Here is a 57,671-nt window from a genome sequence, read left to right as displayed (position 1 = left end):
GCCACAGCGAGTTGCAGTTGAATCAGTCATGGCCATTCTCCACGCCCAGGGCAATCAGTGCTGCAGCGGCCGCTACCTGTTCGGCAATACGACGGCTCACACCCTGACCTCGGCTTTTTTCATTCAGTAAGGTGATTTCACATTCGACGAAGAACGTCCGGCAATGCGGCTCACCCTGGATATCCACCACTTCGTAACGTGGCAGCTCACAACCCCGCGACTGCAGGAATTCCTGCAGGCGGGTTTTAGGATCTTTGTTGGTGTCGACCAGTGTCAGGCCTTCGAACTCCCCGGCCAGCCAGGCCAACACACGCTCGCGCGCCATGTCCATGCCGGCATCCAGGTAAATCGCACCGATCAGCGCTTCAAGGGCATCGGCCAGAATCGACTCGCGACGGAACCCGCCGCTTTTCAATTCGCCGGAACCCAGGCGCAGGTATTCGCCCAGATCGAAACCGCGGGCCAGTACGGCCAGGGTCTCGCCTTTCACCAGGCGTGCGCGCAAGCGCGACAATTGGCCTTCGCGGGCCAGCGGGAAGCGATCAAACAGCGCCTCGCCAGCAACGAAGTTGAGGATGGCATCACCGAGGAATTCCAGGCGTTCGTTGTTACGCCCGGCAAAGCTGCGGTGAGTCAGGGCCAGGACCATCAGTTCCTGATCCTTGAAGGTGTAGCCGAGCTGACGCTCGAGACGGCTTAAGGAGACGCTCACGGTTTACCCACGCTGAGTTCGTGGTTGGATTCCACCGCCATCGCCGTGATGCGGCGCAGGCTTGGGACAATTAACGCTGTGTTCAAAAATAACGTCCTGAATATCGTTGTTTTCATGCTTCTGTCGTCGATTATGCCGACTCCAGAAATGCATTCGGCGCTGTGTTCAACAGCGCCGTGTGTGATTACTTGATCAGGCCAACCCGCGAGAAATTCGGCAGGTGACTGAGTTTAGGTTCCGGCCAGCTCATCCAGACTGCGAAGGCCTTGCCGACGATATTCTTGTCGGGAACCATGCCCAGCAGATCCTTGGGAATGCTCGGATCATCCCAGTAGCGACTGTCGTTCGAGTTGTCGCGGTTGTCGCCCATCATGAAATAGTGCCCGGCAGGCACGGTCCACGAACGGTCCGGCGTTGCGCGGTAACGGCTCATTTCCTTGCGGATCAGGTGCTCGGCGACGCCGAGTTTTTCCTTATAGAGCTCAGCGCTGCCCAACGTGCCCGGCTCGGAGCCGACCAGTTGTTCGGCAATCGACTCACCGTTGACGAACAGACGCTTGTCGGCGGTGTAACGAATCTGGTCACCCGGCAGGCCCACCACACGTTTAATGTAGTTGACGTTCGGATCACTCGGGTAGCGGAACACCATCACATCGCCGCGCTGTGGATCACCGACTTCGATGACTTTCTTGTCGATCACCGGCAAGCGGATCCCGTAAGAAAACTTGTTCACCAGAATGAAGTCGCCAACGTCCAGCGTCGGTTTCATCGAGCCGGAAGGAATCTGGAACGGTTCCACCAGGAACGAACGCAGTACCAGCACGATGAACAACACCGGGAAGAACGACTTGCCGTATTCGACCAGCAGCGGCTCTTTGTTCAGTTTCTCGACCACCACCCCATCAGGCTGGCTGACGCTGCCCTGATAGGAGGCAATGGCGGCACGCCGACGCGGCGCCAGGAAAACCAGATCGAGCAACGCCAACAGGCCGCAGACGAACACGGCGATGACCAGCAACAGCGGGAAATTTAGTGACATAGGACCTAACTATCCAACCTGAGCACTGCAAGGAAGGCTTCTTGTGGAATTTCCACGTTACCGACTTGCTTCATGCGTTTCTTACCGGCCTTTTGCTTCTCAAGCAGTTTCTTCTTACGGCTAACGTCACCGCCGTAGCATTTGGCCAATACGTTCTTTCTGAGTGCCTTGACGGAGGTTCGCGCAATAATCTGCCCGCCAATGGCGGCCTGGATCGCGACGTCGAACATCTGACGTGGAATCAGTTCTTTCATCTTCTCGGTCAACTGGCGACCTTTGTAGTGCGCGTTATCCTTGTGCACGATCAACGCCAGGGCGTCGACCTTGTCACCGTTGATCAGCACATCCAGTTTCACCAGATTAGCCGATTGATAACGATCGAAATGGTAATCCAGCGAAGCATAGCCACGGCTGGTGGATTTCAGACGATCGAAGAAGTCCAGGACCACTTCGTTCATCGGCAAATCGTAGGTCACTTGAACCTGGGTACCGAGGAACAGCATGTCGTGCTGTACGCCACGCTTCTCGATGCACAGGGTGATGACGTTGCCCAGGTGCTCTTGCGGCACAAGAATATTGGCCCGCACGATCGGTTCACGCATGTCTTCGATCGAGGACAGGTCTGGCAGCTTCGACGGGTTGTCGACGTAAATCGTTTCACCGGTTTTCAGCAGCAATTCGAAAATCACCGTCGGCGCCGTGGTGATCAGGTCCAGGTCGTACTCGCGCTCCAGGCGCTCCTGGATGATTTCCATGTGCAGCATGCCGAGGAACCCGCAACGGAAGCCGAAGCCCAGGGCGTCGGAGCTTTCCGGGGTGTATTGCAGGGACGAGTCGTTGAGCGTGAGCTTTTGCAGGGCTTCACGGAAATCTTCGAAGTCGTCGGAACTGACCGGGAACAGGCCGGCGTATACCTGCGGCTGAATGCGTTTGAAGCCTGGCAGCACGTCGACATCCGGCGTGGCGCTCAAGGTCAGGGTGTCACCGACCGGTGCACCGTGAATGTCCTTGATGCCGGCGATGATGAAGCCCACTTCGCCGGCCTTCAGGTCAACGGTGGCGGTGTGTTTCGGGTTGAAGACACCGACGCTGTCCACGAGGTGGATCTTGCCGGTGGACTTGACCAGGATCTTGTCGCCCTTCTTCACACGACCGTGGCGCACGCGCACCAGGGAAACAACGCCCAGGTAGTTGTCGAACCAGGAGTCGATGATCAACGCTTGCAGCGGATCTTCATAGTTGCCGGTCGGCGCAGGAATGGTCTTGACCAGACGCTCCAGTACTTCGTCGACGCCCAGACCGGTCTTGGCACTGCACTCGACCGCATCGGTGGCATCGATGCCGATGATTTTTTCGATTTCTTCTTTCACGCGGTCCGGATCGGCCTGAGGCAGGTCGATCTTGTTCAGGACCGGCATTACTTCCAGGCCCTGCTCAATCGCGGTGTAGCAGTTGGCTACCGACTGCGCTTCAACGCCCTGACCGGCATCGACCACCAGCAACGCGCCTTCACAAGCCGCCAGCGACCGGCTGACTTCGTAGGTGAAGTCAACGTGGCCCGGGGTGTCAATGAAGTTCAGCTGGTACTTGATGCCATCGCGAGCGGTGTAATACAGGGTGACGCTGTGGGCCTTGATGGTGATCCCGCGTTCACGTTCCAGGTCCATGGAGTCCAGAACCTGGGCTTCCATTTCGCGCTCGGCAAGGCCGCCACACATCTGGATGAAGCGATCGGCCAGCGTCGACTTGCCATGGTCAATGTGGGCGATGATGGAGAAATTGCGGATATGACTCAAATCACTCACGGATCAACACTCAAAAAGGCTGCAGGCATAGCCCGCCGAAAAATAGCCGGGAATTGTACCTGATCCACGGCGCAAGCGTCACGTTCGCAGGTCAGACGGCACCTACAAAAACGCCCCGGTCTTGCGACAGGGGCGTTTTGAGTGACATGCGAGGTCAGGAGCCCCCCCTGATCAACCGGCCCGGCGCAACAACCAGACCCCGGCCAAGGCACAAACACCCGCCGGAACAAGCACCGCAAACAGCGGCGAGAAACCGAACACCAGGCTCGAAGGACCGAGCAAATCCTGAACGATACGGAAGGTGAAGCCCACCAGCACGCCGGTGAACACTCGCTGACCGAGGGTCACCGAGCGCAATGGACCGAAGATGAAGGAAATCGCCATCAGTACCAGAGCGGCGGTGACTAGCGGCTGCAACACCTTGACCCAAAATGCCAGCCAGTAACGACCATTGTTCAGGCCCTGGTCAGCCAGGTAGTGGATGTAACCCCACAGACCGCTGATCGACAGCGTGTCAGGTGACATGACCACCGTACTCAACAGCTGCGGACTCAAGGCGACATTCCAGCGCTCGTCCGGGGTGGTGACCACTTCGGTGCTCTTTTCATGGAACAGCGTGGTGGTGACGTCGCTCAATTGCCAGTGATCCTGATCGAACTTCGCCCGCTTGGCGAAGCTGGAAGACAGGATATGACGCTCACTGTCGAAACGATAACGGGTGACGCCGTACAGCAGACCGTTGGGTTGCACCGAGTTGACGTGAATGAACTCATCACCCTGGCGATGCCACAAACCGTGCTTGGCGCTCTGTGCATCGCCGCCACCCTGAGCCAGGGAGCGATTGGCCTGCGCGGTGACTTCGGTGGCCGGCGCGACGTACTCGCCGATCAGCACACCCACCACCATCAGGACCAGCATTGGCTTCATGACCGCCCAGACGATTCGCCCGATCGACACGCCTGCAGCACGCATGATGGTCAGCTCGCTGTGACTGGCCAGACTGCCGAGGCCTATCAGGCATCCGATCAGCGCTGCCATTGGCAGCATGTCGTAAAGTCGACGCGGCGCCGTCAGCAGGACATAACTCAACACGTCGACCAGGGTGTAGGTATCGCTGGCATCCCCCATCTCGTCGATGAACGCAAACAGTGTCGCCAGACCGAGAATGATCCCCAGTACTGCCAGAATTGCCACGAACACGCTGCTACCAATGTAGCGATCGAGCTTATCCACGAGCCACCTCCAGCGCGCTGCGGCGACTCGCCCGCTTCAACTGCAAGGGTTCCCAATAGAGCAAGCCCAGGCCGATGGTCAGGAAGATTGCATGCACCCACCACAACCCCAGAGCCGGCGGGATTTTGCCCTTTTCAAGGGCGCCGCGGGCGGCAATCAGGATGGACAGGTAAGCCATATAGAGAAGAATCGCCGGCAGAAGCTTGAGGAAACGGCCCTGACGCGGATTGACCCGCGACAGCGGCACCGCCATCAGGGTCACGATGAAGACCAGCAACGGCAGGGACAGACGCCATTGCAGTTCGGTGCGGGAGCGAATGTCATCGCTGCCGATCAGGGAACGGGTGGTCATCGCGTCACGGTCGGTCACTTCGTCGCTGACGTCCGGCTTGGGCAGCAATACTCCGTACTCCTCGTACTTGATCGCCCGGTAGTCGGCCTGCCCCGGATTGCCGTCATAGCGATAGCCGTTGTCCAGAATCAGGTAACGGTTACCGTCGGGGCGAATTTCCTGACGGCCCGTCTCGGCCACCAGCACGGAAATCCCGCGATCCTTCTTATCGGAATTGACGTTTTTCTGCGAAATGAATACGCCGCCGAGGTTGACGCGGTCATCCGACAACGTTTCGGTGTAGGTCACCCGTGTACCGTCGCGCAGCGCCTGGAAGCGACCCGGCTCGAGGGTGTCGAATTCGGTCAGGGCATCCTGCTTGTTCAACAGCAACTGGAACTGATTGGCACCTTGTGGCGCCAGGCTCAGGCTCAGCCATGCCACCACCAGTGCGACCAGGGTGGCTGGGAAAAGGGTCATGGCAAACAGACGCTGCTGGCTCATGCCGGTGGCCGACAGCACGGTCATTTCGCTTTCAAGGTACAGGCGACCGTAGGCCAGCAGGATCCCGAGAAACAGGCCCAAAGGCAAAATCAACTGCAGGAAACCCGGCAGACGAAAGCCCATGATCAGGAATAGCGAGCCCGGATCCAGGAGGCCAGAGGCCGCCTGGGCGAGGTACTTGATGAAGCGACCGCTCATGATGATGACCAGCAACACAGCGCTGACGGCGCTCAAGGTCAACAGGACTTCGCGGGATAGATAACGGAAGACGATCAAACCAGACACTCCTGGGTTGTCAGGCTAAGGCGGCCAAACAAGCAAACGTATCGGGCAGCCCACAAGACAGAGCCGCCGAAAAAAGTTGGCGCATTATCCTGTGATTGGGTGCGCCTGTCACTGCGCATGCTCAAGCAGGCGGGTAAAGCGCTGAAGATCGTACGACCGAGGGTTGTCAGGCTCGGGGCACGAGGTTCAAACTGCGGCCTTTGTCGCGGGCCGTGGCCTGCGTCTTTCTATTTATAAGCAAGCTCGAATGCATGCCGTCGAACTCTTGCGTGTTGACCATTAATTCAGGGACCCGGACATGGAACTGGTTGTAAAAAGCGTTAGCCCAGAAACGTTGAAAACCGCCACTCTGGTAGTCGCCGTCGGCGAAGGCCGCAAGCTCGGCGCCGTCGCCAAACAACTCGACGAACTGAGCGGTGGCGCCATCAGCGCTGTGCTCAAGCGCGGCGACCTGGCAGGCAAAGTCGGTCAGAGCCTGTTGCTGCATAGCCTGCCGAACCTCAAGGCCGAGCGCGTGCTGCTGGTCGGCGTGGGCAAGGACGAAGAGCTGGGCGACCGCCCGTTCCGCAAAATCATCGCCGGCATCCTCAATACCCTTAAAGGCCTGGGCGGCAGCGATGCGGTGCTGGCCCTGGACGAAGTCGTGGTCAAAGGCCGTGACAGCTACGGCAAGACCCGTCTGCTGGCCGAAACACTGGTGGACGGCGAATACACGTTCGACCAGTTCAAGAGCCAGAAAGCCGAGCCTCGCTCCCTGAAGAAAATCACTTTGGTGACCATCAAGGCTGCACAGGCTGAAGTCGAGCGCGCCGTGGCCCACGCCACCGCCATCGCCAATGGCATGGCGTTCACCCGCGACCTGGGTAACCTGCCGCCGAACATCTGCCACCCGACGTTCCTCGGTGAGCAGGCGAAGAACCTCGGCAAAGAATTCAAGAGCCTGAAAGTCGAAGTCCTCGATGAGAAGAAGATCAAGGACCTGGGCATGGGCTCGTTCTACGCCGTCGGCCAGGGCAGCGCCCAGCCACCGCGCCTGATCGTCATGCAATACAACGGCGGCAAAAAATCCGAGAAGCCGTACGCACTGGTCGGCAAAGGCATCACCTTTGACACGGGTGGCATCAGCCTGAAACCGGGCGCCGGCATGGATGAAATGAAATACGACATGGGCGGCGCTGCCAGCGTCTTCGGTACGCTGCGTGCCGTGCTCGAGCTGAAACTGCCGATCAACCTGGTGTGCATCCTGGCCTGCGCCGAGAACATGCCGAGCGGCAACGCTTCGCGTCCTGGCGACATCGTCACCACCATGAGCGGCCAGACCGTGGAAATCCTCAACACCGACGCCGAAGGCCGTCTGGTGCTGTGCGACGCCCTGACCTACTCCGAGCGCTTCAAGCCGCAGGCAGTTATCGACATCGCGACCCTGACCGGCGCTTGCGTCGTTGCGCTGGGTTCCCACACGTCGGGCCTGCTGGGCAACAACGACGAGTTGATCGGTCAATTGCTGAGCGCCGGCCAATCGGCGGACGATCGCGCCTGGCAACTGCCGCTGTTCGATGAATATCAAGAGCAGCTGGACAGCCCGTTCGCCGACATCGCCAACATTGGCGGCCCGAAAGCCGGCACCATCACCGCTGCCTGCTTCCTGTCGCGCTTCACCAAGAACCTCAACTGGGCGCACCTGGACATCGCCGGCACGGCCTGGACCAGCGGCGGCAAGGACAAGGGCGCCACTGGCCGTCCGGTTCCATTGCTGACCCAATACCTGCTGGACCGCGCCAAAGCCTGAAACCGATGACCCAGGGCGGTGTTACCTGTGGGTGACGCCGCCCTTGGCTCAGGAACCGCAATGACCAAAGTCGACTTCTATATCCTGCCCAGCGCCGATCCTTCGGCACGGCTGGACTTTGCCTGCAAGCTCACCGAAAAAGCCTGGCGCATGGGCCACCGCATCTACCTGCATTGCAGCGATGCCGCCCAGCGCGACGATCTCGATGCGCGCCTGTGGGCCTTCAAGGGCGAAAGCTTTGTGCCTCACGGCCCCGCTGAAAATGAGCCGGACGGTTTGATTGTGTTGGGCTTTGGCGATGACTGTGGTCCGCATCAGGACCTGTTGGTCAATCTCGCCCTGAAAGTCCCGGCATTCGCCAACACGTTCGCCCGCGTGGCGGAAGTGGTGGTGGAAGATCCGACGATTCGTACGGCTGCGCGGGAGAGTTTCCGTTTCTACCGCGAACAGGGCTATCCTCTGCAAGATCACCGTTTACAGCGACTCTGAGCATTCCGATGGACACTCCAAAACCGCAGCAACAGTCCGCGCACCTGCTGGATGACCTTGAGTCGATCCGTCAACTGCTCGGCGATGACAACCTGCAACCGCCGCTGCTGACCGACACGGTCGAGGACGGAGACCAGGAACAGATTCCGATGCTGTTCGATACAGTCGGCGCCAGCCCGCCCATTCTCGAACCGACACCACCCGCCCCTGCTGCCCCTGTCGCCCAACCGGCGCCCGCCGCCAGCAAGAGCCCCGACGACCTGCTGCACCTGGATGGCGAATTGCGCGCCGCCGCGCAACTGATCATGCAAGACGTGATCGACGACTTCGCCCCGCACATCGAAACCGAAATCAAACGCCGGCTGGCCGCGCGGATGGAACGGTTGTTGAGCCAGTACGAGTAACCTGTATCCCCTCTGTGGCGAGGGGATTTATCCCCGTTGGGCTGCGAAGCAGCCCCCAGCATTTCATTCGGAATACGCATTTACAGGGTTGACGACTGCTGCGCAGCCGAACGGGGATAAATCCCCTCACCACAAAGCTCGCTCCCACATTGGTTCTCTGCTGTTGCTGATGGTCAGGTTCCTCCCGCGTTCAACTCGCCCTACGCCCCATGCCCCGCTATACTTGCCGGCTTTTCCTGAATAAATGCCAATAGGGTCCCGCCGCGCATGGATAAGACCTACCAGCCGCACGCCATTGAAACTTCCTGGTACAACACCTGGGAGTCAGAGAATTACTTCGCCCCGCAAGGCGCGGGCGAGTCCTACACCATCATGATCCCGCCGCCGAACGTCACTGGCAGCCTGCACATGGGTCACGGCTTCAACAACGCGATCATGGACGCCCTGATCCGTTTCCGTCGCATGCAGGGTCGTAACACCCTGTGGCAGCCGGGTACCGACCACGCCGGTATCGCCACGCAAATGCTGGTGGAACGTCAACTCGAAGCTCAGGGCCAGAATCGTCACGACCTGGGGCGCGAAAAATTCCTCGAGAAAGTCTGGGAATGGAAGGATCAGTCCGGCGGCAACATCAGCCGTCAGATCCGCCGTCTCGGCTCGTCCGTGGATTGGGGCCGCGAGCGCTTCACCATGGACGACGGCCTTTCGGAAGCTGTTAAAGAAGCCTTTGTGCGCCTGCATGAAGACGGCCTGATCTACCGCGGCAAGCGTCTGGTCAACTGGGACACCAAGTTGCACACGGCGATTTCCGACCTCGAAGTGGAAAACCACGACGAGAAAGGTTTCCTGTGGAACCTGAAATACCCGCTGGCCGACGGCGCCAAGACCGCTGAAGGCAACGATTACCTGATCGTCGCGACCACTCGCCCGGAAACCATGCTCGGCGACGCCGCCGTAGCGGTTAACCCGAACGATGAACGCTACCAGGCCCTGATCGGAAAATTCGTCGAGCTGCCGCTGGTCGGCCGCCGCATTCCGATCATCGCCGACGATTATTGCGATCCTGAATTCGGCACCGGCTGCGTGAAAATCACCCCGGCCCACGATTTCAACGACTACGAAGTCGGCAAGCGTCACAACCTGCCGCTGCTGAACATCTTCGACAAGAACGCTGCCGTATTGCCGGCCTGCCAGGTGTTCAACCTCGACGGCACGCTCAACGAAAGCATCGACGGCAAGATTCCGGCTGACTACGTTGGCCTGGATCGCTTCGAAGCGCGCAAGCAGATCGTTGCTGCGTTTGATGCTGCTGACCTGTTGGTCAGCGTCAACGATCACGCACTGAAAGTGCCGAAAGGCGACCGTTCCGGCACCATCATCGAGCCGTGGCTGACCGACCAGTGGTACGTGTCGACCAAGCCATTGGCTGAGCCTGCCATCGCTGCTGTTGAAGACGGTCGCATCGCGTTCGTGCCGAAACAGTACGAAAACATGTACTTCTCGTGGATGCGCGACATCCAGGACTGGTGCATCAGCCGTCAGCTGTGGTGGGGCCACCGGATTCCGGCCTGGTACGACGAGTCGGGCAAAGTCTATGTCGGTCGCGACGAAGCCGAAGTGCGTGCCAAGCACAACCTCGGCCCGGACGTTGCACTGCAACAGGACAACGACGTTCTCGACACCTGGTTCAGTTCCGGCCTGTGGACCTTCTCCACGCTCGGCTGGCCTGAGCAGACCGAATTCCTGAAGAAATTCCACTCCACCGACGTGCTGGTCACCGGTTTCGACATCATTTTCTTCTGGGTTGCCCGGATGATCATGCTCACCATGCACTTGGTGAAGAACGAAGACGGCACGCCGCAGGTACCGTTCAAGACTGTTTATGTTCACGGCCTGGTGCGTGATGGCCAGGGCCAGAAGATGTCCAAGTCCAAGGGCAACGTCCTGGACCCGCTGGACATCATCGACGGCATCGAGCTGGAAGACCTGGTGCAGAAACGCACCTCGGGCATGATGCAGCCGAAACTGGCGAAGAAGATCGAAAAGCAGACCCGCGACGAGTTCGCCGACGGCATTGCCAGCTATGGCACCGACGCCCTGCGTTTCACCTTCTGCTCGCTGGCGTCCACCGGTCGTGACATCAAGTTCGACATGGGCCGCGTCGAAGGCTATCGCAACTTCTGCAACAAGATCTGGAACGCCGCGCGCTACGTGCTGGACAAGGGCGAAGACTGCGGTCAGAACGGCGAAGCCTACGAGCTGTCGCTGGCGGATCGCTGGATCATTTCGCAGCTGCAACGCACCGAAGCCGAAGTGACCCGTCAACTCGATCAGTTCCGCTTCGACCTGGCCGCACAAGCCTTGTACGAGTTCATCTGGAACCAGTATTGCGACTGGTACCTGGAACTCTCCAAGCCTGTGCTGTGGGACGAAAACGCGCCGGTCGAACGTCAGCGCGGCACTCGCCGCACGCTGGTTCGGGTATTGGAAGTCGCGCTGCGTCTGGCGCACCCGTTCATGCCGTTCATCACCGAAGAAATCTGGCAGCGCATCGCGCCGCTGGCCGGTATCGAAGGCAAGACGATCATGCTGCAGCCTTGGCCAGTAGCCAATGAAGCGCGCATTGATCAGGGCGCCGAAGATGACATCGAGTGGCTGAAGACGTTGATGCTCGGTACGCGCAACATTCGCGCCGAGATGAACATCGGTCCAGGCAAGCCGTTGAACCTGTTCCTGAAAAACGTCAGCGCCGAAGATCAACGTCGTCTCACCGAGAACGAAGCCCTGCTGAAGAAGCTGGCTCGCCTCGAGTCGATCACCGTGTTGGCTGCTGGCGAAGAAGCACCACTGTCCGCCACCGCACTGGTCGGCGAGATGGAAGTGTTGGTGCCGATGGCCGGCCTGATCGACAAAGACGCCGAACTGGCGCGTCTGGACAAGGAAATCCTGCGTCTGCAGGGCGAAGTTCAGCGGGTTGGCGGCAAGCTGTCTAACGCCGGTTTCGTCGACAAGGCCCCGGCCGAAGTCATCGAGAAGGAACGCGCCAAACTGGCTGAAGCTGAACAGGCTTTGAGCAAGTTGGCCGAGCAGCATGCGCGGATTGCCAGCCTGTAACGGCAAATCGCAATGAAGGAGGGAGGCCCGCAACGGTCTCCCTTTTTTGTGCCCGCCCCTCTCACTAACCCATCAAAAATCCCCTGTGGGAGTGAGCCTGCTCGCGATGGCAGTGTAAGAGCTGACATGAATGTTGAATGTAACGACCTCATCGCGAGCAGGCTCACTCCTACAGGGGGATGGCGGTGTTGCCACAATTGCGTCCACAACGGCTGGATGTGGGACAATACCCGCCACTTTCAGCCATACCCGAATCGACCACACCCATGAACGCCCCCCGCACACCAAGACCTGCGCGCAAAAAACCTGATTCCGCGACCCCGGCCAAAGCCGTGGAGCCCCGTGAGAAGGCCAGTCTGCATCCGCGCAACCGCCATCAGGGTCGTTACGACTTCCCGGCGCTGATCAAAACCACGCCGGAACTGGCGAAGTTCGTGATCATCAATCCGTACGGCAAGGAAAGTATCGACTTCGCCAGCCCGGACGCGGTGCGGGTGTTCAACCGGGCGCTGCTCAAGTCGTTCTATGGCGTCGCCCATTGGGACATCCCGGCCGATTACCTCTGCCCACCGGTTCCGGGCCGTGCCGATTACGTGCACTTCCTGGCCGACCTGCTGGCCAGCGTCAACGACGGCGAGATCCCTCGCGGCGCGCCGGTCAAGGTGCTCGATATCGGCATGGGCGCCAACTGCGTCTATCCGTTGATCGGCTACAGCGATTACCGCTGGCACTTCCTCGGTTCGGAAATCGACCCGAAGGCCGTGGCCGCCGCCAAAGCCATCGTGCAGTCCAACGGCCTGAACAAAGCCATCCAGTTGCGCCAGCAAAGCAATCCCAAGCACATTCTGCTGGGCCTGCTCGAACCCGGCGAACGCTTTGACCTGACCATGTGCAACCCACCGTTCCATGCCTCGATGGACGAAGCGACCAAGGGCAGCGAGCGTAAATGGCGCGCCTTGGGCCGTGCCGATCCAAAACGCAAACTGCCGGTGCTTAACTTTGGCGGTCAATCGGCCGAATTGTGGTGTGAAGGTGGCGAAGCACGGTTTGTGACGCAACTGATCGCTGAGAGCGCGCACTTTCAACACAAAGTGCTCTGGTTCAGCACGCTTGTGTCGAAAGCCTCAAACCTGCCGGCGATTCAGACGGCTCTGAAAAAGGCTGGCGTACTGGAAAGCCAGGTCGTGGAAATGTCCCAAGGCCAGAAACAAAGCCGCTTCGTCGCCTGGACCTTCCAGACCAAATCCGAGCAGCAGGTCTGGCGCGAACGCTGGGTTAAAAAAAGCTGAGTAACTGACCGACACAAATCAACTGTGGGAGCGAGACCGGCTTGCCGGCGAAGGCGATTTATCAGCCACATCAATATTGACTGTTAGATAGCTTTCGCGAGCAGGCTCGCTCCCACATTGGTTTAGCGGTGTTTGTTGTAAATCGCAGACATAAAAAAGCCGTGCCCGGATCACTCCGGAGCACGGCTTTTTTTAATGCGTCTTACTTGTTAACAGCGTCGGTCAGGCCTTTGGCCACAACCAGCTTGATAACTTTCTTGGCAGCGATTTCGATGGCAGCGCCAGTCGAAGGGTTGCGGCCGGTACGGGCAGGACGCTCAGTCACTTTCAGCTTGCCGATACCTGGCAGGGTGATTTCGCCGCCGTTTTCCAGCTGATCAGCAACGATTTGGCCCAGTTGGTCCAGAGCGTTACGCGCGGTAGTTTTTGGCGCGTCGATAGCTTCAGCGATGTCGGCGATCAGTTGGTCTTTAGTAAGAGCCATGTAATGTTCCTTCCCTATCAAATTCATATGGATTGCAGAGTGCAGTGTCAGCCATCGAGCCCGATCTTCTGGATCTGGCACCCTCGGCCATAACCACGAAGAGTCGGGGTTATAGATACCGAAATCAGGGTTTGGTTCGACCTGACAAATGCTGAATGCACGCTTAACGCAGTGACTTCGCGTAAGACCGGGCAAAACTAGCACAGAGACGGGGAAATATCCGCCTCTAGCTACCCATTTGGTCAGCTTTATTGCTCTAAAACTGTAAAAAACAGCATAAGCGCCATCGGGCACCTGCGAATTGCCCTTGGTGCCGCGCCAAAACCAGTGGTTGCGGTACACTTGGCACTTTTTGGGGGAGCACGCCCTCCTCTCTTCAATCAGCCGAGAAGCCCATGCCGATCCGTCATTGCATCGTCCACTTGATCGACAAAAAACCCGACGGCACGCCCGCAGTTCTCCACGCTCGCGATTCCGAATTGGCCGAGTCGAGCGCCATCGAGTACATGCTTGCCGACCTCAATGAGAGCTACAACGCCAAACAAGGCAAGGCCTGGGGTTTCTTCCATGCCGAGTCCGGGGCGCATCCGTTCAGCGGCTGGCTGAAGGAATACCTCGATGGCGGCAAGGATTTCACAGCGTTCAGCCGGGTGGCGGTGGAACACCTGCAAAAGCTGATGGAAGAGTCGAACCTCTCTGTGGGCGGCCACGTGCTGTTTGCGCATTATCAGCAAGGCATGACCGACTACCTGGCGATCGCGCTGCTGCACCACAGTGAAGGCGTTGCAGTGACCGATCAGCTGGACGTGACCCCGTCCCGGCACCTGGACCTGGGCCAACTGCATCTGGCGGCGCGGATCAACGTTTCTGAGTGGCAGAACAACAAGCAGTCCAAGCAGTACATTTCGTTCATCAAAGGCAAGAACGGCAAAAAGGTTTCGGAGTATTTCCGCGACTTCATCGGCTGCCAGGAAGGCGTCGACGGCCCCGGCGAAACCCGCACCCTGCTAAAGGCTTTCAGTGACTTCGTCGAAAGCGAGGACCTGCCGGAAGAATCCGCCCGCGAGAAGACCAAGACCCTGGTGGATTACGCCAGCAGCCAGGCAAAACTGGGCGAACCCATGGGCCTGGAAGAACTTTCGGAGCTGATCGACGAAGAGCGCCCTAAAGCCTTCTACGACCACATCCGCAACAAGGACTACGGCCTGTCGCCTGAGATTCCGGCAGATAAACGTACCCTCAACCAGTTCCGCCGCTTCACCGGTCGCGCCGAAGGCCTGTCCATCAGCTTCGAAGCGCACCTGCTGGGTTCGAAGATCGAATACGACGAAGAAGCCGGCACGCTGATCATCAAAGGTCTGCCGACCCAGCTCACCGACCAGCTCAAGCGACGTAACTGATGCTCGGCGGCGTACTGAAAAAATGCCTGCTGATCCTGCTGGTGGTCGTGGTTTACCAGAATTGGGGCAAGATCGAGCGGGTGTTCCATCCGGCGCAGGTGGTGTCGGAGCAGACTCAGGCGAAGGCCAACGTCGTGCTCTATGCCACCGAATGGTGCGGTTACTGCAAATTGACCCGACGCTTTCTCGATCAGAAGGGCATTCCGTACAAGGAGTTCGATATCGAGAAGGATGCCGAGGCGCGCAAGGCCTACGAAGCGCTGGGTGGCGGCGGGATTCCGATCATCGATGTGAACGGGACGTTGATTCGCGGGTATGACCCGGACAGCATTCTCGCCGCACTGAAGTAAACACAAATCCCTGTAGGAGCATGCGATGCGGCGATCCGACTTGCCCGCGATGGCCGCGACTCGGTGTAACCGTCACACCGTGTAATCGTTCATCGCGGGCAAGCCATGCTCCTACAAAGGAGTGGGTGTCAGCGTTTTTCGATGCGGAACCCGAACCGCGGGAAGTGCACATGCACCACACCGCCCCGCTCGTCTTCGCGACGCAGAATCAATTCTTCACTGCCCGCAAACAGCAACTCACCCGCCACCGGGTCAACGCCGTAGTCGATGGCGGCAATGACCACCTGCTGACCCGCCTCAAAACCATTCGGTTCGTCGAATCGCTCATCCGGCAATGCGGCCGGTGTGGCATTGCGCGCAATCTCCAGCGCCTCCTCGGAGCTCATCTCGCTGAACGCGCCATGACCAAAGCCCAACACGCGCCCCAGCCAGGCCGAAACCGCTGGATAAGCATCGACCAACGGTGACGTGACGGGCGTGGCTTTGAGGAACCACAACGGATGGGCCAGGGCAAAGTCGGCAATCGACGGCTCGCCGAACAGGAAGTCGCCCTGCTCACGCTGAAGCTGCTGCTCCAGACGCGTCATGATCGTCGGCCATTGATGCCGAGCCTGCTCTGCCGACAATCGTGTGGCGCTGCCACCGCTGAACAACTCCGCGCGATCAGCCAGGAACGCCTTGATCGCTTCCGGCGGCAACTTGCCGAAGCGCACAGCGATCGATTCCGGTTGAAACACCAGGCTGACCGCGTGCTGGAACACCACCGAATCCGCCCACGCGGCGAAGGTCGCGGCGATCATTTCCTGACCTTCGGGGAAGAACGCCGGCAAGGCTTTTACCTGTTCCAGACGACGGGCGATCAGCGCCGTGTCGCAATAGATATCCGCGCCAATCTGCAATACCGGCGTCTTGCGGTAGCCGCCAGTCAGCGCGGTCAGATCGGGTTTTGGCATCACCGGCGAGATCGTCACCGAGCGCCAGGACAACCCTTTGAAGCCCAGCAGCAAGCGAGCCTTTTCGGCAAAAAGGGACGTCGGGTAATGATGAAGAATCAAATCGGACATGCTCGGCTCCGCCGCACGAATAGGGAATCCGCAGCTTAGCGCGCATTCCCTGAACAGCCCACCGATCCGCCTGATGGGCACTTATCAGTCAGATTGATAAGCCCGCAACGGCACTCGCCACCAAGCATTCCTTGGCGCTTTTCTTGAGCTTTTTGATCAGCCGTTCCTGACGCAGCGCTTCGCTTTTGTCGCGACAGGCTTCGGTGTAGACCAGTGCCACGGCAGGGCTGGAGAGGAAAAAACGCGCGCCCTTGCCACTCTGGTGGGTGGCGAAGCGGCGCACGGGATCGTCGCTGATCCCGCAGTAGAGCGAACCATTGGCCGCGCGAACGAGGTAGACGAACCAGGGTTTGCTGACAGGTAGCATCGGTTCGGCGGCAATGACGGAAGATTCGCTGGCGGTGTTCACGTGACGATCATGGCTTGTAGGAAACAAGCCGCGATCTTATCAGCGACTGGCCTGGAATGCCTTCAGCCCCTTCATGGCTTGAGCGCGCACGGCGTTTCTCACCGCCGGCGTCCAGCCCAACAACAGCCCCTTGAAACCCAGCGCCTGTCGGGACCAGGCCCACAGATCGAAGCTGTCGTGATGCTCGCAAATCTTGCCGTCGCGAAAAACAAACCGCGCCTGAATGTCGTTGACCACGGTGTTGCCGGTCTGGCTGAACAGATACGTCGCCACCCAATGGGCGCCACCCGTGCGCTCGTCGCTGCGCACGTTATCGAACGTCAGGGAAAAATCCTTGGCCCGGGTGGTAAGCATGCGCCACATGTCGCCTGCATCGCGGCCGTGCAATTCGCCGAACGCCGGATCACTGAACACCACGTCGTCGGTATAGCAGGCGCTCATGGCCTCAGCATCCAGCCGCTGGAAGGCTTGGTAGAACTGGGTGATCAATGCGTTGTGGGCATCACTCATGGGCAGGCTCCCTGATGTGCAACGTGGTTTCAAAGGATTGCCTGCACGATAGTCAACAAAGGCGCGAAACACTATCGGCATTCGTGAGCCGAATACCGACAGTGTGCGGCTGTCAGACCCTTTCGCTTTCGACCTGGACGTACAGCGAACGTCCGGCGCCAAGACCGGCGATGATCGCCCCAAGGCCGATGATGCCGAAAATCCAGCCCAAGGCGTTCCAGCCGCCGGTCCAGTCATGCACGATACCGACCGCGAGCGGCCCCATGGACGCCAGGGTGTAACCGAAGCCTTGGGCCATGCTCGACAGGTTCGCCGCGACATGGGCGTCCCGCGAACGCAGCACAATCAGGGTCAACGCCAGACTGAACGCACCGCCCTGCCCGAGACCCAGCAGGATCGCCCAGCCCCACAAGCCTTCGATCGGTGCGTAGAGGCAACCGAACAGGCCGCCAAGGGTCAGCAGCATGACGATGACGATCGCCAGACGCTGATCCTTGCCACGCGTCGCCAGCCATGGCGCCGCCAATGAACTCGCCAACTGAACGATGACCGAGCCTGACAGCACCAGACCCGCCTGGGTCGGCGTCAGGCCGCGACCGATCAGGATCGATGGCAACCAGCCGAACACGATGTAGGCCAGAGAAGATTGCAGGCCCATGTACAGCGTCACTTGCCAGGCCAGTGGATCACGCAACAGACCGCGAACCCGATACGCGACGTTGTGCGCGCCGTGTTTCTGGCCGACTTGCGGCAACCAGAAAATCGCCGCGACCAATGCCGGAACCACCCAGAAACCTAGGCCCAAGGCCCAGCTCTTGTCGAAATGCTCGCTCAACGGCACGGTCGCGCCCGCGGCCATCGCCGCCCCCAGGCACAGGGCCATGGTGTAGACACCGGTCATGGTGCCCGCGTGTTTCGCGAAGTCGCGTTTAACGATGCCGGGCAGCAATACACCGATCACACCGATGCTGGCACCGGCCAATACGCTGCCGGCAAACAGGCCGATCTCGCCGAACGAACTGCGCAGGATGATCCCGCCGGCCAACATCAAGAGAATGCCCAACACCACTCGCTCGGCACCGAAACGTCGTGCCAGCACGGGCGCCAGCGGTGCAAACAAACCGAGGCACAGCACCGGCAATGTCGTCAGCAAACCGGCCTGGGCTGCCGACAAACCGAGGGTTTTCGAAACCTCACTGAGCATCGGCGCCATGCTCGACAGCGCCGGGCGCAGGTTCAGCGCCACCAGAATCAAGCCCAGCAACAACAGCCATGGGCGGCGCAGGATCGGGTGACTTTGCTGGACCTGTTCGTCATCCGCCTCAGCGTCGATCAGCAACTCTTCGAGCTCCGCCGTGCGCTTGGCCTGGGGAATGCTGCGGTTGTTGACCTGCTGGCTGGACATGGGGTTCTCGGTTTCAAGGTTCATTGATCAACTGCCTCGACAGGGCTTTGGCCCGTTCCGGGTCGCGTTGTTCGACGGCATCAAGCAGTTCGATATGAAGGTCGAACACTTCTTGGCGTCGAGGTGAAATGTTCAGGGTTTCGCGCAACTGCGCCCCGATGACGCTGGAGAAATAGCGGTACAGCTCGCTGAGAGTCGGGTTGTGTGCGGCGTCAACCAGACGGCGGTGGAACACCAGATCGCAGGCGATATACGTGTCGAGATCGCCGTGATAGTGGCTGCCACTGACGCCTAACGCCTCGCGCAATGCCACCAGGTCTTCGTCGGTACGACGCAACGCAGCCAGGCCGATGGCCTCGACTTCCAGAATGTGCCGTGTTTCCCGGGCTTGCTCGTGGGAGCAGCGGGACAACGCCTTCAGGGTGTCGAGCGGATCGACCACCGCCCGCAAATAGCTACCGTCGCCCTGACGGATTTCGATCAACCCGGAAAACGCCAATACGCGCATGGCTTCACGCACGGTGTTGCGGCTGATGCCCAGCTCGGCGGACAGCTCAGGTTCGGTGGGTAAACGCTGGCCGACCGTCCAGACGCCTTCGGTGATTCGTAGGCGTAACTGGTCCAGCGCCTGGTCGACCAGGGACCGTTTAACTAGCGGAGAAATGTCTGACATAGGATTCGCCCTTTCATCCAATCATAGGATGAATTTTCTGACATGTTAGTCAGCTTCGTCCGAGAGGACAACCGCCTAGGGTTAAGGGGCGGAAAAAGGAGCGGGATTTTCGATTGTTAAAATTACCCTTTAAGGGTAATTTTTATCTCAGGGTTGAAGTGTCTTATGGAAAAGAACACACCTCATTACGACTTGGCAGTGGTCAAGGCGGAGGTTGCCAGGATGGGGGTCCACGCTTTCACTAACATAGCGCTGGAGACAGGCAGGAGCATGGGACTCAATTACAAGAGCATGCAAAAGGTCATTTATACATTGGAGAGAAGGATGCTCTACAAATCCATGACCACTTATTTGGATCACCGAACCTGGCAGGACGTTTACCACGCAAAACTTAATGATCAGGAGATTTACATTAAAGTGACCTACTGCCCCGGCGGTGGCGCCCCAGTGATCTCCTTCAAGGAGAAAAACCTATGAAAATACGGCAATGCATGAGCTGTGGCGCCCGCGACGGCATGCATCACTTCGTCGATCGCAGTCTCACCGTCAATTACAAGCAAATGTCGCGACTGGTACACGATCTAGCCGGTTGGGAATGCAAGCTGTGCGGTGAAATCATCTTTGATGACACCACAGACAGCGCCGAACGATACGTCGATGCAGGCGATCAACTGCTGGAAGACTGCTTTCAAGTCATGGGATCCGAGATAAAACGTATCCGCCGCAAATTGCACCTCACACAGAAAGACGCGGTGAAGTTACTCTCTGGCGGCGGGCACAATGCGTTTTCCCGCTACGAGCGCGGTGAACTCGCCCCTCCTCAACCGCTGTTTACGCTGATGCGTTTGCTGGATCGCCACCCGCATCTCATGGCCGAGGTGCACGCGCTCAGCGAGGGCGCCGATTTAAAGCAGCTGTTGGCGACACGTCATCCGGAACAGGAAACCGCCCTGACGCAATAACCCCAGACAAAAATAAACCCGGAACACTGTCCGGGTTTATTTCACTGCCAAGCGCCAATCAATGCAGGATCTGGCTCAGGAACAGCTTGGTGCGCTCGTTCTGCGGATTATCGAAGAAGTCGTTCGGCGCAGCCTGCTCAACGATTTCACCCTTGTCCATGAAGATCACACGGTTGGCAACGGTGCGGGCGAAGCCCATTTCGTGGGTCACGCAGAGCATGGTCATGCCGTCTTCGGCCAGGCCGATCATGGTGTCGAGAACCTCTTTCACCATCTCCGGGTCGAGTGCCGAGGTCGGTTCGTCGAACAGCATGATTTTCGGTTTCATGCACAAGGCACGGGCAATCGCCACACGCTGTTGCTGACCGCCGGACAGTTGCCCCGGGAATTTATGCGCCTGCTCCGGAATGCGGACGCGTTCCAGGTAATGCATGGCGATTTCTTCGGCCTTGCGCTTGGGCATCTTGCGCACCCACATCGGCGCCAGCGTGCAGTTCTGCAGGATGGTCAGGTGCGGGAACAGGTTGAAGTGCTGGAACACCATGCCGACTTCGCGGCGGACCGATTCGATCTGCTTGAGGTCGTTGGTCAGCTCCACGCCATCAACCACGATGCGACCCTGCTGGTGTTCTTCCAGACGGTTGAGGCAACGGATGGTGGTGGATTTGCCGGAACCCGACGGGCCGCACAGAACGATACGCTCGCCCTGTTTAACGTTCAGGTTGATGTCTTTCAACACGTGGAACTGGCCGTACCACTTGTTCACGCCCTGCATCTGAATAATGCCTTCAGGGCTCACAGGCTTTTTGATTGCTTCGCTCATCAGAGAACTCCTAACGCTTGTGGCCAGTGTCGAGCTTGCGTTCCAGATGCATGGAATAGCGCGACATACCAAAACAGAAAATCCAGAACACCAGGGCCGCGAACACATAGCCTTCGGTGGCCATGCCCAACCATTTCGGGTCGGCGGCGGCTTGTTTGACGCTGTTGAGCAAGTCGAACAGGCCGATGATGATCACCAGGCTCGTGTCCTTGAACAGCGCAATGAAGGTGTTGACGATGCCGGGGATCACCAGCTTCAGGGCTTGCGGCAGAATCACCAGGCCCATGCTGCGCCAGTAACCGAGGCCCATCGCTGCGGCCGCTTCGTACTGACCTTTGGGAATCGCTTGCAGACCGCCACGCACCACTTCGGCGACGTAGGCCGACTGGAACAGGATCACGCCAATCAGCGCCCGCAACAGTTTGTCGAAGTTCATGCCTTCCGGCAGGAACAACGGCAGCATTACCGAGGACATGAACAGCACTGTGATCAACGGCACGCCGCGCCAGAATTCGATGAAGGTCACGCAGACCACACGAATCGCCGGCATGTTCGAACGACGGCCCAGCGCCAGGACGATACCCAGCGGCAATGCACCGGCAATACCGACGGTGGCGATTACCAGCGTCAGCATCAAGCCGCCCCACTGGCTGGTCGCCACCTGGGTCAGGCCGAAGACGCCGCCGTGCAACAGGCACCAGGCAACAATCGGATACACCACCAGAAAGCTCAGCCCGTACACCGCTTTACGCGGGAAGCGCGAGATGAACAACGGTGCCACGCCGACGACCGCCAGCCATACGGTCAGGTCAACGCGCCAGCGCAGGTCCACCGGGTAGTAGCCGTACATGAACTGGCCGAAGCGTTGCTGGATGAACACCCAGCAGGCGCCTTCCTTGGTGCAGTCAGCCTGGCTGGTGCCAACCCAGTTGGCATCGAGGATCGCCCATTCCAGAATCGGCGGGACCACCAGGTAAATAAGGTAGAACGCAAACAGGGTCAGCAAGGTGTTAAGCCAGCTGGAGAACATGTTCGCGCGCATCCACGCCACCACACCGATGCTTCTGTTCGGTGGAGGCATGTCAGGCTTGAAAGTATGAGTCGTCATGCGCTTTTCCTTACCGCTCGATCAGCGCAATGCGCTTGTTGTACCAGTTCATCAGCAGGGAAATGCTGATACTGATCGCCAGGTACACGCTCATGGTGATAGCAATCACCTCGATCGCCTGCCCGGTCTGGTTCAGCACCGTACCGGCAAACAACGAGACCATTTCCGGATAACCGATACCGGCCGCCAGCGAGGAGTTCTTCGCCAGGTTCAGGTATTGGCTGGTCAGCGGTGGAATGATCACGCGCAGGGCTTGCGGGATGATCACCTTGCGCAGGGTCGGACCGTTGCGCAGCCCCAACGAGTGCGCCGCTTCCGTCTGGCCGTGGCTGACCGACTTGATGCCCGAACGCACGATCTCGGCGATAAACGCCGCGGTGTACACGGTCAGGGCCAGAGTCAACGCCAGCAGTTCCGGGATCAGCACCCAGCCACCGACAAAGTTGAAGCCCTTGAGCTCCGGCATTTCCCAGTGCACCGGCGCGCCGAAAACCAGCGCGCACAGCGCAGGGATGACCAGGAACATCGCCAGGCCAACCCAGAACTTGTGGAACGGTACGCCCGTCGCTTCAAAACGCTTGTTGGCCCAGCGGCACATCAGCACGATGGCGACAATGGCTATGACGACGCTCACCACAAACGGCCAGAAACCGTCCGCCGCCAACGCTGCGGGCATATTCAGGCCGCGGCTGCTGACGAAGAAAGTGTCGCCGAAGTTATGGCTGTTGCGTGGCCCCGGCATGGTCAGGAACACCGCGAAGTACCAGAACAGGATTTGCAGCAGCGGCGGAATGTTACGGAAAACCTCTACATACACCGTCGCCAGCTTGGCAATGATCCAGTTCTTTGACAGCCGTGACACACCAACGATGAACCCGAGGATCGTCGCCAGGATCACGCCGATGAAGGTCACCAGCAGCGTGTTGAGCAAGCCGATGACAAACACCCGGGCATAGCTGTCCGATTCGGTGTAGTCGATCAGGTGTTGAGCGATGCCGAAACCGGCACTGCGCTCCAGAAAGTCGAAACCGGAGGTAATGCCCCGGTGTTGAAGGTTGGTCTGCGTGTTGTCGAACAGGTACCAGCCCATCGAGACCACCGCCACAATGGTGATGATCTGAAACAGCCACGCACGCACTTTGGGATCGCTGAGGCTGAGCCTCTGCTTTGGTGCGCCGATTGAATTTTGCATGAAGTGCCCCGGATGTAATGGAACAGAACATCACCCGGTGGTTGGCCCACCGGGTGATAGAACCATCAGCGCACTGGTGGTGCGTATTGAATGCCGCCGTTGTTCCACAGGCCGTTCAGCCCGCGGTCGATGGCCAGTGGAGTGCCTTTGCCGAGGTTTCTCTCGAACACTTCACCGTAGTTACCCACTTGCTTGACGATCTGCACGACCCAGTCTTTCTTCACTTTCAGGTCTTTGCCGTATTCACCGTCAGCGCCCAGCAGACGAGCAACGTCCGGGTTCTTGGTGGCTTGGGCTTCAGCTTCAACGTTTTTCTGGGTGATGCCCATTTCTTCAGCGTTGAGCATCGCGAACAGGGTCCACTTGACGATGCTGAACCACTCTTCGTCGCCTTTACGCACGACCGGGCCTAGAGGCTCCTTGGAGATGGTTTCCGGCAGAACGACGTAGTCGGTCGGGGTCGCCAGCTTGCTGCGTTGTGCGTAGAGCTGGGATTTGTCGGAGGTCAGCACGTCGCAACGACCGGATTCCAGCGACTTGGCGCTTTCATCGGAGGTGTCGAAGGTGATCGGGGTGTATTTCAGACCGTTACCGCGGAAGTAGTCGGAAACGTTCAGTTCGGTGGTGGTACCGGCTTGAATGCAGATGGTGGCGCCGTCGAGCTCTTTAGCGCTCTTCACGCCCAGCTTGTTGTTCACCAGGAAGCCGATGCCGTCGTAGTAAGTCACACCGGCAAACACCAGGCCCATGCCCGAATCGCGGGAGCTGGTCCAGGTGGTGTTACGCGACAGCACGTCGATTTCGCCGGACTGCAGCGCGGTGAAGCGCTCTTTGGCGTTCAACTGGCTGAATTTGACTTTGGTCGCATCGCCGAAAACGGCAGCAGCCACAGCGCGGCAGACATCAGCATCGATGCCGATGATCTTGCCAGTCGAGTCCGGAACCGAGAAGCCAGGCAGACCGTCACTGACGCCGCACTGTACGAAACCTTTCTTCTGCACTGCATCCAGGGTTGCACCCGCCTGAGCGAACCCACTGACACCGAGTACTGCGGCTGCAGTCACGATAGCCAGGGTGGATTTCAACATCTTCATTCAAACCTCCAGTTTTGCTCTTGTTGTGTCGGAGCTTGAGTCCAGTCGCACCCTTATGAGGCGTTGTTGACCCGTGTTGGCTTTTTTTGGGGTCAACCGACGTAAGACCTGCGCTATGAGTCTAGTAGGAGAAAATCCACATCATGGACAACTCACTTCTCACCAATCGGCCGAACGGGCTGTAGCCCTTTCACGTTCGCGAAGCCCGTAGCGGCCACTGGCGAACATCCATCACCGGATTCTTTGCTATCCCACCGCCAGCAGTACACTGATAGTGTTACCGCAAGGCGCGAGATGGGTTGCACCGTTTCCCCATAGCAAAGCCCGTACCAGACCGCTCGCCGAAGCGATTGCGCGACAGGTCAATAGCAAAACTTGTAGCCTTGCGACATCTTCTTAACTGATCAACCAGGCACGCACTCAGACCTCGCACTCAAAGAGAGCGCCTGCACAAAATTGGAGCAACCATGACCGAGCCCTTGATTCTTCAGCCCGTCAAGCCCGCAGACGCCTGCGTTATCTGGCTGCACGGCCTGGGCGCCGATCGCTACGACTTCTTGCCGGTGGCCGAGGCGTTGCAGGAAAGCCTGCTGACCACCCGCTTCGTTCTCCCCCAGGCACCGACCCGTGCCGTCACCATCAACGGCGGCTACGAGATGCCGAGCTGGTACGACATATTGGCCATGAGCCCGGCGCGCGCGATCAGTCGTGAGCAGCTGGAAGCGTCTGCGCAACGGGTCTTTGATTTGATCGAAGAGCAGAAGGCCGGCGGAATAGACGCCTCGCGCATCTTTCTTGCCGGTTTCTCCCAAGGTGGCGCGGTGGTATTGCACACAGCCTTTCTGAAATGGCAGGGTCCGTTGGGTGGCGTACTTGCCCTCTCGACCTACGCACCGACCTTCAGCGATGAACTGGAGCTTTCCGCCAGCCAGCAGCGCATTCCCGTGCTGTCTTTACACGGCCAGTACGATGACGTCGTTCAAAACTCCATGGGCCGCACCGCCTACGAGTATTTAAAGCAGCGTGGTGTCACCGTGACATGGCAGGAATACCCAATGGGGCACGAAGTGTTACCCGAGGAGATTCGCGACATTGGTGTCTGGCTCGCCGAGCGCTTGCGTTAACTGTTTATGTGAAAAGCAGCCCATTGATCCATCCCACTACGCCGCGCCCGATTCTTGCATTACACTGGCCGGCGTATATTCCTTAACCAATTGATGAGATGACCGTGCTCAAAGCACTCAAGAAAATGTTCGGTAAAAGCGAGACTGAGCAGCTCGCGCCAGTCTCCAGCGCTCCGTCTCACCATCCCAGCCACCGCACCGACGGTAATCAGTCTGGCCGGACCGCAACCGTAGCGGTACCGAAGCACGAGCCGATGCCCACACCGGCCGTCCAACCCGTTGAGGCTCAGGCCTCTGAAGAACCGGGCAGCGAAGCTGCGAAACCTGCCCGACCGCGTCGCGAACCGAAGCCAAAAGCACCGGTTATTCCCTGGAAACTCGAAGACTTCGCCGTCGAACCCCAGGAAGGCAAAACCCGATTCCACGATTTCAAACTCGCCCCCGAACTGATGCACGCCATCCAGGACCTGGGCTTCCCGTATTGCACGCCGATCCAGGCACAAGTCCTCGGCTTCACCCTGGCCGGCAAAGATGCCATTGGTCGCGCCCAGACCGGAACCGGCAAAACCGCAGCGTTCCTGATTTCGATCATCACCCAGCTGCTGGAAACTCCGCCGCCGAAAGAGCGTTACATGGGCGAGCCGCGGGCGCTGATCATTGCACCGACCCGTGAACTGGTGGTGCAGATTGCCAAGGACGCAGCCGACCTGACCAAATACACCGGCCTCAACGTCATGACGTTTGTCGGCGGCATGGACTTCGACAAGCAGCTCAAACACCTCGAAGCCCGTCACTGCGACATCCTCGTGGCCACACCGGGCCGCTTGCTGGACTTCAACCAGCGCGGCGACGTGCACCTGGACATGGTCGAAGTCATGGTCCTGGACGAAGCCGACCGGATGCTCGACATGGGTTTCATCCCACAAGTGCGTCAGATCATTCGCCAGACTCCGCCGAAGAACGAGCGTCAGACGCTGCTGTTCTCCGCGACCTTCACCGAAGACGTGATGAACCTGGCCAAGCAATGGACCACCGACCCGTCGATCGTCGAGATCGAGTCGCAGAACGTGGCCAGCGAAAACGTCGAGCAGCACATCTACGCCGTGGCCGGTGCCGACAAATACAAACTGCTCTACAACCTGGTCAACGACAACGGTTGGGAGCGGGTGATGGTGTTCGCCAACCGCAAGGATGAAGTGCGGCGCATCGAAGAACGCCTGGTGCGTGACGGCGTCAACGCCGCGCAGCTGTCCGGCGACGTGCCGCAGCACAAGCGCATCAAGACCCTGGAAGGTTTCCGCGAAGGCAAGATCCGCGTCCTGGTCGCCACCGATGTGGCCGGTCGCGGCATTCATATCGACGGCATCAGCCACGTGATCAACTTCACCCTGCCGGAAGTCCCGGACGATTACGTGCACCGTATCGGCCGCACCGGTCGCGCAGGCGCCGATGGCGTGTCCATCAGTTTTGCCGGTGAAGACGACTCCTACCAGCTACCGTCCATCGAGGCGCTGCTGGGTCGCAAGATCAGCTGTGAAACGCCACCGACGCATCTGCTGCGGGCGGTTGAGCGCAAGCGCCCGTAACGCGGGTCGCATTAAAAGAGGCGCAGCCGGAAACGGACTGCGCTTTTTTTTCGTCCGGACATTGATCGAGACAACCAAAAGTCCATAATGGACAAATTAGTTTACTTCCAGCTCCCGGAGCCGACCATGACCAGTACGCCTTACGTGATCACCCAACCTCAGGCCCGCGAGCTGCTGGCGCAGGTCGACGTGCCGCAGATCCTGCGCAAACTGTTCCGCGACCTGGCCGCCGGGCAAGCCGTGCAACCGGCGCAGCAGCTAGTGGAGTTTCCACAGGGCGCCGGCGATTTCATCAACTACCTGGGCGTGCTGGCCGAAGACGGCGTTTACGGAGTCAAGACTTCGCCATACATCGTGCGAGAACAAGGTCCGCTGGTGACCGCCTGGACGCTGCTGATGTCGATGCAGACCGGCCAGCCGCTGCTGCTCTGCGATGCCGGCGAACTGACCACGGCACGCACCGCTGCAACAACCGCAGTAGCGGTCGACGCCCTCGCCCCGCTGAAGGCCCGACGCCTGGCGATCATCGGCAGCGGCAAGGTCGCCCAGGCGCACTTGCACTACGTCAAAGGGCTGCGCGACTGGCAGAGCATCAGCCTCTACTCGCCGAGCCTGAGCGACAAAAATCCCGACGTATTGGCGCAGCTCCAACGTCTCGATCCTCGGCTGACCATCGTCGACAGTCGTGAAGCGGCCGTGCAAGACGCCGATGTCATCATGCTCTGCACCTCGTCCGCAGGCCCGGTGATCGACCCGTCAAGCTTGAGCAAACCGGCACTGATCACCTCCATCAGCACCAACGCGCCGCGTGCCCACGAAGTGCCGCCGCAGAGCCTCAATGACATGCAAGTGTTCTGCGACTATCGTCTGACCACCCCAGGCTCGGCCGGCGAGATGCTGATTGCCGGCGAACGACATGGCTGGGACAGAGGCGCAATTGTCGGCGACCTGCCCGATCTGCTCAGCGAAAAAATCCAGCGCCCCGACTATGACCGTCATGTGTTCTTCCGCTCCATTGGTCTGGGCCTGGAAGACATCGCACTGGCAAATGCCATCTACCGCCTACAGCACTAACACCCCCCGATCCTGTAGGAGCAAGGCTTGCCCGCGATGCAGACGCCGCGGTCATTCAGGTAAACCGCGGTGATGCATTCGCGGGCAAGCCTCGCTCCTACAGGGCACTCAACACATTTGGCCTTTGCGCCCACCAGGAGACGTTCATGAGCCAGGCAGACTTCATCATCATCGGCGGCGGGATTGCCGGCGCTTCCACCGGTTTCTGGTTGTCGCAGCATGCCCGAGTGATCGTGCTCGAACGCGAGTCCCATCCGGCTTACCACTCCACCGGACGTTCAGCTGCACTGTTCACCGCCGCCTACGGCACGCCTCAAGTTCGGGCGCTGACCCAGGCCAGTCGCGACTTCTTCGACGCGCCTCCGACCGGTTTCTGCGAACACCCGCTGCTGACCCCGCGTGGCGAGATGACCGTGGACTTCACCGGCGACCCGGCCGAACTGAACAATCAATACCTGAGTGCCAAAGCCACGGTGCCGGAGATGCAGCTGCTCAGCGCCGACGAGGCCTGCGTGCGCCTGCCGATCCTGCGCCGGGAAAAAGTCCATGGTGCGATTTACGACCCGACTGCCAGCGACATCGACACCGATGCCTTGCACCAGGGTTACCTGCGCGGTATCCGACGCAACAAAGGCGAAGTTCATACCGACAGCGAAGTCATGGGCCTGACCCGGGACGCCGAAGGTGTGTGGCATGTGCAAACCAGCGGTCAGACATTCAGCGCCCCGATCATCATCAACGCAGCAGGCGCCTGGGCCGACAAAATCGGTGAGCTCGCCGGTGCCAAACCACTGGGCCTGCAACCCAAGCGCCGTGCGGCGTTCATCTTCGCTGGCCCCGAGGGCGTGGACATCCACCATTGGCCAATGCTGGTCAGCCTCGACGAATCCTTCTACATGAAGCCCGACGCCGGAATGTTCCTCGGCTCGCCAGCCAACGCCGACCCGGTGGAACCGCACGACGTGCAGCCCGAAGAGTTGGACATCGCAATGGGCATCTACCAGATCGAAGAAGCCACCACCCTGACCATCCGCCGTCCGACCCGCACCTGGGCCGGCTTGCGCAGTTTCGTGAGCGACGGTGATTTGCTGTCCGGTTTCGATCCGCAGGTGCCGGGGTTATTCTGGGTAGCGGCACAAGGCGGTTATGGCATCCAGACCTCGCCGGCCATGGGCCAGGCCAGCGCTGCACTGGTACGCGGTGAAGCCCTGCCCGAGCAACTGACTCGCTTCGGTCTGAACACCCAGATGCTCTCCCCGTCGCGACTGGGCTGACATTCGGACGAAGGTGACGTGTCGACACGATTGCGGCAAACTTCCAGCGCCCTTTTTTGACGGGGCGCTGATGCTGTCTGGAGCTCCACTTTATGAACGCCCAAGAACAAGAACCAGCCGGTGATGACTCTGCGTTGAAGAGCTCGCCGCTGGACAACTTCCGTGCGATCGCCGATGCCATCGCCACATTGTTCTTTCCTCACGCCGAGGTGGTGCTGCACGATCTGCGCACGCAGAAGGTCGACTACATCGCCAACAACCTGTCCAAACGGGAAATCGGTGACGACTCGGCGCTGGAGGACATGCTCAGCGAAGAGATCAGCGAACGAAACATCGGGCCGTACGAAAAGCTCAACTGGGATGGCCAGAAGATTCGCAGCCTGAGCAGCGTGCTGCGCGACAGCGAAGGTCATCCGCTGGCGGTGCTGTGCATTAATCTGAATATTTCGTTGTTCGAAAATGCCAAGGCTGCACTGGATCTATTCCTGTCGCCGAGCAAGTTGATTCCGCAGCCGGACTCGCTGTTTCGCGATGACTGGCAGGAGCGGATCAACACTTTCCTCCACGCCTGGCTGCGCGAACGTCAGCTGAGCCTGAACCTGCTGACCCGTGACCATAAGCGCGAACTGGTGCTGGCACTGCACGCCGAAGGCGCCTTCAAAGGCAAAAGCGCCTCCAACTATGTGGCGAACGTGCTGAACATGGGGCGGGCAACGGTGTACAAACATTTGAAGGAATTGAAGGGCTGAAAGACCGATACACCTCCGTAGGAGCACGGCTTGCCGGCGATGGCGTCCTTGAGATCGCCATCGCCGGCAAGCCGTACTCCTACAGGATCAGCGGTTACTCCAGCGCCGAAGCCGGCCCGAAGAACTCGTAACGGCTTTGCTTCTCCGGTACACCCAGCGCTTTCAGGTGACGCTTGACCGCCGCCATGAAGCCTTTAGGACCGAGGAAGTAAGCGTCCAGATCGCGCTGCTGCGGCAACCACTCGCCCAGTTGCTCCTGACTCAACAGGCCAACCTTGTGCGCCGCCGGGCTCACGCCATCATCTTCGTCGTAGCAATAGAAGCGTTTGAGTTGCGGATGACGTTCGGCCAAGCCATCGATCCAGTCGCGGAAAGCATGAACGCTACCGTTACGCGCGCAGTGGATAAAGTGCACCGGCCGTTCGGTCGCCAGCGCCGCTTCGAGCATCGCCAGGGTCGGAGTGATGCCGACGCCGCCGCTGATCAACACCAACGGTTTATCGCTGTCGGTCAGGGTGAATTCACCCGATGGCGGGAACAGTTGGATGCTGGAGCCCACATGCAATTGATCGTGAAGATGGTTGGAGGCGCGGCCACCGGTTTCACGTTTAACACTGATCCGGTACTGGCCCTTGTTGGCCAAGGCCGACAGTGAATAGTTACGACGAATCTCTTCGCCATCGAGGATCAGTTTCATGCCGATGTACTGGCCCGGCTCTGCCGCCAGGATCGGGCCTTTGTCCGCCGGTTCGAAGTAGAACGAGATGATTTCCGCACTCTCCTCGACCTTGGCCACCACGATGAATTCCCGCGCTCCGCGCCAGCCGCCCGGTGCCTGTTCCTTTTGGTCGTAGATGCTGGTTTCGGCGCCGATCAGGATGTCGGCCAATTGACCGTAAGCAGCGCCCCAGGCCGCCATCACTTCAGGTGTGGCGATCTCGTCGCCCAGCACTTCGGAGATGGCTCGCAGCAGGCAGGCGCCGACAATCGGGTAGTGTTCCGGGAGGATTTGCAGGGCCACGTGCTTGTTGATGATCTTGGCCACCAGGTCGCCCAACTGGTCGAGCTGGTCAATGTGCCGCGCATACATCAAGACACCGTTCGCCAGGGCGCGCGGCTGATCACCACTGGCCTGGTGGGCCTGGTTGAACAGCGGGCGAACTTCCGGGTACTCGGACAGCATCATGCGGTAGAAATGAGTGATCAATGCTTCGCCACCACTTTCCAGCAAGGGCACGGTGGATTTGACGATTGCACGGTCTTGAACGCTAAGCATAAGGTGACTCCTGATCTACTTGGATTGCTAACTGACTGCCTTGTACTTATCAGTTTCCGTGCCACAAATTAAAACCTTATAAATCAATTAGTTAAATTCTTTATAGTCATATCGACACACCACGACTTATAGTCATACCGACTACATGGAGTCACTATGACTGCAAAAGCTTTGCTCACCACCCTGCTGCCACTGGTCGCCGACCTGTCCCGCGAACTCCCCGAAGGCGAGCGTTATCGGCGCTTGCTCGAAGCCATGCGCGCCCTGCTCCCCTGCGATGCTGCCGCACTGCTGCGCCTCGATGGCGAATGGCTGGTGCCACTGGCCGTCGACGGGTTGAGTACCGACACCCTCGGCCGACGCTTCAAAGTCAGCGAACACCCGCGTTTCGAAGCGCTGCTCAGCAGTCACGGTCCGACCCGTTTCGCCGCCGACAGCGACTTGCCCGACCCTTACGACGGCCTGGTCGATGGCCTCGATGATCATCTGGAAGTCCACGACTGCATGGGTTGCCCGCTGTTTATCGATGAGCGTCCATGGGGTTTGCTGACCCTCGACGCACTCGATCCGGAGCGCTTCGAACCGATCGAGCTGGACGCCCTGGAAGCCTTCGCCAGCCTCGCCGCCGCAACGGTCAACGCCGCCGAGCGCATCGAACGCCTGGCCAATCGTGTCGAAGACGAACATCAGCGCGCCGAGGTTTACCGACAAGCCAGCGGCCAGCAGAACCGCGAGATGATTGGCCAGAGCAAGGCCCACAAACGGCTGGTGGAAGAAATCAATCTGGTGGGAGGCAGCGATCTGACCGTGCTGATCACTGGCGAAACCGGGGTCGGCAAGGAACTGGTCGCCCAGGCCATCCACGCCGCATCGCCCCGGGCCGACAAGCCGATCATCAGCCTCAACTGCGCCGCGCTACCAGACACGCTGGTGGAGAGCGAACTGTTCGGCCACGTCCGCGGCGCCTTCACCGGCGCGATGAACGATCGGCGCGGCAAATTTGAACTGGCCAATGGCGGCACACTGTTTCTCGATGAAGTCGGTGAGCTGTCCCTGACCGTCCAGGCCAAATTGCTGCGAGTCCTGCAAAGCGGTCAGCTGCAGCGATTGGGCTCGGATAAAGAGCACCTGGTCGACGTACGTCTGATCGCCGCGACCAACCGCGACCTGGCCGAGGAAGTGCGCAGCGGCCGCTACCGTGCCGACTTCTATCACCGCCTGAGCGTTTATCCGTTGCTGGTGCCAGCACTGCGTGACCGTGGGCGGGATGTGCTGTTGCTCAGCGGCTACTTCCTGGAGCAAAACCGCTCTCGTATGGGCCTCAATAGCCTGCGCCTGAACAGCGATGCACAGGCTGCATTGCTGGCGTACGCATGGCCGGGCAATGTCCGGGAGCTGGAGCACTTGATTGGCCGCAGCGCCTTGAAGGCACTGGGTAATTGCAAGGAGAGGCCAAAGATTCTCAGCTTGAGTGCAGCGGATCTGGATTTGCCCACTGGCCGCGTTGAGCCTGCAACCGAGCCAGTCCCTGTCAGCCCTGCGGCTTTGGTCTCGGGAGACTTGCGGGCGGCGACCGAGGATTATCAGCGTCGACTGATCGACGCCTGTCTGGAACGGCACCATAAGAATTGGGCGAGTGCGGCGCGTGAGCTAGGCTTGGATCGGGCGAACCTTGGGCGAATGGCGAAAAGATTGGGTATGAAGTAATCCCGCCGGATAGGGAATACCCCTAAAGCCTGCCCACAACAAGTCGATAACCCGGCATCGATAGCTGTTGGCGATCCTCGCGGTCGCCCATCACCTTTTTCCACAGAAGGTTTTTATGTCTTCAAACAAAGCCCGCGCAGATTCACTTTCGCTTCTGCTGTTTACCTTGCGCAGCGGCAAGCTGATGGCGATCAACCTGCTGAAAGTCAGTGAAATCATTCCCTGCCCGCCGCTGACCAAGCTGCCGGAGTCGCACCCACACGTCAAAGGCATCGCCACCCTGCGCGGTGCCTCGTTGTCGGTGATCGACCTCAGCCGTGCCATCGGCGAACGGCCGCTGGAAGACCCGAACGGTGGCTGCCTGATCGTCACCGATGTCAGCCGCTCCAAGCAGGGTTTGCACGTTCAAGCCGTGAGCAAGATCGTCCACTGCCTGACCACCGACATCCGTCCGCCGCCCTTTGGCTCTGGCGGCGTGCGTTCGTACATCACTGGCGTGACCTCGGTCGACGGCACATTGGTACAGGTGCTGGACATCGAAAAAGTCATCCATGGCATCGCCCCGGCGCAGATCGAAACGGCCCCGACCGAACTGAGCATGGAAGACGCCGAAGTACTCGGCAACGCTCGGATCCTGGTGGTCGATGACAGCCAGGTGGCGTTGCAGCAATCGGTGCACACCCTGCGCAACCTCGGCCTGCAATGCCACACCGCGCGCAGTGCCAAGGAAGCCATCGACTGCCTGCTGGACCTGCAAGGCACGGCCCAGCAGATCAACCTGATCGTCTCGGACATCGAAATGTCTGAGATGGACGGTTACGCCTTCACCCGCACCTTGCGCGAAACCCCGGACTTTTCGCACCTGTATGTTCTGCTGCACACCTCTTTGGACAGTGCGATGAACAGCGAAAAGGCCCGTCTTGCCGGCGCGAACGCGGTACTGACCAAGTTCTCCTCGCCAGAACTGACCAAATGCCTGATCGAAGCAGCCAAGGCTGTCGCTGACCAAGGTCATTGAGGCTTGAGCAAGGACTTCTGCTTTCTGATGCGGCGCAACCTCGCTGAAGGTGTGCCCGCGATCACGTGGCCTAAGGGAATTGTCCTCACCGACTACCGCCCCGACCTGGCTGAAGCCGTTCATCGTCTGATGGAGCTGGGTTATCAGCAAGGTGGCGGTCGCGTGCCGGCACTCGACGTCTGGCAACAGCATTTTGAAACCGATCCTGAATATGATCCGAGCCTGTGCTTTATCGCTCTGGATGCCGAAGGTATCGTCGGCGTGTGCCAGTGCTGGACCAGCGCCTACATCAAAAACCTGGTGGTACATCCACGGGCTCAGGGGCAAGGATTAGGGCGCGCGTTGCTGCTACATGCTTTCAAGATATTTCAGCAACGACGCGAAGGTTTTGTGGATCTGAAGGTGCTGGAAGACAACCTTCGGGCGCAGCGTTTGTATGAAAACGCCGGAATGCGTGTGGTCCGCCGGGAACCGGTTCCGGCCTGACTGTGGCGAGGGGATTTATCCCCGTTGGGGCGCGAAGCGGCCCCCGTCCGTTCAGACAGACCGATTTGCCCGGTTTGACGACTGCTTCGCAGCCGAACGGGGATAAATCCCCTCGCCACAGTTCGCTCCCACAATGGATCTTTGTCTTACACAAATCTGTGTCCTATGCAGAGCCAATGTGGGAGCGAGCCTGCTCGCGAAGGGGCCGACACATTCAACCTGAAACCATCAGGCATACTCCAACCTTGGCCAAAACACCCCCAAGGATGCCCGATCCCATGAAAGCAGCACACCTGACTATCCTTTGCCTCACCGCTCTCGCCTCCCAGGCCCACGCCTCCAGCTCCGACGCCTGGGCCGCCTACGACAAAGCCGTGCTCGCCAGTTGCACCAAGGCCAGCGGTTTGACGAAAGCCAAACCCGTGGGCAACGCCGCGCAGTTCGATGACCGGGTTGGCTACACCGCACTTCTGTTGCAAGGCCAATACCCGCAAAAACACATGAAAGGCCAGCAAGGCACCGAACTGTGTCTCTACAACAAGAAAAGCAAAACCGCCTACGTCACCGAATGGGACTCCATCCGCCCAGCCGCAAAGGCGCAGTGACTGGCGCATAACTTGCTTCGATAGCGGCCTTTGCGGCGGCATTCTGTCGCCGTTTCATGTCCTTTTATGCGACTGGCCGTTCAATGAATACGACGTTTTCCTGCGTAGGCTGTGGCAAATGCTGCAACGACCACCATGTGCCCCTGACCCTGCCCGAAGCCCGGATGTGGGCGGCCGATGGCGGTCAGGTGATCGTGCTGGTGGAAGGTTTCCTGGGCAATGGTCTGGGCCTGCCCATGCAGCAACGCGAACACGCCGAACGCCGCTCGGTGAGGGTTCGAAGCGGTGCATCCGAGGCGTACATAGCCATCACCTTTGCCGCCTATAACGTCGGTCCTTGCCGGAATCTTGACGAAGACAACCTCTGCCGCATCTACGAGCGCCGGCCACTGGTGTGCCGCATCTACCCGATGGAAATCAATCCGCACATCCCCCTGAACATTGCCGTGAAGGAATGTCCTCCCGAGTCGTGGGAAAAGGGACCGGATCTGATTGTGGGGGGTGAATTGGTGGATCAGGAACTGGTCGGATTAATCCAGCGTTCCCGTCAGGCGGATCGCGATGACATTCGGACCAAGGATGCGATTTGCGCGTTGTTGGGGATTCGGACTACAGCGTTGAAGGGTGATGGCTTTACTGCCTATCTGCCGGACATGACCGCGTTTGCGAGGGTCATCGATCAGGTTGCGGCGCAGCCAGTGGTCGGGTCAGGCGCCGACTGGTTGTTTCATGTGTCGGGCGAGGACATTGCCGGGCAAGTGCAGGCGGCCGGGGCGCACGTGGCGACTGATGCTCCCGAGAACTACGCGTTCATTTCGTTGCGGGCAGCCTGAGACGCAGACTTCGGAGCCACTGCGCAACCCGTTGCGCAGTGGCTCGTCGTCAAAAGAATCAACTGGCCGTCACCGCCAGACATTCCACTTCTACCTGCGCGTTCTCGACCAACTTGCCGGCAAAGGTCGTACGTGCGGGCAAACGATCCGCCGGGAAGAAACTGCGATACACCGCATTCATGGCGGAAAAATCCCTTATGTCGGCAAGGATGACCGTGCATTTGGCCACTTGAGCCAGGGACGAACCGCTTCGTTGCAGCGCGGTACGCAAGTTCTCCATGACCTGGGTCGTCTGCGGGCCGATGCCGCCCTTCACCAGTTCACCATCAGTCCCTAGGCCGAGCACCCCGGAAAGGTAAAGGGTCTCGCCGACCTGCACCGCATCGGAGAATGCCAGACCTTCCTCATTCGGAAAGTAGCGTGGTGAGACTGGCGCTGCGGGCGGCAAATAACGCTGGGTAATCGCCTGGTACTGGCCATTTTGCTTAAGACGCTCAAGTGCCACATTCAGGTTATCGCGCAGCAGGGTGTCGGTTTTTCGCACAGCCATGGCCACGCCACTGCCCAACATGGGGTCCTTGAGCGCCGGACCGGCAAACTCGAAAGCTTGCCCTTGGGGCTGACTTAAAAGCACCTGGGTGATTTCAATCGAGTCTTGCAGGGTCGCGTCGAGCTCACCCGCCAGCAGGCTGGCGACCAATTGGTTGTTGAAATTGAAACTGCGCACCGTCACCCCGGCCGCCGCCCAGCGAGCCTTGGCGAAAGCCTCGCGACTTGTGCCCGAAAGGACGCCGACACGCTTGCCCTTGAGTGATTGCCCATCCGGCTGCAAATTCGAGCCCACGCGAGCCACCAGACGGTTACTCAAGGGATACAGGTCTTCGGTGAAATCAACCCGCTCGCGCCGCGCAGAGGTGGCGGTCATCGGCATAATCACGTCGAAACGGTTGGCTTCAAGGGCATGAATGTTGGTCGCGTAATCCTGATCGACCCAGACACAGCGGGATTTGAGTTCGGCACACAGCGCGTTGCCCAACTCAATGTTCAATCCGACCAGCTCACCCTTGTCGTTACGGCTCTCGAACGGCGGAACCAGCGCTTCGACACCGAAACGGATCTGCGGATCGGGCGCAGACGACATGCAGCCAGTGGTCAGGGCCACCAGCGACAGTAGAGAGAGGGTTTTTACCAGAGTCATTTTGGCGGCCTTCATCGAAAATTCACGGGCATGAATCTTCGACGAGTGGCCACCGACTTACCCAGAGGACGAATCGCCCATCTTTGTAGGAACTATCTCAATAACAGTAGGAACAATTACCGGTCATCAACAAAACGCCTGACAGTCAGCGTTTACCCATTGAGCGACGAGTGCCGGGAGGCGCGGCGCCGGGGGTTTTGGTATGGCCGTTCTTGGCGCCGTTCTTGTACCAGGGCTGACTGGCGTTCTTCGCTGCGGCCAGGTCGCCCGGCTTGAACGGGAACTTGAATGCCGGGATTTCGGCTTTGGTTTCGCTGTCTGCGCTGGAGTCGACGCTGTCTGGCAGATCTGCCTGGTCGTCGCTCAAAGCGTCGGTAACCGGCGGTTGTGTCGGGGAAGTCATGAAAGCTCCGGGTGATGCTATAGAGTCGGGCCCGGTCAGCGAGCCGCGAAAGGCGGCAGTATACCTGTGTCGGAAGCAGCAAGCTTCAAGCCGCAAGCGAGTCCGTCGGGTTTTGTGTCTTGCGCCAAGATCAAAAGATCGCAGCCTCAGCCAGCTCAGGGGGATCGGCTTCGATCCGCAGAGGTCCAAACTGACAGCGCCGTCAGTTAGCAGTCACCTTCCTGACGGGCGAACAGGTTTATAAAGGAAGGTATAACCTGAAAAAGCTCCAACCACCCAGCCCCGGCGCCCCACTCGCATGCGAATTCAGAAAAAACCCGCCCTGCTTGCCGCCCTTCTGATCGTTCTGGCAGCGCTGGGCCTGTGGTACGCCATCAAGCCCGCTACCCCCAAACTGACCGCGCCCTCTGCGATCCCCGTTCGGGTAGTGAACGTCGTCGAAAAAGATGTCCCCCGCTACGTCAGCGGCATCGGCTCGGTGCTGTCGCTGCACAGCGTGGTAGTGCGTCCGCAAATCGACGGCATCCTCACCAGGATCCTGGTCAAGGAAGGTCAACTGGTGAACAAAGGTGACCTGCTCGCCACCATCGACGACCGCTCGATCCGCGCCAGCCTCGATCAGGTCCGGGCGCAACTCGGCGAAAGCCAGGCGCAGCTGCAAGTCGCGCAGGTCAACCTCAAACGTTACAAGCTGCTGAGCGTGGACGACGGCGTATCCAAACAGACTTATGACCAGCAACAGGCGTTGGTCAACCAACTTAAAGCTACCGCCCAAGGCAATCAGGCCTCGATCGACGCCGCTCAGGTGCAGCTCTCCTACACACAGATTCGCTCTCCGGTCACCGGTCGAGTCGGTATTCGCACGGTGGATGAAGGCAACTTCCTGCGCATGACCGACGCCAAAGGCCTGTTCACGGTGACCCAGATCGACCCGATCGCCGTGGAGTTCTCCCTGCCACAGCACATGCTGCCGACCCTGCAGGGTCTGATCGGCGACCCACAACGTGCAAAAGTGAAGGCCTACATCGGCGCCTACACCGACGGCGAAACCGGCAATCTGCTCGGCGAAGGTCATTTGACCCTGATCGACAACCAGATCAACGCCAACACCGGGACCATCCGCGCCAAGGCTGAATTCGACAACCACGGGCAGAAGCTCTGGCCGGGCCTGCTGGTGACGGTAAAGATTCAGACGGCGCTGGATAAAGATGCGCTGGTGGTGCCACCCACTGTCGTACAACGCGGGCTCGATCAACATTTCGTCTACCGGGTCAACGGCGACAAGGTCGAAGCCGTTCAGGTGCAGATGGTTTATCAAGGCAGCGGCCAGGACCTCATCAAAGGCGTGAAACCGGGCGATGTGCTGGTCAGCGACGGCCAGTCGCGGCTCAAACCTGGCTCGACCGTGCAGGTAGTGACCGACCCACCGCAAGTGGTGCAATCGGAGCCGAAACCATGAAAGGACATGGCTCGGTTTCAGCGTGGTGCATCGATCACCCGGTGGCGACGATCCTGCTGACCTTTGCCTTGGTGTTGCTCGGTGTCATCGCTTTTCCGCGGTTGCCGATTGCACCACTGCCGGAAGCGGAGTTCCCGACCATCCAGGTGGCCGCGCAACTGCCCGGCGCCAACCCCGAAACCATGGCTTCGTCGGTGGCCACGCCGCTTGAAGTGCAATTCAGCGCCATCCCCGGCGTGACCCAGATGACCTCGAGCAGCGCCTTGGGCTCGACCATTCTGACCCTGCAATTCACCCTCGACAAAAGCATCGACACCGCCGCGCAGGAAGTTCAGGCCGCGATTAACACCGCCGCCGGCAAACTGCCCAAAGACATGCCAAACCTGCCGAACTGGCGGAAGGTCAACCCGGCCGACAGTCCGGTGCTGATCCTAAGCATCAACTCGCCGCAAATGCCCGGCACCGAAGTCAGTGACCTGGTGGAAACCCTGCTCGCCCGTCAGATCAGCCAGATCGACGGCGTAGGCAATATCAACATCACCGGTCAGCAACGTCCGGCGATCCGCGTGCAGGCCTCGGCGGACAAACTCGCCGCCATCGGCCTGACCCTGGCGGACATTCGCCTGGCGATCCAGCAGACCAGCCTCAACCTGGCCAAGGGTGCGTTGTACGGCGAGTCGAGCATTTCGACCTTGTCCACCAACGACCAATTGTTCCACCCCCAGGAATACGGTCAGCTGATTGTTTCCTACAAGGACGGCGCACCGGTTCATCTCAAGGATGTGGCCAAAGTCGTCAACGGTTCGGAAGATGCCTACATCCAGGCCTGGGCTGACGGTCAGCCGGGGGTGAACCTGGTGATTTTCCGGCAACCGGGGGCCAACATCGTCGCAACCGTGGACCGTATTCAAGCAGCCTTGCCGACGCTGGAGGCCATGCTGCCAGCCTCGGTGCAGGTCAAAGTGTTGGTCGATCGCACCCAGACCATCCGCGCTTCGTTGCATGAAGTGGAAGTCACCCTGCTGATCGCGATCCTGCTGGTGGTGGCGGTGATGGCGCTGTTCCTGCGGCAGTTGTCGGCGACCCTGATCGTCACGTCTGTGCTCGGTGTGTCGCTGATCGCCAGTTTTGCCCTGATGTACATCATGGGTTTCAGCCTGAACAACCTGACACTGGTGGCGATCGTGGTGTCCGTCGGGTTTGTGGTGGACGATGCGATTGTGGTGGTGGAAAACATTCACCGTCACCTGGAAGCCGGCGACGGCATGCGCGAGGCGGCGATCAAAGGTGCCGGCGAGATCGGTTTTACCGTGGTCTCGATCAGCTTCTCGCTGGTGGCGGCGTTCATTCCGCTGCTGTTCATGGGCGGCGTGGTCGGGCGGCTGTTCAAGGAATTCGCCCTGACCGCCACCTCGACCATCATGATTTCCGTGGTGGTGTCCCTGACGCTGGCGCCGACTCTGGCCGCGCTATTCATGCGCGCACCGGTGCATCACGCCCACGGCAAACCGGGTTTCGGCGAACGCTTGCTGGCGCTGTATGAGAAAGGCTTGCGCCGCGCCCTCGCCCATCAGAAATTGATGATCGGTGTGTTCGGCCTGTCCCTCGGCCTGGCGGTCGCCGGTTACATCTTCATCCCTAAAGGTTTCTTCCCGGTGCAGGACACCGGGTTCGTCCTCGGCACCACCGAAGCAGCGGCTGATATTTCCTACGGCGACATGGTGAAAAAACACCTGGCGATGGCCGAGATCGTCGCCGCCGATCCCGCCGTCGAGACGTTCTCCCATTCGGTCGGCGTTTCGGGCAGCAACCAGACCATCGCCAACGGCCGCTTCTGGATCTCCCTGAAAATACGCGGTGACCGCGATGTGTCCGCCAGCGAGTTCATCGACCGGATTCGCCCGCAATTGATGAAAGTCCCGGGCATCGTGCTGTACCTGCGCGCCGGGCAAGACATCAACCTCAGCTCCGGCCCGAGCCGCGCGCAGTACCAATACGTGCTCAAGAGCAACGACGGCGCGATCCTCAGCACCTGGACCCAGCGCCTGACGGAAAAACTGCGCGCCAACCCGGCGTTCCGTGACATTTCCAACGACCTGCAACTGGGTGGCAGCATCACCCACATCAGCATCGACCGCAGCGCCGCCGCGCGTTTTGGCCTGACCGCGAGTGATGTCGACGAAGCGTTGTACGACGCCTTCGGTCAGCGGCAGATCAATGAATTCCAGACCCAGACCAACCAGTACAACGTGATTCTGGAACTGGACACCCAGCAGCGCGGCAAGGCCGAAAGCCTCAACTATTTCTACCTGCGCTCGCCGCTGAGCGGGGAAATGGTGCCGCTGTCGGCCCTGGCGAAATTCGATGCGCCAACCATCGGCCCGTTGTCCATCGCTCACGACGGGATGTTCCCGGCGGCTAACCTGTCGTTCAACCTGGCGCCCGGCGTCGCGTTGGGTGATGCGGTGATCATGCTCGATCAAACCAAGACCGACATCGGCATGCCGACAGCCATCAGCGGTAATTTCCAGGGCGCGGCCCAGGCGTTCCAGAGTTCGCTGGCCAGCCAGCCTTGGCTGATTCTGGCGGCGCTAGTGGCGGTGTACATCATTCTTGGCGTGCTCTACGAGAGCTTCGTGCATCCGCTGACTATCATCTCGACGCTGCCGTCGGCGGGGCTTGGCGCGGTGATCATGTTGTGGATTTGCGGGCAGGACTTTTCGATCATGGCGCTGATCGGGCTGGTGTTGCTGATCGGCATCGTCAAGAAGAACGGCATCCTGATGATCGACTTTGCGCTGGACGCCCAACGTAACCGTGGCTTGCCTCCCGAAGCGGCGATCTTTGAGGCGTGTATCACACGATTCCGGCCAATCATCATGACCACCCTCGCCGCCCTGCTCGGCGCGCTGCCGCTGATGCTCGGCTACGGCACTGGCGCCGAATTGCGCCAGCCCTTGGGGATCGCGGTCGTCGGCGGCTTGCTGGTGAGCCAGGCGCTGACGCTGTTCACCACGCCGGTCATATACTTGTGGCTTGAGCGGCTATTCCACAGGCCCAAACCTGCGCCCGTACCGGCGTTGGCGACCACAGACTGAGGCGGGGTCATGCGCGTTCTGATTATCGAAGACGAAGAAAAAACCGCGGACTATCTGCACCGCGGCCTGACGGAACAGGGTTACACCGTGGACCTTGCGCGCGACGGCATCGAAGGTCTGCACCTGGCGCTGGAAAGCGACTACGCGGTGATCGTCCTCGACGTCATGCTGCCGAGCCTCGACGGCTTCGGCGTTTTGCGCGCCTTGCGTGCGCGCAAGCAAACCCCGGTGATCATGCTCACCGCCCGCGAGCGTGTGGAAGATCGCATCAAAGGCCTGCGCGACGGTGCCGACGATTACCTCGGCAAACCGTTTTCCTTTCTCGAACTGGTGGCACGCCTGCAAGCGCTGACCCGTCGCAGCGGCGGTCACGAACCGGTGCAGGTGAGCATCGCCGACCTATGGATAGATTTGATCAGCCGCAAAGCCAGCCGCGCCGGCACGCGCCTGGACCTGACCGCCAAGGAGTTCTCGCTGCTCAGCGTACTGGCCCGCCGTCAGGGTGAAATCCTGTCGAAAACCGCCATCGCCGAAATGGTCTGGGACATCAATTTCGACAGCGACGCCAACGTCGTCGAAGTCGCGATCAAACGCTTGCGCGCCAAGCTCGACGGGCCGTTCGAAGAGAAACTGCTGCACACGATTCGTGGCATGGGTTATGTGCTGGAGAGCCGTAGTGTCCAGTAATTCGATTGCGCTGCGCCTCAGCGGGATGTTCACGCTGGTGGCGCTTTTGGTGTTTTTGTTGATCGGCTGGGCGTTGTATCAGCAGGTCGATAAAGGCTTGGGTTTGCTGCCGGAAGCTGAACTGGACGCGCGTTACAGCGTGCTCGAATCCACCGTCGGCCGTTACGGCACGCCCGAGCATTGGGTGAAGATCAACAACAAACTCAAGCTGCTCGGAGAAGAAGACAAACGCATCAGCTTCTGGATCATCAGCGGTGATCCGCACTACGAATATGGCAACCTGACGCCGCAGATCCGCGCCTTTGCCGAAGGCCCGCTGGGCATGCGCGACATGCAATTGCCGGATCAGTCTTATCCACTGAAGGTGCTGGTCAGCCAGTTCCCGGCCAAGGATCAACGCCCGCCGTTGCGCTTCATGATCGGTATCGACACCGAGACGTTTCTGCAGACTCAACATCATCTGCTGATCGCCCTGATCAGCCTGGCAATCATCGGCGTATTGCTGGCGTCGGCCCTCGGTTATTGGGTGGCGCGGATCGGCCTCAAGCCGCTGATCAAATTGTCCCGGGAAGCCCAGCGATTGGCCCCACCGCTGTTGTCCGGTCGCCTGCAATTGTCGCCGCTGCCACCGGAACTGAATCAGTTCGTCAACTCGTTCAACTCGACACTGGAGCGGGTCGAACAGGCTTACTCGCGCCTTGAGTCGTTCAACGCGGACGTGGCCCACGAACTGCGTTCGCCCCTGACCAATCTGATCGGCCAGACCCAGGTTGCGCTGACCCGCGGGCGATCCGCCGAACACTATTTTGAAGTGCTGCAATCGAACCTCGAAGAGCTTGAGCGACTGCGCTCGATCATCAACGACATGCTGTTTCTCGCCAGCGCGGACCAGGGCAGCAAAGCCACCAAACTGACCTCCACCTCGCTGGCCGATGAAGTGGCGACGACGTTGGAGTACCTGGATTTCATTCTTGAAGACGCGCAGGTTCAGGTGCAGGTCAGTGGTGACGCGCAGGTGCGGATCGAGATCGCTCACCTGCGCCGGGCGTTGATTAATCTGCTAAGCAATGCGGTGCAGCACACCGAGCCTGGGCAGGTGATTGAGGTGCGAATCGAGGCTGAGGAGCATCAGGTGAGCATCGGGGTTGCGAACCCTGGGTCACCGATTGCCAGCGAGCATTTGCCGAGGTTGTTTGAGCGTTTTTATCGGGTCGATGCGTCGCGCAGCAACAGTGGTAACAACCATGGGTTGGGATTGGCGATCGTCAAGGCGATTGCGCTGATGCATGGCGGGGATGTGTTTGTGCGCAGTGATCAGGGGATAAATACGTTTGGGATTCACCTCCCCGTCTGATCCAACCCGGCCCACCTGGTGAAAGGGCTTTCGTGGCGAGGGGACTTGTACCTGTTGGGCTGCGAAGCGGCTCCAAAAATCTATAGCGTTACCGAAATCTTGCCAGCGCTACGCACTGGAACGGGGACAAGTCCCCTCGCCACTAAAGCCCCTTCACCACAGAAGTCCCCTCAGCCCAGCCAAACCTCGCACTGCGTCTGCAATGGGCGACCAACCGTGGCGGCAACGGCTACGGCGCGCCGGATCAGGACGCCGATGAATACCGTGTGATCGTCGACTACCCGCTCAATGTCTTCTAAGCTTCAATAAGCAAAAGGCCAGCATGTTTTGCTGGCCTTTTTTTTATCCGAGATTTATACAGGCGCTCCGAACGCAAACGGTTTCTGGGATTCTGCCCGAGTCTTGCAAAACACTTTCATAACGCCTCATTAGCAGAAGTCAGAACCATGAGTGTGAGCAGTGCAACATCTCACCATCCGATCCGGTCGACGCGGTCGGAGCGGCTTCTGGTTCTCGGCAGTTTGCTGCTGGTGATTGCGATATTGAGCATCGTGGCATTCCTGCTCATTCGCGAACGCGCCAATGCTGAACAATCTGCCACTCGCGCAGCAACCAATATCGTGCAATTGATCGACGCCGACGTGCTACGCAACGTCGAACTCTATGACCTGTCCTTGCTCGGCTTGATCGCAGCCTCGCAGCGTGAAGACCTCAAGAACGTTTCCCCTGCCATCCGCCATCTGGCCTTGTTTGACCGCGCCACTGCCGCGCCGTACAAGGGCGACATTTTGTTGCTGGACAACAAGGGCGACGTGATCGCCGACTCGGCCTCGGTGGAGCCCAGAAAGGGCAATTTTGCCGACCGCGAATACTTTCAGTCGCACGTAACCAATCGTGATCCGGGCATGCTCATCAGCCGTCCCTTCCGTTCCAGACAGGCTGAACATGAATGGCGAATCAGCTTCAGTCGCCGGATCAGCGGCTCACAGGGCGAATTTCTTGGCGTAGCCGAAGCCGCCATGCGTTTGAGTTATTTCGATCAGCTGTTCAACAGCTTGAGCATCGGTCGTGACAGCTCGGTCAACCTGATCAGCTCGGACGGGATACTTCTGGCTCAGGAACCCCGATTGGCCGAAGAGCTGATTGGCAAGGACTTCAGCAGCCGCCCCAACTTCCAGCGCATCGTCAAAGAAGGCAACGGCAGCTTCACCGGTGTTTCAAGCCGCTACAAGGACAAACGCCTGTACACGTTCTCCAAGGTGGGCAACTTGCCGTTGATCGTCATCGTTGCACTGTCCACTGATGAAGTATTTGCATCGTGGAAGCGTACGACGGTGGTGGTTAGCGTTGCGACTCTTGCGCTGTGCATCAGCTTGCTCTGGCTGACCTGGCTGCTCAGCCGGGAACTGCGCCTGCGCCACAACGCCGAACAGGAGCTGGCGCAACTGGCGGCCACCGATGCCTTGACCGGCCTGGCCAACCGCCGAACGCTGGATCAGGTCTTGCGTCATGAGTGGTTCCGCGCTCAACGTTCGGGCCAGCCATTGTCGCTGCTGATGATTGATGCCGACCACTTCAAGGCGTTTAACGATCGCCATGGGCATCAGGCTGGCGATGATGCGTTGCGCTCGTTGGCCAAGGTGATCTCCGACAATGTGCGGCGCCCAGCGGATTTGGTCGCCCGTTACGGTGGCGAAGAGTTTTCGGTGATTCTCGCGGAAACCGACAGCCAGGGTGCGCAACAGATTGCCGAACACATCCGTGCGACAGTGGAGCAATTGCCGCTGGTAGCAGGTGCCGAGTCACCCATTACTGTCAGTATCGGTATCAGCACCTGGACCACCTCCGCTGAGATCAGTCTGGAACAGCTATTGTTTGCAGCGGACAAGGCGCTGTATCAGGCCAAGGAAGCGGGCAGGAATCGGGTGGTCGCTGCAGATTGAAGATTTGTGTTGTGACGGATGGCCTCTTCGCGGGCAAGCCTCGCTCCTACGGGGTATACGTAACCCTTGTGGGAGCGAGCGGTGCGGCGATCCGACTTGCCCGCGAAGGGGCCATCACCAACACCGCATCACTTTCCCGCGGTCATAAAAAAAGGCCACCCGAAGGTAGCCTTTAAAAAACTAGAGAGGTTTTTTACTTACACGGCCGCAACTGGACGCATGTAAGAGATCGGTGCAGTGCTGGCGTCTTCGAAAGTCACGACTTCCCAAGCATCTGTCTGCTCAATCAACTTGCGCAGCAGCTGGTTGTTCAATGCATGTCCGGACTTGAAGCCCTTGAACTCACCAATCAGGCTATTGCCCAGCAGGTAGAGGTCACCAATTGCATCGAGGATCTTGTGCTTCACGAACTCGTCTTCATAGCGAAGCCCGTCTTCGTTCAGTACACCATCCGCGTCGACCACAATAGCGTTTTCAACGCTGCCGCCGAGTGCGAGGTTGTGCTTGCGCAGGTACTCGATATCACTCATGAAACCAAAGGTACGGGCGCGGCTGACTTCTTTAACGAACGAAGTACTGGAAAAATCCACGCTTGCACTTTGTGTGCGGTCACGGAAAACCGGGTGATCGAAATCGATCTCGAAGCTCACTTTGAAACCTTCGAAAGGGACGAAAGTGGCGCGCTTGTCGCCATCTTCCACTGTCACTTCCCGCAGGATCCGGATGAACTTCTTGGCAGCGTCCTGTTCTTCCAGGCCGGCCGATTGGATCAGGAATACGAAAGGTCCAGCGCTACCATCCATGATCGGAACTTCAGACGCGGAGAGCTCGACGTAGGCGTTATCGATGCCCAGGCCAGCCATGGCCGAGAGCAAGTGCTCCACCGTATCCACTTTGGTGTCACCACTGACCAATGTGGTCGACATCGTGGTTTCACCAACGTTTTCCGCGCGGGCAGGAATCTGCACCACAGGGTCGAGATCGGCACGAACAAACACAATGCCGGTGTCGATAGGTGCGGGCTTGAGGGTCAGGTATACCTTTTCCCCGGAGTGCAGGCCTACACCTGTAGCACGGATAATATTTTTCAGTGTGCGTTGTTTAATCATGGCTTGGGCCGCTTCAGCGCAAATTGCGAACTGGTATCAACAAAGGCTGGCGATGATAGCAGACCAGACCTTTGCTGAACACCAATCACCTTCATAGCCCTGATACATTCCATTAATCGGCCTGACGACGCAGGAAAGCCGGAATGTCCAGGTAGTCCAGATCATCTTGCGGATTCATCTTCGCGGCAGTCGCAGCACCGGCCTGAGCCTGGTTGCGCATGACGGTCGGACGGTCCAGGTCACGATAGTTTACCGCTGGCGCTTCCTGACGCGAAGGCGCTTGTTGCTGCGGTTGCGAAGCCACGGACGTGTGCATGGTGTTGTCGATGACCTTTACAGGCTTCTCGATTTTCGCGCCCAGGCCGGTGGCAACCACGGTTACGTGCAGCTCGTCGCGCATGTCCGGATCAATAACGGTACCGACCTTGACCATCGCGTGTTCGGAAGCAAAGGCTTCGATGATGCTACCCACGTCGGAGTACTCACCCAGTGACAGGTCAGGACCGGCGGTGATGTTCACCAGGATGCCGCGCGCACCTTGCAGGTTCACGTCTTCCAGCAACGGGTTGCGAATGGCCGCTTCGGTGGCCTCACGTGCACGGTTCGGACCGCTGGCGCAGCCAGTGCCCATCATCGCCATGCCCATTTCGCTCATCACGGTCCGTACGTCGGCAAAATCGACGTTGATCATGCCCGGACGCTTGATGATGTCGGAGATACCGCGAACGGCACCGGCCAGTACATCGTCGGCCTTGGCGAATGCGGACAGCAGGCTTGCGTCCTTGCCAAGGATGGTCAGCAGCTTCTCGTTGGGAATGGTGATCAACGAGTCGACGCTTTCAGACAGCAGACGGATGCCTTCATCGGCGATCTGCATGCGCTTGCGGCCTTCGAACGGGAACGGACGAGTCACCACCGCAACGGTGAGAATTCCCATTTCCTTGGCCACTTCAGCAATGATCGGCGCAGCACCGGTACCGGTACCACCGCCCATGCCAGTGGTGATGAACACCATATTGGTGCCCTGCAGGACTTCGGCAATGCGCTCACGATCTTCGAGAGCGGCCTGACGACCTACTTCAGGGTTGGCGCCAGCGCCGAGACCTTTGGTCACGCCGGTGCCCAGTTGCAGGATGGTCCGCGCGCCGATGCTTTTCAGCGCCTGGGCATCAGTGTTGGCGCAGATGAATTCAACGCCTTCAATGTTGCTCTTGACCATGTGATTGACGGCGTTGCCGCCGCCTCCGCCAACACCGATAACTTTAATAACCGGGCTTGCGGGGATGTTGTCTACGAGTTCGAACATTTTCCCTCTCCTTTCATTTCTCTAGTTTTTTCGCCTACTGCCTGTATCTACAACGGTGCTGCGGTAAATCTTCAGAAGTTGCCTTGTACCCAGCTCTTGAAGCGATCGAGCAAGGCGACTTTCGGTTCTTCATTGCTGTAGCTGTCGCGGCTGCTGATGCCCGAGAACGAAATCCCGTCGGACTGCTTCTGCAGGCCGTACATCAACAGGCCAACACCAGTGGAATAAATCGGGTTACGAACCACGTCGTCCAGGCCCTTGACGCCATGCGGCACGCCCAGGCGGACCGGCATGTGGAAGATTTCTTCGGCCAGTTCGACCGCGCCTTCCATCTTCGACGTACCACCGGTCAGCACGATGCCGGCCGGGATCAGGTCTTCGTAGCCACTGCGACGCAGTTCGGCCTGGATCAGCGTGAACAGCTCGTCGTAACGCGGCTCGACAACTTCGGCCAGGGCCTGACGGGACAGCTCGCGCGGTGGACGGTCGCCAACGCTTGGGACCTTGATGGTTTCACCGGCACCGGCCAGTTTGGCCAGGGCGCAGGCGTAGCGAATCTTGATTTCTTCGGCGTACTGGGTCGGAGTGCGCAACGCCATGGCGATGTCGTTGGTCACTTGATCGCCCGCAATCGGGATCACCGCGGTGTGACGGATCGCGCCTTCGGTGAAGATCGCGATGTCGGTGGTGCCACCACCGATGTCCACCAGGCACACGCCCAGCTCTTTCTCGTCGTCGGTCAGGACCGAATACGCGGAAGCAAGCTGCTCGAGAATGATGTCGTCGATTTCCAGGCCGCAGCGGCGCACGCATTTTTCAATGTTCTGTGCGGCGTTGACGGCGCAGGTGACCACGTGAACCTTGGCCTCCAGACGTACGCCCGACATGCCCAGAGGCTCGCGAACGCCCTCCTGGTTATCGATCACGTAATCCTGCGGCAGGGTGTGCAGCACGCGCTGGTCAGCCGGGATCGCTACAGCCTGAGCGGCGTCGAGCACGCGCTCAAGGTCGGCGGCGCTGACTTCGCGATCACGAATCGCCACGATGCCGTGGGAGTTCAGGCTGCGGATATGATTGCCAGCCACGCCGACGAACGCCGAGTGAATGCGGCAACCAGCCATCAGCTGCGCCTCTTCGATCGCACGCTGGATCGATTGCACGGTGGACTCGATGTTCACCACCACGCCTTTCTTCAGGCCACGGGATGGATGGGTACCGATCCCGACGATTTCCAGCGTGCCGTCGTCCGAAACCTCGCCGACCAGCGCCACCACCTTGGAGGTGCCGATATCGAGACCGACGATCATTTTGCCGCTTTGCACGTTTGCCATGGTCCTGCCTCTTCTTAATTCTTCGCGACAGCGGGTTGGGCTGTCGTGGGCGCTACAGGTTCCCGCCAGCCAACAGCGAGGCCGTTGGCGTAGCGCAGATCGATGCGCGCAATGTTCGTAATCTGTTCTTTAAGCGTCTTGTCATAGATGGCAATGAAGCGGCGCATCTTTTCCAGCAGGTTGCCGCGTCCCAGCAACAGTTCGATTCCCGGGCCCGCGCTGCCGGCGCCGGTAGTCAGGAACCAGCTGCCTCGATCACGCAACTCCAGGCGTGCGATCGAGAAGCCCAACGGCCTGAGCATCTGGCTCAGCACCTGGTATTGCTGCATCACTTGCTGTTGGGCCCGTTGTGGGCCGAACAGCTGTGGCAAGTGTTCGTAATTCGCCAGCTCACGCGGGGTGAACGCCTGACCCTGGTTGTTCAACAGCGACTCATCGCCCCAACGGGCCACCGGCAGTTGTTCTTCCAGGCGGATCACCACTTGATCCGGCCACACCCGACGCACTTCGGCGTGGGCAATCCAGGGCATCGTTTCAAGCTCGGTGCGCATGCTCGCCAGGTCGATGGTGAAGAAGCTCGACGCCACGTACGGGGCGATCCGCTGCTGCACCGCTTGCTGGCTGATGTAACTCAAGTCGCCCTGCACGTTGATCTTGGTGATCGGCCGATCGGCGTACGGCAGCAAACGCTGTGCGCCTTCGTAAGTGCCGAAACCCAGTGCGACCAGCAGCACCGGCCAGAACACGGATTTCAGAAATCCAAAATTGGCTTTCGGCAGGCGCGCAGACATTGGCTCTTTGGCCACCATTCGGCTGGCACCCCGCGGTACCGGCTTGCGGCCGGGTGGTGCGGAGGGCTGATGTCTCAGCTGTGCGCCTTGCATGCTCTTAACCTCGCGGCTCAATGCTTGCGGCCAGAATCGCCAGAACCAGTTGCTGGAAATCCAGACCGGCAGCACGAGCCGCCATCGGCACCAGACTGTGATCGGTCATGCCCGGTGCGGTATTGACTTCCAGGAACCAGAACTGCCCGTCGGCGTCCTGCATCACGTCAGCCCTGCCCCAACCGGCGATACCCAGCGCCTCACAGGCTTTCGCCGTGAGGTCCATCAGTTCTTTTTCTTTGCTGCTGTCCAGGCCACACGGAATCCGGTACTGGGTATCGGAAGCCACGTACTTGGCGTCGTAGTCGTAGAAACTGTGCGTTGTGCCCAGGGCGATCGGTGGCAACACCTGGTCACGCAGGGTGGCGATGGTGAACTCCGGACCTTGAATCCATTGCTCGACCAACACTTGCGAATCGTAGGTACTGGCCGCTTTCCACGCGTCGATCAACTCCGACGTGGAGGTCACTTTGGCCATCCCGATACTTGAACCTTCATGGGCCGGTTTGACGATCAAAGGGAAGCCCAGTTCCGTCGCCGCCGAAATACAATCGGCCTCGGAGCTCAGTACGGCATGGCGTGGCGTCGGAATACCGAGGCTGTGCCAGACCTGTTTGGTCCGCAGCTTGTCCATGGCCAGCGCGGAAGCAAGAATGCCGCTGCCGGTGTACGGAATACCCAGGCATTCCAGCAAGCCCTGCATGCTGCCGTCTTCACCGCCACGACCGTGGAGAATGATGAAGGCGCGATCGATTTTTTCGTTCAGCAGACGCTGCAAAAGATCATCGCCCACGTCGAGACCAAACGCGTCCACACCGGCGCTTAGCAGCGCGTCGAGAACCGCGTTACCGGACTTGAGAGAAACCTCCCGCTCGGCACTCTTGCCGCCGAAGAGCACGGCGACGCGGCCGAAATCTTTCGGCGCAAGAGTGGAGACGAGGTTGGCGTAAGCAGCAGTCATTTCAACTTCCCCACACTCGGCGCAGCAACGGCGCCTGCGAACAACGGACTTTTCAACAGTTTCGGCGCAAGACCACCGATGTCACCGGCGCCCTGGCACAACAGGATGTCGCCAGCACGCAGCAGCGGCTTGACGATGGGCGCGAGGTCAACACCGCGCTCGATGTAGATCGGGTCGAGCTGACCGCGCTGACGAATGCTGTTGCACAGCTTGCGGCTGTCGGCACCGGGGATCGGTTCTTCACCGGCCGGGTAGACTTCCATCAGCAGCAGAACGTTGGCGTCGGCCAATACATTGACGAAATCGTCGTACAGGTCGCGGGTGCGGCTGTAACGGTGCGGCTGGTAGACCATCACCAGACGGCGTTCCGGCCAACCACCGCGCACGGCTTTGATTACTGCCGCGACTTCGGTCGGGTGGTGACCGTAGTCGTCGACCAGCATCACGCTGCCACCTTCTACCGGCAGTTCGCCGTAGACCTGGAAGCGTCGGCCCACACCCTGGAACCCGGACAGCCCCTGGACAATGGCTTCATCGCTGACGCCTTCATCGGTGGCGATGCAGATGGTTGCCAGTGCGTTCAACACGTTGTGGTTGCCCGGCATGTTCACCGAGACATCCAGCGGATCGCGATCAGGACGCAGCACGGTGAAGAAGGTCTGCATGCCCTGCTGGCGCACATTGATTGCGCGTACATCGCAGTCGTCGCCGAAGCCGTAAGTGACGGTCGGACGTTTCACCTGCGGCAGGATTTCACGCACCACCGGATCGTCCAGGCACACCACCGCCAGACCGTAGAACGGTAGGTTGTGGAGGAACTCGACGAAGGTTTTCTTCAGTTTGTTGAAGTCACCGCCGTAGGTCGCCATGTGGTCGGCGTCGATGTTGGTGACCACGGCCACCAGCGGCTGCAAGTGCAGGAAGCTCGCATCGCTTTCGTCGGCTTCGGCGATCAGGTAACGGCTGGTGCCGAGCTGGGCATTGGTGCCCGCGGCATTCAGCCGGCCACCGATGACGAATGTCGGATCGAGCCCACCGGCGGCAAACACCGAAGCGATCAGGCTGGTGGTGGTGGTTTTGCCATGGGTACCGGCGACGGCGATGCCGTGGCGGTAGCGCATCAGCTCAGCCAGCATTTCAGCGCGTGGCACTACCGGAATGCGAAGTTCCAGAGCGGTGGCGACTTCCGGGTTGGAGGTGTTCACGGCACTGGAGGTGACCAGCACATCGGCGGTCGCGGCGTTCTCGGCGCGGTGGCCGATAAAGATCTGGGCGCCGAAGGACTCGAGACGCTCGGTCACCGGCGAAGCTTTCAGGTCGGAACCGGACACTTCATAGCCCAGGTTCAGCAACACTTCGGCAATGCCGCACATGCCCACGCCGCCGATTCCGACGAAGTGGATGCGACGGATGCGGCGCATTTCCGGTTGCGGCATGGCTTTCTTATTCTCAACCATGGGCCACCTCCAGGCAGGTATCGACCACGTTACGGGTTGCATCGGGTTTGGCCAGGCGGCGGGCCGCGGTCGCCATGTCGGTGAGTCGTTGTGGTTGCATCAGGACCTCTGTCAGGCGTGCGGCAAGATCCGCTGCGCCAGTCGTTCTTTGCGGCATCAGGAAGGCAGCGCCTTCACGGGCCAAATAATCGGCGTTGCGGGTCTGGTGATCGTCGATTGCGTGAGGCAAAGGCACCAGCATCGAGGGCAGACCGGCGGCGGCCAGTTCACTGATGGTCAACGCGCCTGCGCGGCACACCACCAGGTCGGCCCAGCCATAGGCTTGGGCCATGTCTTTGATGAAAGGCTGCACTTGCGCCTCGACGCCAGCTGCGCGGTAGCGCTCTGCAGTCACTTCATCGTGGTTTTTGCCGGCCTGATGAAACACTTCCGGGCGCAGGTCGGGGGCGACTTGCGACAGGGCTTCAGGCAGCAACTTGTTCAACGGTTCTGCGCCCAGGCTTCCACCCAGTATCAGCAAACGCGCCTTGCGACCGGCCAGGGCCTGTCGCGGTGACTCGAGGAACAGTTCGGTGCGCACCGGGTTACCGGTGGTCCGACGGCTGCCCGACAGGGTAAAGGTGTCGGGGAACGCTTCACAGACTCGGGCGGCCAACGGCACCAACAACCGATTGGCGGTACCGGCCACGGCGTTCTGCTCGTGAACGATCACCGGTACGCCGGCCAGTTTGGCTGCAACGCCACCAGGACCGGTCACATAACCACCAAAGCCGACGACACACACCGGCCGTAGCTGGCGAATGATCGCCCGCGCCTGCCAGATCGACTTGAGCAACATGAACGGTGCCTTGAGCAGGGACAGCTTGCTCTTGCCGCGCAGACCGCTGGCATTGATTCGATGCAGTTCAATGCCGGCCACCGGAACCAGTTCGTTCTCGATGCCGCGCGGGGTCCCGAGCCAATGCACGGTGTAACCACGGGCCTGGAATTCGCGAGCACACGCCAGCGCCGGGAACACGTGGCCACCGGTGCCGCCGGCCATGATCAATACGTTAGCGCCCATGGGTCGGCTCCTCGGCGAAGTCGCTCTCATGGAACTCCATCTCTTCGCTGCCCAAGTGGGTTCGACTTTCCCATTCGATGCGCAGCAACAAACCAAGACAGGCACAACAGATCACCAACGAGCTACCGCCGTAACTGAGGAACGGCAAAGTCAGGCCTTTAGTTGGCAGCAGACCGACGTTCACCCCGATGTTGATCAGGAACTGACCAATCCACAGGAACGACAAGCCATACGCGATGTAGGCAGCGAAATATTGCTTGGCCTTCTCGGCCCAATAACCGATGTACATGCCACGGATACAAACAAAGACGAACAACGCTACCGTGCACAAAGAACCCACGGCACCCAGCTCTTCGGCCAGGACCGAGAACACGAAGTCGGTGTGAGCTTCCGGCAGGTAGAACTGTTTCTGCACGCTGTTGCCCAGGCCAACGCCCAGCCATTCGCCGCGACCAAAAGCGATCAACGCTTGAGACAACTGATAGCCGGCACCGAACTGGTCGGCCCACGGATCCGCGAAGTTGGTCAGACGCGCCATTCGATACGGCTGCACTTGAATCAGCAACACCACCGCCGCGACCGCCAGGACAACCATCAGGGAAAAACGGAACAGCCCGACTCCGCCGAGGAACAGCATCGCCGCAGCAGCCCCCATCATCACGACGGTGGCGCCGAAGTCCGGTTCCATCAGCAACAGACCCGCCATTGGCAGCAGGACGATGAACGGCTTGAAGAAGCCCATCCAGCTTTCACGCACTTCTTTCTGGCGACGCACCAGGTAACCGGCCAGGTAAATAACGACAAATACCTTGGCGATCTCGGAAGGCTGAACGTTGAAGAAACTGAAGCCGATCCAGCGCATCGAACCGTTCACTTCTCGGCCGATCCCCGGGATGATCACCATCACCAGCAAACCGAACGCACCAATCAGCATCAGCCAGCCCAGGCGTTGCCAGGTGGCGATCGGAATCATCATGGTGACGATGCAGGCACCCAGGCCCAGCACGATGTAGATAAGGTGGCGAATCATGTAATACAGGGCACTGCCCGACTGCACCGCCGCCACTTCGGTCGATGACGATGCAATCATGACCAGCCCGAGGCCGATCAATGCCAGGCAGCCGGCGAGCATCGGGAAGTCGAGGTCGATGCCGCGCCCGGTGATGATCGGCGACGGGTACGGCTTGATGATATTCAGGAGGCTCATGCCAGATCCTCCACAGCGCGGACGAACTGGTGACCACGGTCTTCGTAGTTCTTGAACATGTCGAAACTGGCGCAGGCCGGCGACAACAACACGGCGTCGCCCGTCTCTGCGATGGCGCGGCATTGCTCGACCGCTTCGATCAGCGAGTTGACGCGAATCAGTGGCACGGCATCGCCGATGGCCTGAGCGATCAGCTCGGAGTCGCGCCCGATCAGCACCACAGCGCGGCAGTTGGCCGCCACCGGATCACGCAGGTCCTTGAACTCGGCACCCTTGCCGTCGCCACCGGCGATCAGCACGAGCTTGCCGTCGATGTCCGCGCCCAGGCCTTCGATGGCAGCCAGTGCGGCGCCGACGTTGGTAGCTTTGGAATCGTTGTAGTAGCTCACGCCATTCAGGTCACGGACCCATTGGCAACGATGCTCAAGCCCGGCAAAAGTACGCAGGCTCGACAGCATGGCGTCGAACGGCAAACCGACGGCGTGGCCCAGGGCCAATGCCGCCAGGGCGTTGGACTGGTTGTGGGCGCCGCGAATTTTCAACTCGCGCACCGGCATCAGGTTCTGGAATTCGAAGGCCAGGTACTTCTCGCCGTCCTCTTCGCGGATACCGAACGCCTTGAAATCGGGCTTGCTCAAACCGAAGGTCCAGCATGGCTGGCCTTCGCCCATCAGCGGACGGCTCAGGGCATCCTGACGGTTGACCACAAACTGCTTCGCACCCCGGAAGATCCGGTGCTTGGCCAGGTGATAGGCCGGCAGACCGCTGTAGCGGTCCATGTGGTCTTCGCTGACGTTGAGCACGGTCGCCACTTCGGCGTTGAGCTGATCGGTGGTTTCGAGTTGGAAGCTCGACAGTTCCATCACGTACAGCTCGACGTCGTCGCTGAGCAGGTCCAGCGCCGGCGTGCCGAGGTTGCCACCGACGGCGACACGCTTGCCGGCCGCTGCGGCCATCTCGCCCACCAATGTGGTGACGGTGCTTTTCGCGTTGGAACCGCTGATGGCAACAATCGGCGCCTTCGCATTACGCGCGAACAGCTCGATGTCGCCGGACAATTTCACGCCACGGGCGGCGGCAGCCTGCAGGGCCGGGGTCGCCAGCGCCAGGCCGGGACTCACGTAGAGCTCGTCGGCGCGGCACAAGAATTCGACGTCCAGCTCGCCACAACGCACTTCCACGTGCGGATAGTCACGCTTGAGCGTGGCCAGTTCCGGTGGATTTTCCCGCGTATCGGCGACAGCAAACGACGTGCCCCGGTTCGCCAGGAAGCGAACCAGGGACATGCCGCTCTTGCCGAGGCCGACAACGATGCGGAAGTGGTCAGAAGCGATCAGAGACACTCGTTCTACCTCAGCTTCAGGGTGGCAAGGCCAACCAGCACGAGAATCACGGTGATGATCCAGAAGCGGACGATCACGCGTGGCTCGGGCCAGCCCTTGAGTTCAAAGTGGTGGTGAATCGGTGCCATGCGGAACACACGGCGACCGGTGAGCTTAAAGGAAGCAACCTGGATGACGACGGACAGGGTCTCCATCACGAACACGCCGCCCATGATGAACAGGACGATTTCCTGACGGACGATCACCGCGATGGTGCCCAGTGCCGCGCCCAGCGCCAGTGCGCCGACGTCGCCCATGAACACCTGAGCCGGATAGGTGTTGAACCAGAGGAACCCGAGGCCCGCGCCGATCAAGGCGCCGCAGAACACGATCAACTCACCTGCGCCCGGCACATACGGAATCAGCAGGTATTCAGCAAACTTCACGTTACCCGACAGGTAGCAGAAAATGCCCAACCCGCCGCCGACCATGACGGTGGGCATGATCGCCAGACCGTCGAGGCCGTCGGTCAGGTTGACCGCGTTGCTCGAGCCGACGATCACGAAGTAGGTCAGGACGACGAAGCCTATGCCCAGCGGAATGCTGTGGTCCTTGAGCATCGGCAGGATCAGGGTGGTTTCCACCGGTGTCGCTGCGGTCATATAAAGGAAGATCGCCGCGCCCAGGCC

At 59.6% G+C, this 57,671-nt stretch carries 53 protein-coding genes and 1 pseudogene (2 of these 54 only partly in view); 25 read left to right on the top strand and 29 right to left on the bottom strand.

The window, feature by feature from the left end; translation table 11 throughout:
* The 6 genes from era to lptF all read right to left on the bottom strand — a co-directional run.
* Positions 1-30, bottom strand: partial view of a GTPase Era gene (era, locus tag ACYZUA_RS07900; protein WP_008151577.1) — the 5' portion only. 873 nt of this gene lie to the left of the window's left edge; only the first 30 of its 903 coding nucleotides appear in the window; its start codon is at positions 28-30; the stop codon falls past the left edge of the window.
* Positions 23-712 carry a ribonuclease III gene (gene rnc / locus ACYZUA_RS07895; protein WP_033053426.1) on the bottom strand — a complete coding sequence of 230 codons (690 nt, stop codon included), beginning with the start codon at positions 710-712 and terminating at the stop codon, positions 23-25. Before rnc ends, era begins: the two co-directional genes overlap by 8 nt.
* 184 nt (positions 713-896) lie before the next feature.
* Entirely contained in the window at positions 897-1,751 is an 855-nt protein-coding gene (gene lepB, locus ACYZUA_RS07890) for a signal peptidase I (RefSeq protein ID WP_461962655.1), read from the bottom strand.
* A 5-nt stretch (positions 1,752-1,756) separates the two neighbouring features.
* Positions 1,757-3,556 carry a translation elongation factor 4 gene (lepA, locus tag ACYZUA_RS07885; protein ID WP_461962654.1) on the bottom strand — a complete coding sequence of 600 codons (1,800 nt, stop codon included), beginning with the start codon at positions 3,554-3,556 and terminating at the stop codon, positions 1,757-1,759.
* Between the two features lie 171 nt (positions 3,557-3,727).
* A complete protein-coding gene (gene lptG, locus ACYZUA_RS07880; RefSeq protein ID WP_461962653.1) occupies positions 3,728-4,789 on the bottom strand; it encodes an LPS export ABC transporter permease LptG in 1,062 nt (353 codons plus the stop codon).
* Entirely contained in the window at positions 4,782-5,900 is a 1,119-nt protein-coding gene (gene lptF / locus ACYZUA_RS07875; protein ID WP_461962652.1) for an LPS export ABC transporter permease LptF, read from the bottom strand. The genes lptG and lptF overlap by 8 nt, the downstream gene beginning before the upstream one ends.
* Before the next feature lie 307 nt (positions 5,901-6,207).
* Here lptF and ACYZUA_RS07870 point away from each other — a divergent pair, with 307 nt between their 5' ends.
* The 5 genes from ACYZUA_RS07870 to rlmF all read left to right on the top strand — a co-directional run bounded on the left by ACYZUA_RS07870 (position 6,208) and on the right by rlmF (position 12,994).
* Positions 6,208-7,698: a leucyl aminopeptidase gene (locus ACYZUA_RS07870; RefSeq protein ID WP_461962651.1), complete on the top strand. Its 1,491-nt coding sequence runs from the start codon at positions 6,208-6,210 to the stop codon at positions 7,696-7,698.
* Between the two features lie 60 nt (positions 7,699-7,758).
* Complete coding sequence (locus tag ACYZUA_RS07865) at positions 7,759-8,187, top strand: DNA polymerase III subunit chi (RefSeq protein WP_461962650.1); 429 nt, start codon at positions 7,759-7,761, stop codon at positions 8,185-8,187.
* Positions 8,188-8,195: 8 nt separating this feature from the next.
* Positions 8,196-8,591: a DNA polymerase III subunit chi gene (locus ACYZUA_RS07860; protein WP_461962649.1), complete on the top strand. Its 396-nt coding sequence runs from the start codon at positions 8,196-8,198 to the stop codon at positions 8,589-8,591.
* Positions 8,592-8,858: 267 nt separating this feature from the next.
* Entirely contained in the window at positions 8,859-11,705 is a 2,847-nt protein-coding gene (locus ACYZUA_RS07855; RefSeq protein ID WP_461962648.1) for a valine--tRNA ligase, read from the top strand.
* Between the two features lie 266 nt (positions 11,706-11,971).
* Positions 11,972-12,994, top strand: a complete 1,023-nt coding sequence (rlmF, locus tag ACYZUA_RS07850; protein ID WP_461962647.1) for a 23S rRNA (adenine(1618)-N(6))-methyltransferase RlmF — start codon at positions 11,972-11,974, stop codon at positions 12,992-12,994.
* Between the two features lie 202 nt (positions 12,995-13,196).
* On the opposite strand, the gene ACYZUA_RS07845 is transcribed toward rlmF, so the two are convergent.
* Entirely contained in the window at positions 13,197-13,478 is a 282-nt protein-coding gene (locus ACYZUA_RS07845) for an HU family DNA-binding protein (protein ID WP_007905514.1), read from the bottom strand.
* Positions 13,479-13,873: 395 nt separating this feature from the next.
* Here ACYZUA_RS07845 and yejK point away from each other — a divergent pair, with 395 nt between their 5' ends.
* Entirely contained in the window at positions 13,874-14,878 is a 1,005-nt protein-coding gene (gene yejK, locus ACYZUA_RS07840; protein WP_008147593.1) for a nucleoid-associated protein YejK, read from the top strand.
* Positions 14,878-15,228 (top strand): glutaredoxin family protein, encoded by a 351-nt coding sequence (locus ACYZUA_RS07835; RefSeq protein ID WP_415759235.1) that lies wholly within the window; start codon positions 14,878-14,880, stop codon positions 15,226-15,228. Before yejK ends, ACYZUA_RS07835 begins: the two co-directional genes overlap by 1 nt.
* A 128-nt stretch (positions 15,229-15,356) precedes the next feature.
* On the opposite strand, the gene ACYZUA_RS07830 is transcribed toward ACYZUA_RS07835, so the two are convergent.
* The 5 genes from ACYZUA_RS07830 to ACYZUA_RS07810 all read right to left on the bottom strand — a co-directional run bounded on the left by ACYZUA_RS07830 (position 15,357) and on the right by ACYZUA_RS07810 (position 19,289).
* Entirely contained in the window at positions 15,357-16,292 is a 936-nt protein-coding gene (locus ACYZUA_RS07830; protein ID WP_461962646.1) for a glutathione S-transferase family protein, read from the bottom strand.
* An 88-nt stretch (positions 16,293-16,380) separates the two neighbouring features.
* Positions 16,381-16,701: a GIY-YIG nuclease family protein gene (locus ACYZUA_RS07825; protein ID WP_461962645.1), complete on the bottom strand. Its 321-nt coding sequence runs from the start codon at positions 16,699-16,701 to the stop codon at positions 16,381-16,383.
* 39 nt (positions 16,702-16,740) lie between these two features.
* Positions 16,741-17,211 (bottom strand): nuclear transport factor 2 family protein, encoded by a 471-nt coding sequence (locus ACYZUA_RS07820; protein ID WP_461962644.1) that lies wholly within the window; start codon positions 17,209-17,211, stop codon positions 16,741-16,743.
* A 112-nt stretch (positions 17,212-17,323) separates the two neighbouring features.
* Positions 17,324-18,640, bottom strand: a complete 1,317-nt coding sequence (locus tag ACYZUA_RS07815) for a CynX/NimT family MFS transporter (protein ID WP_461962643.1) — start codon at positions 18,638-18,640, stop codon at positions 17,324-17,326.
* Positions 18,630-19,289, bottom strand: coding sequence for a FadR/GntR family transcriptional regulator (locus ACYZUA_RS07810; RefSeq protein WP_461962642.1), 660 nt, complete (start codon positions 19,287-19,289; stop codon positions 18,630-18,632). Before ACYZUA_RS07810 ends, ACYZUA_RS07815 begins: the two co-directional genes overlap by 11 nt.
* Positions 19,290-19,454: 165 nt before the next feature.
* Between ACYZUA_RS07810 and ACYZUA_RS07805 the strand changes: the two genes are divergently transcribed.
* Together ACYZUA_RS07805 and ACYZUA_RS07800 are read left to right on the top strand one after the other, a co-directional pair.
* Positions 19,455-19,766, top strand: coding sequence for a type II toxin-antitoxin system MqsR family toxin (locus ACYZUA_RS07805; RefSeq protein ID WP_461962641.1), 312 nt, complete (start codon positions 19,455-19,457; stop codon positions 19,764-19,766).
* On the top strand, positions 19,763-20,251 hold the full coding sequence (locus tag ACYZUA_RS07800; protein WP_461962640.1) for a type II toxin-antitoxin system MqsA family antitoxin: 489 nt from the start codon (positions 19,763-19,765) through the stop codon (positions 20,249-20,251). Before ACYZUA_RS07805 ends, ACYZUA_RS07800 begins: the two co-directional genes overlap by 4 nt.
* A gap of 58 nt (positions 20,252-20,309) precedes the next feature.
* Here ACYZUA_RS07800 and ACYZUA_RS07795 read toward each other — a convergent pair whose 3' ends face one another.
* The 4 genes from ACYZUA_RS07795 to ACYZUA_RS07780 all read right to left on the bottom strand — a co-directional run bounded on the left by ACYZUA_RS07795 (position 20,310) and on the right by ACYZUA_RS07780 (position 24,468).
* Positions 20,310-21,074 carry an amino acid ABC transporter ATP-binding protein gene (locus tag ACYZUA_RS07795; protein WP_008147575.1) on the bottom strand — a complete coding sequence of 255 codons (765 nt, stop codon included), beginning with the start codon at positions 21,072-21,074 and terminating at the stop codon, positions 20,310-20,312.
* 10 nt (positions 21,075-21,084) lie between these two features.
* Positions 21,085-22,182, bottom strand: a complete 1,098-nt coding sequence (locus ACYZUA_RS07790; protein WP_461962639.1) for an amino acid ABC transporter permease — start codon at positions 22,180-22,182, stop codon at positions 21,085-21,087.
* Positions 22,183-22,192: 10 nt separating this feature from the next.
* A complete protein-coding gene (locus ACYZUA_RS07785; protein ID WP_461962638.1) occupies positions 22,193-23,374 on the bottom strand; it encodes an amino acid ABC transporter permease in 1,182 nt (393 codons plus the stop codon).
* Positions 23,375-23,439: 65 nt separating this feature from the next.
* A complete protein-coding gene (locus tag ACYZUA_RS07780) occupies positions 23,440-24,468 on the bottom strand; it encodes an amino acid ABC transporter substrate-binding protein (RefSeq protein WP_461962637.1) in 1,029 nt (342 codons plus the stop codon).
* Positions 24,469-24,935: 467 nt separating this feature from the next.
* Here ACYZUA_RS07780 and ACYZUA_RS07775 point away from each other — a divergent pair, with 467 nt between their 5' ends.
* The 5 genes from ACYZUA_RS07775 to ACYZUA_RS07755 all read left to right on the top strand — a co-directional run bounded on the left by ACYZUA_RS07775 (position 24,936) and on the right by ACYZUA_RS07755 (position 30,275).
* Positions 24,936-25,592 carry an alpha/beta hydrolase gene (locus tag ACYZUA_RS07775; RefSeq protein ID WP_461962636.1) on the top strand — a complete coding sequence of 219 codons (657 nt, stop codon included), beginning with the start codon at positions 24,936-24,938 and terminating at the stop codon, positions 25,590-25,592.
* Positions 25,593-25,690: 98 nt separating this feature from the next.
* Positions 25,691-27,178 (top strand): ATP-dependent RNA helicase RhlB, encoded by a 1,488-nt coding sequence (rhlB, locus tag ACYZUA_RS07770; RefSeq protein ID WP_461962635.1) that lies wholly within the window; start codon positions 25,691-25,693, stop codon positions 27,176-27,178.
* 126 nt (positions 27,179-27,304) lie between these two features.
* Positions 27,305-28,252 carry an ornithine cyclodeaminase family protein gene (locus ACYZUA_RS07765; protein WP_461962634.1) on the top strand — a complete coding sequence of 316 codons (948 nt, stop codon included), beginning with the start codon at positions 27,305-27,307 and terminating at the stop codon, positions 28,250-28,252.
* A 146-nt stretch (positions 28,253-28,398) separates the two neighbouring features.
* Positions 28,399-29,526, top strand: a complete 1,128-nt coding sequence (locus ACYZUA_RS07760; protein ID WP_461962633.1) for an NAD(P)/FAD-dependent oxidoreductase — start codon at positions 28,399-28,401, stop codon at positions 29,524-29,526.
* Positions 29,527-29,618: 92 nt separating this feature from the next.
* Positions 29,619-30,275 carry a helix-turn-helix transcriptional regulator gene (locus ACYZUA_RS07755; RefSeq protein WP_095130521.1) on the top strand — a complete coding sequence of 219 codons (657 nt, stop codon included), beginning with the start codon at positions 29,619-29,621 and terminating at the stop codon, positions 30,273-30,275.
* Between the two features lie 94 nt (positions 30,276-30,369).
* Here the strand turns inward: ACYZUA_RS07755 and hmpA are convergent, their stop codons facing one another.
* Positions 30,370-31,551: an NO-inducible flavohemoprotein gene (gene hmpA / locus ACYZUA_RS07750; protein ID WP_046048235.1), complete on the bottom strand. Its 1,182-nt coding sequence runs from the start codon at positions 31,549-31,551 to the stop codon at positions 30,370-30,372.
* A gap of 156 nt (positions 31,552-31,707) precedes the next feature.
* On the opposite strand from hmpA, the gene norR reads away from it, so the two are divergent.
* From norR to ACYZUA_RS07725, 5 genes are all read left to right on the top strand, one after another.
* Complete coding sequence (norR, locus tag ACYZUA_RS07745) at positions 31,708-33,258, top strand: nitric oxide reductase transcriptional regulator NorR (protein ID WP_461962632.1); 1,551 nt, start codon at positions 31,708-31,710, stop codon at positions 33,256-33,258.
* A gap of 115 nt (positions 33,259-33,373) precedes the next feature.
* Complete coding sequence (locus tag ACYZUA_RS07740) at positions 33,374-34,276, top strand: chemotaxis protein CheW (RefSeq protein WP_461962631.1); 903 nt, start codon at positions 33,374-33,376, stop codon at positions 34,274-34,276.
* A 27-nt stretch (positions 34,277-34,303) separates the two neighbouring features.
* Positions 34,304-34,762: a GNAT family N-acetyltransferase gene (locus ACYZUA_RS07735; protein WP_461962630.1), complete on the top strand. Its 459-nt coding sequence runs from the start codon at positions 34,304-34,306 to the stop codon at positions 34,760-34,762.
* A 278-nt stretch (positions 34,763-35,040) separates the two neighbouring features.
* On the top strand, positions 35,041-35,367 hold the full coding sequence (locus tag ACYZUA_RS07730; RefSeq protein WP_461962629.1) for a hypothetical protein: 327 nt from the start codon (positions 35,041-35,043) through the stop codon (positions 35,365-35,367).
* A gap of 83 nt (positions 35,368-35,450) precedes the next feature.
* A complete protein-coding gene (locus ACYZUA_RS07725; RefSeq protein WP_461962628.1) occupies positions 35,451-36,200 on the top strand; it encodes a YkgJ family cysteine cluster protein in 750 nt (249 codons plus the stop codon).
* Between the two features lie 58 nt (positions 36,201-36,258).
* Here the strand turns inward: ACYZUA_RS07725 and ACYZUA_RS07720 are convergent, their stop codons facing one another.
* Together ACYZUA_RS07720 and ACYZUA_RS07715 are read right to left on the bottom strand one after the other, a co-directional pair.
* The gene (locus ACYZUA_RS07720) at positions 36,259-37,398 is read right to left on the bottom strand and encodes a transporter substrate-binding domain-containing protein (protein WP_461962627.1); all 1,140 of its coding nucleotides are present in this window, start codon (positions 37,396-37,398) and stop codon (positions 36,259-36,261) included.
* Between the two features lie 145 nt (positions 37,399-37,543).
* Entirely contained in the window at positions 37,544-37,801 is a 258-nt protein-coding gene (locus ACYZUA_RS07715) for a hypothetical protein (protein WP_461962626.1), read from the bottom strand.
* Positions 37,802-38,099: 298 nt separating this feature from the next.
* On the opposite strand from ACYZUA_RS07715, the gene ACYZUA_RS07710 reads away from it, so the two are divergent.
* The 6 genes and pseudogenes from ACYZUA_RS07710 (at position 38,100) to ACYZUA_RS07685 (ending at position 46,342) form a co-directional block, all read left to right on the top strand.
* A complete protein-coding gene (locus tag ACYZUA_RS07710) occupies positions 38,100-39,260 on the top strand; it encodes an efflux RND transporter periplasmic adaptor subunit (RefSeq protein WP_461962625.1) in 1,161 nt (386 codons plus the stop codon).
* Positions 39,257-42,358, top strand: a complete 3,102-nt coding sequence (locus ACYZUA_RS07705) for a multidrug efflux RND transporter permease subunit (protein WP_461962624.1) — start codon at positions 39,257-39,259, stop codon at positions 42,356-42,358. Before ACYZUA_RS07710 ends, ACYZUA_RS07705 begins: the two co-directional genes overlap by 4 nt.
* Before the next feature lie 9 nt (positions 42,359-42,367).
* Positions 42,368-43,045, top strand: a complete 678-nt coding sequence (locus tag ACYZUA_RS07700; protein WP_461962623.1) for a heavy metal response regulator transcription factor — start codon at positions 42,368-42,370, stop codon at positions 43,043-43,045.
* Positions 43,035-44,399: a heavy metal sensor histidine kinase gene (locus ACYZUA_RS07695; RefSeq protein ID WP_461962622.1), complete on the top strand. Its 1,365-nt coding sequence runs from the start codon at positions 43,035-43,037 to the stop codon at positions 44,397-44,399. Before ACYZUA_RS07700 ends, ACYZUA_RS07695 begins: the two co-directional genes overlap by 11 nt.
* A gap of 182 nt (positions 44,400-44,581) precedes the next feature.
* Positions 44,582-44,698: pseudogene (locus tag ACYZUA_RS07690) on the top strand (hypothetical protein); the annotation flags it as partial.
* Between the two features lie 147 nt (positions 44,699-44,845).
* A complete protein-coding gene (locus ACYZUA_RS07685; protein WP_461962621.1) occupies positions 44,846-46,342 on the top strand; it encodes a diguanylate cyclase in 1,497 nt (498 codons plus the stop codon).
* Between the two features lie 197 nt (positions 46,343-46,539).
* Here the strand turns inward: ACYZUA_RS07685 and lpxC are convergent, their stop codons facing one another.
* The 10 genes from lpxC to mraY form a co-directional block, all read right to left on the bottom strand.
* Entirely contained in the window at positions 46,540-47,451 is a 912-nt protein-coding gene (lpxC, locus tag ACYZUA_RS07680) for a UDP-3-O-acyl-N-acetylglucosamine deacetylase (RefSeq protein WP_095130494.1), read from the bottom strand.
* Positions 47,452-47,563: 112 nt separating this feature from the next.
* Positions 47,564-48,757 (bottom strand): cell division protein FtsZ, encoded by a 1,194-nt coding sequence (ftsZ, locus tag ACYZUA_RS07675; protein WP_033061342.1) that lies wholly within the window; start codon positions 48,755-48,757, stop codon positions 47,564-47,566.
* Positions 48,758-48,828: 71 nt separating this feature from the next.
* Positions 48,829-50,088 carry a cell division protein FtsA gene (gene ftsA / locus ACYZUA_RS07670; protein WP_128873758.1) on the bottom strand — a complete coding sequence of 420 codons (1,260 nt, stop codon included), beginning with the start codon at positions 50,086-50,088 and terminating at the stop codon, positions 48,829-48,831.
* A gap of 14 nt (positions 50,089-50,102) precedes the next feature.
* On the bottom strand, positions 50,103-50,972 hold the full coding sequence (locus ACYZUA_RS07665) for a cell division protein FtsQ/DivIB (RefSeq protein ID WP_461962620.1): 870 nt from the start codon (positions 50,970-50,972) through the stop codon (positions 50,103-50,105).
* Positions 50,973-50,976: 4 nt separating this feature from the next.
* Entirely contained in the window at positions 50,977-51,933 is a 957-nt protein-coding gene (locus ACYZUA_RS07660; protein ID WP_461962619.1) for a D-alanine--D-alanine ligase, read from the bottom strand.
* Positions 51,930-53,390 carry a UDP-N-acetylmuramate--L-alanine ligase gene (gene murC, locus ACYZUA_RS07655; RefSeq protein ID WP_461962618.1) on the bottom strand — a complete coding sequence of 487 codons (1,461 nt, stop codon included), beginning with the start codon at positions 53,388-53,390 and terminating at the stop codon, positions 51,930-51,932. The genes ACYZUA_RS07660 and murC overlap by 4 nt, the downstream gene beginning before the upstream one ends.
* Positions 53,383-54,453, bottom strand: a complete 1,071-nt coding sequence (gene murG, locus ACYZUA_RS07650; RefSeq protein ID WP_461962617.1) for an undecaprenyldiphospho-muramoylpentapeptide beta-N-acetylglucosaminyltransferase — start codon at positions 54,451-54,453, stop codon at positions 53,383-53,385. Before murG ends, murC begins: the two co-directional genes overlap by 8 nt.
* The gene (gene ftsW / locus ACYZUA_RS07645; protein WP_461962616.1) at positions 54,443-55,660 is read right to left on the bottom strand and encodes a putative lipid II flippase FtsW; all 1,218 of its coding nucleotides are present in this window, start codon (positions 55,658-55,660) and stop codon (positions 54,443-54,445) included. Before ftsW ends, murG begins: the two co-directional genes overlap by 11 nt.
* Positions 55,657-57,003, bottom strand: a complete 1,347-nt coding sequence (murD, locus tag ACYZUA_RS07640) for a UDP-N-acetylmuramoyl-L-alanine--D-glutamate ligase (protein WP_461962615.1) — start codon at positions 57,001-57,003, stop codon at positions 55,657-55,659. The genes ftsW and murD overlap by 4 nt, the downstream gene beginning before the upstream one ends.
* Positions 57,004-57,008: 5 nt before the next feature.
* On the bottom strand, positions 57,009-57,671 hold the 3' portion of the coding sequence (mraY, locus tag ACYZUA_RS07635; RefSeq protein ID WP_283189080.1) for a phospho-N-acetylmuramoyl-pentapeptide-transferase. It continues 420 nt past the right edge of the window; 663 of the gene's 1,083 nt are visible here — the last part of the coding sequence; the start codon falls outside the window, past its right edge — the gene reads right to left on this strand; the stop codon is at positions 57,009-57,011.

The sequence above is a fragment of the Pseudomonas sp. LS2P72 genome (genome assembly GCF_054897865.1).
This window is presented reverse-complemented; position numbering and strand designations above follow the sequence as displayed.

Excerpts from the sequence above, each read along its gene's own strand:
- lepB (WP_461962655.1), bottom strand. The coding sequence starts at position 1,751 with ATGTCACTAAATTTCCCGCTGTTGCTGGTCATCGCCGTGTTCGTCTGC.
- ACYZUA_RS07870 (WP_461962651.1), top strand. The coding sequence starts at position 6,208 with ATGGAACTGGTTGTAAAAAGCGTTAGCCCAGAAACGTTGAAAACCGCC.
- ACYZUA_RS07865 (WP_461962650.1), top strand. The coding sequence starts at position 7,759 with ATGACCAAAGTCGACTTCTATATCCTGCCCAGCGCCGATCCTTCGGCA.
- ACYZUA_RS07860 (WP_461962649.1), top strand. The coding sequence starts at position 8,196 with ATGGACACTCCAAAACCGCAGCAACAGTCCGCGCACCTGCTGGATGAC.
- ACYZUA_RS07855 (WP_461962648.1), top strand. The coding sequence starts at position 8,859 with ATGGATAAGACCTACCAGCCGCACGCCATTGAAACTTCCTGGTACAAC.
- rlmF (WP_461962647.1), top strand. The coding sequence starts at position 11,972 with ATGAACGCCCCCCGCACACCAAGACCTGCGCGCAAAAAACCTGATTCC.
- ACYZUA_RS07845 (WP_007905514.1), bottom strand. The coding sequence starts at position 13,478 with ATGGCTCTTACTAAAGACCAACTGATCGCCGACATCGCTGAAGCTATC.
- yejK (WP_008147593.1), top strand. The coding sequence starts at position 13,874 with ATGCCGATCCGTCATTGCATCGTCCACTTGATCGACAAAAAACCCGAC.
- ACYZUA_RS07835 (WP_415759235.1), top strand. The coding sequence starts at position 14,878 with ATGCTCGGCGGCGTACTGAAAAAATGCCTGCTGATCCTGCTGGTGGTC.
- ACYZUA_RS07830 (WP_461962646.1), bottom strand. The coding sequence starts at position 16,292 with ATGTCCGATTTGATTCTTCATCATTACCCGACGTCCCTTTTTGCCGAA.
- ACYZUA_RS07820 (WP_461962644.1), bottom strand. The coding sequence starts at position 17,211 with ATGAGTGATGCCCACAACGCATTGATCACCCAGTTCTACCAAGCCTTC.
- ACYZUA_RS07815 (WP_461962643.1), bottom strand. The coding sequence starts at position 18,640 with ATGAACCTTGAAACCGAGAACCCCATGTCCAGCCAGCAGGTCAACAAC.
- ACYZUA_RS07810 (WP_461962642.1), bottom strand. The coding sequence starts at position 19,289 with ATGTCAGACATTTCTCCGCTAGTTAAACGGTCCCTGGTCGACCAGGCG.
- ACYZUA_RS07805 (WP_461962641.1), top strand. The coding sequence starts at position 19,455 with ATGGAAAAGAACACACCTCATTACGACTTGGCAGTGGTCAAGGCGGAG.
- ACYZUA_RS07800 (WP_461962640.1), top strand. The coding sequence starts at position 19,763 with ATGAAAATACGGCAATGCATGAGCTGTGGCGCCCGCGACGGCATGCAT.
- ACYZUA_RS07795 (WP_008147575.1), bottom strand. The coding sequence starts at position 21,074 with ATGAGCGAAGCAATCAAAAAGCCTGTGAGCCCTGAAGGCATTATTCAG.
- ACYZUA_RS07790 (WP_461962639.1), bottom strand. The coding sequence starts at position 22,182 with ATGACGACTCATACTTTCAAGCCTGACATGCCTCCACCGAACAGAAGC.
- ACYZUA_RS07785 (WP_461962638.1), bottom strand. The coding sequence starts at position 23,374 with ATGCAAAATTCAATCGGCGCACCAAAGCAGAGGCTCAGCCTCAGCGAT.
- ACYZUA_RS07780 (WP_461962637.1), bottom strand. The coding sequence starts at position 24,468 with ATGAAGATGTTGAAATCCACCCTGGCTATCGTGACTGCAGCCGCAGTA.
- ACYZUA_RS07775 (WP_461962636.1), top strand. The coding sequence starts at position 24,936 with ATGACCGAGCCCTTGATTCTTCAGCCCGTCAAGCCCGCAGACGCCTGC.
- rhlB (WP_461962635.1), top strand. The coding sequence starts at position 25,691 with ATGACCGTGCTCAAAGCACTCAAGAAAATGTTCGGTAAAAGCGAGACT.
- ACYZUA_RS07765 (WP_461962634.1), top strand. The coding sequence starts at position 27,305 with ATGACCAGTACGCCTTACGTGATCACCCAACCTCAGGCCCGCGAGCTG.
- ACYZUA_RS07760 (WP_461962633.1), top strand. The coding sequence starts at position 28,399 with ATGAGCCAGGCAGACTTCATCATCATCGGCGGCGGGATTGCCGGCGCT.
- ACYZUA_RS07755 (WP_095130521.1), top strand. The coding sequence starts at position 29,619 with ATGAACGCCCAAGAACAAGAACCAGCCGGTGATGACTCTGCGTTGAAG.
- hmpA (WP_046048235.1), bottom strand. The coding sequence starts at position 31,551 with ATGCTTAGCGTTCAAGACCGTGCAATCGTCAAATCCACCGTGCCCTTG.
- norR (WP_461962632.1), top strand. The coding sequence starts at position 31,708 with ATGACTGCAAAAGCTTTGCTCACCACCCTGCTGCCACTGGTCGCCGAC.
- ACYZUA_RS07740 (WP_461962631.1), top strand. The coding sequence starts at position 33,374 with ATGTCTTCAAACAAAGCCCGCGCAGATTCACTTTCGCTTCTGCTGTTT.
- ACYZUA_RS07735 (WP_461962630.1), top strand. The coding sequence starts at position 34,304 with ATGCGGCGCAACCTCGCTGAAGGTGTGCCCGCGATCACGTGGCCTAAG.
- ACYZUA_RS07730 (WP_461962629.1), top strand. The coding sequence starts at position 35,041 with ATGAAAGCAGCACACCTGACTATCCTTTGCCTCACCGCTCTCGCCTCC.
- ACYZUA_RS07725 (WP_461962628.1), top strand. The coding sequence starts at position 35,451 with ATGAATACGACGTTTTCCTGCGTAGGCTGTGGCAAATGCTGCAACGAC.
- ACYZUA_RS07720 (WP_461962627.1), bottom strand. The coding sequence starts at position 37,398 with ATGACTCTGGTAAAAACCCTCTCTCTACTGTCGCTGGTGGCCCTGACC.
- ACYZUA_RS07715 (WP_461962626.1), bottom strand. The coding sequence starts at position 37,801 with ATGACTTCCCCGACACAACCGCCGGTTACCGACGCTTTGAGCGACGAC.
- ACYZUA_RS07710 (WP_461962625.1), top strand. The coding sequence starts at position 38,100 with ATGCGAATTCAGAAAAAACCCGCCCTGCTTGCCGCCCTTCTGATCGTT.
- ACYZUA_RS07705 (WP_461962624.1), top strand. The coding sequence starts at position 39,257 with ATGAAAGGACATGGCTCGGTTTCAGCGTGGTGCATCGATCACCCGGTG.
- ACYZUA_RS07700 (WP_461962623.1), top strand. The coding sequence starts at position 42,368 with ATGCGCGTTCTGATTATCGAAGACGAAGAAAAAACCGCGGACTATCTG.
- ACYZUA_RS07685 (WP_461962621.1), top strand. The coding sequence starts at position 44,846 with ATGAGTGTGAGCAGTGCAACATCTCACCATCCGATCCGGTCGACGCGG.
- lpxC (WP_095130494.1), bottom strand. The coding sequence starts at position 47,451 with ATGATTAAACAACGCACACTGAAAAATATTATCCGTGCTACAGGTGTA.
- ftsZ (WP_033061342.1), bottom strand. The coding sequence starts at position 48,757 with ATGTTCGAACTCGTAGACAACATCCCCGCAAGCCCGGTTATTAAAGTT.
- ftsA (WP_128873758.1), bottom strand. The coding sequence starts at position 50,088 with ATGGCAAACGTGCAAAGCGGCAAAATGATCGTCGGTCTCGATATCGGC.
- ACYZUA_RS07665 (WP_461962620.1), bottom strand. The coding sequence starts at position 50,972 with ATGCAAGGCGCACAGCTGAGACATCAGCCCTCCGCACCACCCGGCCGC.
- ACYZUA_RS07660 (WP_461962619.1), bottom strand. The coding sequence starts at position 51,933 with ATGACTGCTGCTTACGCCAACCTCGTCTCCACTCTTGCGCCGAAAGAT.
- murC (WP_461962618.1), bottom strand. The coding sequence starts at position 53,390 with ATGGTTGAGAATAAGAAAGCCATGCCGCAACCGGAAATGCGCCGCATC.
- murG (WP_461962617.1), bottom strand. The coding sequence starts at position 54,453 with ATGGGCGCTAACGTATTGATCATGGCCGGCGGCACCGGTGGCCACGTG.
- ftsW (WP_461962616.1), bottom strand. The coding sequence starts at position 55,660 with ATGAGCCTCCTGAATATCATCAAGCCGTACCCGTCGCCGATCATCACC.